The sequence below is a fragment of the Nesterenkonia sp. genome (genome assembly GCF_029265375.1).
GTDB lineage: Bacteria > Actinomycetota > Actinomycetes > Actinomycetales > Micrococcaceae > Nesterenkonia.
In genome coordinates, this window is record NZ_JAJUJJ010000024.1 from 1 (window position 1) to 41,793 (window position 41,793).

The following is a 41,793-nucleotide window of genomic DNA, read 5'->3' on the forward strand; positions in this document are numbered from 1 at the left end:
TCCGTACGGTCCAGGAGCTGCTGGGCCACGCCTCGGTGACCACCACCCAGATCTACACCAAGGTCACCGCCGAATCCCTGCGCGAACAGTACGCCACCGCTCATCCGCGCGCGCTCTGATCTGCGCCGACGCTGCATAACTCCCGGACTGCGTGGGCGCAGGACCCGGCGCGGGCGCAAGCATTGTCACACCGCCGGCAGGCGGCGTACTGTCAGTGCTATGAGCGGCTTCTTCGACTCCATCAGGAACCTCGGCTTCCGGCGCGGCCCCCACCGGCTGGTGGGCGGCATCGCCGGCAGCATCGCCTACCGGCTGGGAACCGATGTGTGGCTGACCCGGCTGGTGGTGCTGCTGACATTCCTGCTGCCGGGGCTCGGCATCGGCCTCTATCTGCTGGTGTGGGTGCTCACCCCGTGGCAGGACGGCTCGATCCCGCTGGAGCGTCTCTTCGCCAGCGGGGACCGAGGACCGCACTGACTCACCTGCCGGCTTTAGGCTTCCCGCGAATGGTATTACCGGGTCCAAGGATCCTGGGGCGTTTCGCCTGGGCGGAAACCGCACGATTCTGCCATCAGCATCGCTTCAGGAAATCCGGTCGCAAGGAACTGCGGCTCATGAGCATCACTGCCAAAGATCCGGTCGAACAGATCCAGGTCAACAACGTCGCCCACCCAGCTGTCGCACAGGTGCAGTGAAGCGTGTGCTAACCCGGGCAGCCTCGGCTTGGCCCGGAGCTGGAGGGTTGAACAGCTGGAGCTGGCAGTGGCACCCCTAAGAGCATCGAAGCACGCGTAGACTGGGATTAGTCGTTGGAGGAGGTCCAATATGGCAAGCAATCGCCAGTACACCGTGACACTTCCAGTAGAGCAAGCTGAAGCACTGGAGAGTCGTGTGCGGGCTGGTATGTATTCGGATATCAGCGACGCCATCAGCAAGAGTCTGGACCGAGAGCTGGGTGCTGAAGGGCAACCTGAAGGCTTGCCTGCTGCGTTGCAAGAGGACATCAAAGGGCGAATCGCGGAACTGGATCGGCTTCCGGAGGATCACCCCTCGCGGAACCGCACTCTGGAAGATCTTCACCAGGCAATGCAGCATACGAGGGCTGCCTCTCGCCGCGTAGCATAGTCCGAGCCTGTTATGGCGTCGAAGCTTCATTTCACCGATCTTGCAATTGCTGATTTACAGCGCCGTTGGGAGTACCTCGACGAAGTAGCTGGTCCGGAGATAGCAGATTCGGATCACTTCAAAATCGTAGATTTCTGTCAGACGCTATTATCGACCGCCGAGTCTCGGTCAGTACGCCAGGATATCGCCGCTGGGTGCCGCCTGGCGTTCTACGACAAGCGAATAGTGGTCGCCTATCGAGTGATCCGTGGCCACGTGGAAGTCGTAGCTGTGTACTCAAGCAGGCAGGACTACGAATCACGTCTTCAGGCCCCAGCTCGTTGGTCCAATGACTGAGCCGGTTACTGGGATGCATCGACCACGCAGAACCGGTTTCCTTCTGGGTCTTCCATGATGATGTAGTCGGCATCTTGGGGTCTGCGGTCCCAGTGGATTTGTCGGGCTCCCAGGACCGTGAGGCGCTGGACCTCAGCCTCCTGATCCTGCGCGTACAGGTCCAGATGCATCCGCGGCGGCAGGTGGCGTTCAGAGGCCTGGGCGTCCAGTGAGATATTCGGTCCGGGCCCGTGCCGCGGCCGCAGCAGCACCAGGTGTGGCCATCGGTGCGGCCTGGGGCGAGCCCGCAGGGTGCGGGAACCGGCTCAGAGGTGGCGCTCCTCGGGTCCGCTGTAGGCGCTCAGCGGGCGGATCAGCGAGTTGTCAGCCCGCTGCTCCATCACATGCGCCGTCCAGCCGGTGATCCGGGAGGCGATGAACAGCGGGGTGAACATCTCGGTGTCGAAGCCCATCAGGTGATAGGTCGGACCGGCCGGGTAGTCCAGATTCGGCTTGATGCCCTTGGCCTCATCCATCGCCTGCTCCAGCCCGTCGTAGAGACCCAGGATCTCGTGGCGCCCGTAGTGCTCGATCATCGCATCCAGGGCCTGCTTCATGGTGGGCACCCGTGAGTCGCCCTTCTTGTAGACCCGGTGGCCGAAGCCCATCACCCTCCGCTTGGCCGCCAGCGCCTCCTCCATCCAGGTCTTGGCGCGGGCAGCGGCCTGCTGGCGAGTCTCATCGGTGCGGATGCCGATCTCGTCGAAGGTGTGCATCACCGCCTCATTGGCCCCGCCGTGCAGCGGACCCTTCAGCGCGCCGATAGCCGCGGTGACCGCCGAGTGCAGATCGGCCAGGGTGGAGGTCACCACGCGTGCGGTGAAGGTCGAGGCGTTGAAGGAGTGCTCGGCGTAGAGCACCATCGAGACCCGGAAAGCGTCCACCACCTCTGGGGCGGCCTCCTCCCCGAAGGTCATCCACAGGAAGTTCTGCGAATAGTCCAGATCATCGCGGGGCTCCACCACGTCCTGGCCGCGCCGGCGCCGCTGGTCGTAGGCCACCACCGCGGGGAAGGCGGCGAAGAGCTTCTTGGCCTTGAGCAGCTCGGTCTCTGCGGAGGAGTCCTCCGAATCGGGGTCATTGGCCCCGATCACCGAGACGGCGGTGCGTCCCACATCCATGGGATGGCAGTCGGTGGGCAGCAGATCGATCGCCTGCTTGACCCGGGGGTCCAGGGCCCGGTGGCTGCGTTCGAACTGCACGAACTCCTCCAGCTCGGCCTCGCTGGGCAGCTCGCCGGTCCACAGCAGCAGCGCCACCTCCTCGAAGCTCAGCTGTGCGGCGAGCTGCTGGACCGGGTACCCCCGGTAGAGCAGCGAGTTGGTCTCCGGGTTGACCTTGGAGATGGCGGTGTGGTCGGCCACTACGCCGGCCAGGCCCTTGCGGACGTCAGTGTCGTTCATGGGTCACTCCTTACCTGGTGGGGGCCACGCCTCAGCGGGGCCGGGAGGGCACATCAAAGTTGAAGATGCCGGTGTCGAAGCTGTTGTAGGACTCATAGTCCACCAGCTCGTACAGCCGGGCGCGGGTCATCATGGTCTCCACCGCCGGCTGCTGGGTGCCTTCGTCGCGGATCACATCCAGGGTGCGCTCGACGGCGCCCATGGCAGTGCGCAGCGAGGTCACCGGGTAGATGATCATCGCCACCCCGGCATCGGCCAGCTGGTCGCGGGTGAACAGCTCGGACTTGCCGAACTCGGTCATATTGGCCAGCACCGGCACATCCACCGCCCGGCAGATGGTCTCGAACTCGCGCAGGTCCGCCATCGCCTCGGGGAAGATGGCGTCGGCCCCGGCGTCGACCAGCGCCTTGGCGCGGTCTGCGGCGGCGTCGAGCCCCTCCACGGCACGCACATCGGTGCGAGCCATGATCAGGAAGTTCTCATCCCGGCGTGCGTCAGCGGCGGCGCGGATCCGCTTGGCGGCGGTGTCGATGTCCACCACCGACTTGCCGTCCAAGTGTCCGCAGCGCTTGGGGTTGATCTGGTCCTCAATATGGCAGCCGGCCAGTCCGGCGTTCTCCAGCTCTTGGACGGTGCGGGCCACATTCATCGGCTCGCCGAAGCCGGTGTCGGCATCCACGATGGCCGGCAGGTTCGAGACCCGGGCGATCTGTCCGGCCCGGGCGGCCACCTCGGTCAGAGTCGTCAGCCCGATATCCGGCAGGCCCAGCTCATTGGCCAGCACGGCCCCGGAGATGTAGAGGCCGTCGAAGCCCTTCTCCTCGATCAGCGGAGCGCTCAGCGGGGTGAAGGTGCCGGGGAACTGCCGGGCAGCCCCCGGTGTGAGGATGCTGCGCAGATGACGGCGCTTCTGCTCGGGTGTGGTGGAGGCGTAGAGCATCAGAACAGTCCCTTCGGGGCAGCGGTGGGGTCGATGACGCCCTCGGCGGCCACCACGTTGAGCTGGTTCAGCTCCCCGGCGCCGAGGTTCTCCAGGTTCTGCACGGCGTCCAGGAACCGAGCGGTCTCCGCAGGGTCCACCACCCCTTCGGCCAGGGTGCGGAACTTCGCGATGTACTGCTCGCGGGCGAAGGGACGTGCACCCAGCGGATGGGCATCAGCCACGGCGATCTCATCGGTGATGACCCGCCCGTCGGTCAGGGTGATCTCCACTGATCCTCCGAAGGCCTTCTCCGAGATGTCCAGGGAGTGGTACCGGCGGGTCCACTCCGGGTCCTCTTCGGTGGTGACCTTCTGCCACAGCTCCACGGTGTCGGCGCGGCCGGCGCGCTCCGGGGCGTAGGAGTCCACGTGGTGCCAGGCGCCGTCCTGCAGGGCGACGGTGAAGATATAGGGGATCGAGTGGTCCAGGGTCTCCCGGGAGGCGGTGGGGCTGTACTTCTGCGGGTCGTTGGCTCCGGAGCCGATCACATAGTGGGTGTGGTGGCTGGTGCGGATCAGCACCGACTCCACGTTCTTGGGGTCGGTGACCTCGGGATGCTCGGTGTGCAGCTTCCGGGCCAGGTCGATCCAGGCCTGGGCCTGGTATTCGGCCGAATGCTCCTTGGTGTAGGTGTCCAGGATGGCGCGCTTGGGCTCGCCGGCCTCCGGCAGCGGCACGGTGTACTCGGCGCCGGGTCCGTCCAGCATCCAGGCGATGACGCCGTCCTCCCCTTCGTAGATCGGCACCGGGGAGGTCTGCCCGCGCATCGCCCGGTCCACCGCCTCCACGGCCATCTTGCCGGCGAAGGCAGGCGCATGGGCCTTCCACGTGGAGATCTCGCCCTTGCGGGACTGACGGGTGGCGGTGGTGGTGTGCAGGGCCTGGCCCACCGCCTGGAAGATCGTCTCCGTGTCCAGCCCCAGCAGAGTGCCCAGTCCGGCGGCGGCCGAGGGGCCCAGGTGGGCGACGTGATCGATCTTGTGCTTGTGCAGGCAGATGCCTTTGACCAGGTTGACCTGGATCTCGTATCCGGTGGCGATGCCGCGGATCAGCTGCGCGCCGGAGGCGCCGGTGTGCTGAGCCACCGCCAGGATCGGGGGGATGTTGTCGCCGGGGTGGGAGTAGTCGGCGGCCAGGAAGGTGTCGTGGTAGTCCAATTCGCGCACCGCTACGCCGTTGGTCCACGCGGCCCACTCCGGGCTGCTGACCTCGCCGATGCCGAAGATGGTGGCACCGGATCCGCCGGAGGAGACCGGGTGGGAGAGCGCCTGGGCCCGTGAGGCCACAATCGGGGCGCGGGTCAGGGAGGCCACGGCCACTGCGGCGTTGTCGATGATCCGGTTGATGACCATCTCGGTGACCTCAGCCTCCACCTCCACCGGGTCGACGGCGACCTGGGCGATCTTGTGGGCGAGCTGGTCTTCGCGCGGCAGATTCTCCTCGCTGCGGTAGACCTTCACAGTGTGTTCGATCATCGTGCGGTGGTGTCCTCTCGTATCGGTGGGGCTCAGGTGTGCGCCGGCAGGGCCGCTGCCCGGCGCTGGTCGGAGATGTAGGTCAGGCTGCGGCGCAGGTGCAGCAGGGTGGCGGCTTCTGCGGCCACCGCATCACCGGCGGCGATGCAGCGGCAGATCTCGCGGTGCTCGGCGGCGGAGGCGGCCAGCCGCTGCGGCTGATCCTTGGCCAGCCGCCGGATGCGTGCCAGGTGGACGCGCAGTCCGGCCAGCATGGTGCTGAGGTACGGATTGGCCACGGCCTCATCCACGGCGGCGTCCATCCGGGCGGCCAGCTCGTAGTGCACCTCCGGGTCGGACTCCGCGCAGGCGGCGTCGAACTCCTCGGCCAGCTCCGCGAAGACCACAGCGGATCCCCGCTGGGCGGCCAGAGCGGCTGCCTGGGTCTCCAACGGGATGCGCACTTCGAAGAGGCGGTCCACGTCGTTGAGTGAGATCTCGCTGACCACGGTGCCTCGGCCGGGGGACTGGACGGCGAGCCCGTCGGCCACCAGACGGGAGAGCGCCTCGCGCACCGGGGTGCGGGAGACCCCCAGGCGGTGGGACTGTTCGGTCTCAGTCAGCACCGATCCGGGGGAGAGCTGTCCCTCCAGGATCTCTTCACGAAGCGTGGCGTACGCTGCGTCACTGGCGCGCATACCTGCAGTGTATACACAGCTGCCAAGGAACACGAGATCCAGGCCACTTTTTTCGGCGTATTTCCTGTTTGTGTATACATGCGGCGGGCGGGGCCGGTGATTGCTACCGTTGTGCTCGTCGTCGCATCTGAAGACGGCGCATACGGTGCCCTGCGCCGGACCCTCGGGCCTCAATGACGCGGCCCGAGCCCCAAGACAAGGAGCCTGAACTGCATGTTCTCGAAGATTCTTGTGGCCAATCGCGGCGAGATCGCCATCCGCGCCCTGCGCGCCGCCGTCGAGCTGGGAGCCCGAACCGTGGCGGTCTATCCCCATGAAGACCGCAACTCGATGCACCGCCAGAAGGCTGACGAGGCCTACCGGATCGGGCAGGAGGGCCATCCGGTCCGCGCCTATCTGGACACGGAGGAGATCCTGCGGGTTGCCCGCGACGCCGGGGCCGATGCGATCTATCCCGGCTACGGATTCCTCTCGGAGAACCCCCAGCTGGCCCGGGCCGCCGAGCAGGCCGGCATCACCTTCATCGGGCCCCCGGCTGAGGTGCTGGAATCCACCGGGGACAAAGTGCGGGCCCTGCGAGCTGCGCGTGAGGCCGGGATCCCGGTGCTGGAGAGCTCCGAACCCTCCTCCGACCCCGATGAGCTGATCGCCGAGGCCGACCGCATCGGCTTTCCGATCTTCGTCAAAGCAGTCGCCGGCGGCGGGGGCCGCGGTATGCGTCGGGTGGCCCGCCGCGAGGACCTGCCCGGGGCCCTGCGGGAGGCGATGAACGAAGCCGAGACCGCCTTCGGCAACCCCACCGTGTTTGTGGAGCAGGCCGTGGTGCGCCCCCGGCACATCGAGGTCCAGATCCTGGCCGACGGGCAGGGCAATGTGGTGCACCTCTTCGAGCGGGACTGTTCCTTGCAGCGCCGGCACCAGAAGGTCGTGGAGATCGCTCCGGCCCCGAATCTGGACGATACGGTGCGCCAGGCCCTCTACCGGGACGCCGTGGCCTTCGCCGAAGCCATGGGCTATCGCAACGCCGGAACCGTGGAGTTCCTCCTGGAGACCGAGGGGGAGCGGGCCGGTGAGCACGTGTTCATCGAGATGAACCCGCGGATCCAGGTGGAGCACACCGTCACCGAGGAGATCACCGACGTGGACCTGGTGGCCGCCCAGATGCGCATCGCCGCCGGGGAGACCCTGGCTGACCTGGGCATTGAGCAGGAGAGGCTGCGGATCCGCGGGGCGGCCATGCAGTGCCGGATCACCACTGAGGACCCCACCAACGGGTTCCGGCCCGACGTCGGCACCGTGACCGCCTACCGCTCCGCCGGAGGCTCCGGCATCCGGCTCGACGGCGGCACCGTCTACGCCGGGGCGGAGATCAGCCCGCACTTCGACTCGATGCTGGTGAAACTCACCTGCCGCGGCTACGACTACCTCACCGCAGTGCGGCGCGCCCGCCGAGCCCTGGCCGAATTCCGCATCCGCGGGGTGGCCACCAATATCCCGTTCCTGCTCAATGTGCTGGACTCTGAGGAGTTCCTGGCCGGGGACGTGGCCACCAACTTCATCGACACCCACCCGGAGCTCACCGAGGTCAACCGCTCCCAGGACCGCGGCTCCAAGGCGCTGCAGTATGTGGCCGAAGTGACGGTCAACAAGCCCCACGGCCCACGGATCGAGGGCATAGACCCCCGCGATAAGCTTCCCCGCTTCCCCGGGGATAAGCGCGATGAGCCCGACCGCAGCCCCTTCGACGGCCCCTCCGAACACCCCAAGCCGCCCGGCTGGCGGGACCTGCTGCTGGCCGAGGGGCCGGAAGCCTTCGCGGCCCGGCTGCGCGAGCAGACAGCCCTGGCAGTCACCGACACCACGTTCCGCGACGCCCACCAGTCGCTGCTGGCCACCCGGGTGCGCACCCGGGACCTGCTGGCCGCCGCACCGGCAGTGGCGCATGTGACCCCGGGCCTGTTCTCCGCGGAGGTCTGGGGCGGGGCCACCTACGACGTCGCCCTGCGGTTCCTCTCCGAAGACCCCTGGCAGCGGCTGGCGCTGCTGCGGGCGGAGATGCCCAATATTCCGCTGCAGATGCTGCTGCGCGGACGCAACACCGTCGGCTACACCCCCTACCCGCTGCAGGTCACCGAAGCCTTCGTGGCCGAGGCCGCCGCCACCGGGGTGGACATCTTCCGGATCTTCGACGCGCTCAACGACGTCGACCAGATCATCCCCGCCATCGAAGCCGTGCGAGCCACCGGCACCGCAGTCGCCGAGGCCGCCCTGTGCTACACCGGAAATCTGACCGACCCCGGCGAACAGCTCTACATCCTGGACTACTACCTGCAGCTGGCCGAGCGGATGGTCGACGCCGGAGCGCACATCCTGGCGATCAAGGACATGGCCGGGCTGCTGCGCCCGCAGGCGGCCCGCACCCTGGTCACCGCGCTGCGCGAACGCTTCGAGGTCCCGGTGCACCTGCACACCCATGACACCGCCGGCGGACAGCTGGCCACTCTGATGGCCGCCGCGGAGGCCGGGGTGGACGCCGTCGACGTCGCCGCAGCCTCGATGGCCTCCACCACCTCCCAGCCGCCGGCCTCAGCCCTGGTGGCGGCCCTGGAGGGCACCGAGCGTGACACCGGGCTGGGCCTGGATGCGGTGGCCTCGCTGGAGCCCTACTGGGAGGCCGTGCGCGCCATCTACCAGCCCTTCGAATCCGGGCTGCCGGCACCCACCGGTCGGGTCTACCGGCACGAGATCCCCGGCGGGCAGCTCTCCAACCTGCGCCAGCAGGCAATCGCCCTGGGCCTGGGCGAGCGGTTCGAAGAGATCGAGGACATGTACTACGCCGCCGATAAGATGCTGGGCCGGCTGGTGAAGGTCACGCCCTCCTCCAAAGTGGTGGGCGACCTGGCCCTGCAGCTGGTGGGCCTGGGAGTCTCACCGGAGGAGTTCGAAGCCAACCCGCAGGACTTCGACCTGCCGGATTCGGTCATCGGATTCCTGGCCGGCCAGCTGGGAGATCCTCCCGGAGGCTGGCCCGAACCCTTCCGCAGCCGCGCCCTGGAGGGCCGCACGGTCAAAGCGATCGACGAGACCCTCGCGGAGGAGGACGCCCAGGCGCTCGCCGGCGACTCCGCCACCCGCAGACAGACTCTGAACCGGCTGCTGTTCCCCGGTCCGGCGCGTGACTATGAGAAGGCCCGGGAGACCTATGGGGATCTGCAGGTCCTGCACACCCGCGACTTCCTCTACGGGCTGACCCCGGGGGAGGAGCATGTGATCTCCTTGGGCAAGGGTGTGCGGCTGCTGGTGACGCTGCAGACCATCTCCGAGCCGGACGAGAAGGGCATGCGCACCGTGATGTGCACCCTCAACGGCCAGCTGCGTCAGGTGATGGTGCGCGATGAGAGCGTGGAGGTCACCGTCCGCTCCGCGGAGAAGGCCGATCCGAACCACCCGGGCCACCTGGCGGCTCCCTTCGCCGGCGCGGTCACCCTGGCGGTCCAGGAGGGCGACACAGTGGAGGACGGCCAGTCGGTGGCGACCATCGAGGCGATGAAGATGGAGGCCAGCATCACCGCCCCACGGTCCGGAACGGTGACCCGCACGCTCTTCGACGGCGTGCAGCAGGTCGAGGGCGGGGACCTGCTGCTGGTCATCGAGCCCGAGCCATCCTGAGCCGGAGCCGCTGAGGCTCGTCGCGCCGCTGCGGTGCCCGGCCAGCCGACCGCGGCACACCTGCCACCAGGACAGGCAGCGCGGTGTCTATGATGTGAGGTGTATCACCTCACGCTGAGAAGCCGCGAGCCGACGAAGGGGTCCGCCATGCCGCAGACGCACGCCGCAGACACCGACTACCGGGCACTGCACGCCGCCTCCCTGGAGGACCCGGAAGGGTTCTGGCTGCAGGCCGCCCGAGACCTGGACTGGACCCGGTTCCCCAGCCGCGCGCTGGACGACTCGGCCGCCCCGCTCTACCGCTGGTTTCCCGACGGCGAGCTGAACATCTGCCACAACGCCCTGGACAGGCACGTCGACGCCGGCAGGGGAGAGGCCACCGCGCTGATCTACGACTCAGCCGTCACCGAGGACTCGCGCAGCTACAGCTACGCCGAACTGCGCGATGAGGTGGCCGCCACCGCCGGGATGCTCGCCGGACTGGGAGTCGGCCGCGGCGACCGGGTGATCATCTACATGCCGATGATCCCGCAGGCAGTCACCGCTATGCTCGCCTGCGCCCGACTGGGTGCGGTGCACTCGGTGGTCTTCGGCGGATTCGCCGCCAAGGAGATCGCCTCCCGGATCGACGATGCCCAGCCCAAGGCGGTGCTCACCGCCAGCGGAGGGGTCGAGCCCACCCGGAGGATCGAATACATGCCCAAAGTCGCCGAGGCCGTGGCCGCAGCCCAGCACGCCGTCAGCGACGTCGTCGTACTCCACCGCCACGGCTTCGCCCCGGCCGCCGAGCAGATCCCCGAGGGCACTCCCGCCCGCTGGCACGACTGGCGGCAGCTGCTCAGCGACGCCGAACCCGCCCCGCCGGTCCCGGTGGCCTCCACCGACCCGCTGTATGTGCTCTACACCTCCGGCACCACCGGCCGGCCCAAGGGCGTGCTGCGGGACCAGGGCTCCACGGCCACGGCCCTGCGCTGGTCCATCTCCGCGATCTTCGACGTCAACCCCGGGGACACCATGCTGACCGCCTCCGACGTCGGCTGGGTGGTGGGGCACTCCTATATCGTCTACGCCCCGCTGCTGGCCGGAGCCACCACCGTGCTCTACGAGGGCAAACCGGTGGGCACCCCCGACGCCGGGGCCTTCTGGAGACTGGTCCAGGACCACCAGGTCACCACCCTGTTCACCGCGCCCACGGCCCTGCGGGCCGTGCGCCGGGCGGATCCGCAGCTGAGCCACCTGGCCGGCTACGACACCTCCAGCCTGCGGTGGCTCTTCGCCGCCGGCGAGCGGTTGGACCCAGAGACCCAGCGGTGGATCGGGGACGGCCTGGGAGTGCCGGTGATCGACAACTGGTGGCAGACCGAGACCGGCTGGCCGATCGCCGCCAACCCGGTCGGCATCCAGCAGCTGCCGGTCAAGGAAGGATCCGCCACCCTGCCCATGGTCGGATACGACGTCGTCGTCCTGGACCCGATGGGGGAGCCGCTGCCCGCCGACCAGCACGGCAACATCGCGCTGCGGCTGCCGCTGCCGCCGGGGACCCTCACCACTCTGTGGGGCGATGATCAGCGCTACATCGACGCCTATCTCTCGGCATTCCCCGGCTGCTACACCACCGGTGACTCGGGCTACATCGACTCCGACGGCTATATCTACGTAATGGGCCGCACCGACGACGTGATCAACGTCTCCGGCCACCGGCTCTCCACCGGGGAGATGGAATCCGCCGTGGCCGAGCACCCCGCGGTGGCCGAATGCGCGGTGATCGGCCTCTCCGATGAGCTCAAAGGGCAGCGGCCGGCCGGATTCGTGGTGCTCAAAGCCGGTGCCGAGATCGATGAGGACACCCTGCGGGACCAGCTGGTCGCCCAAGTGCGCAGCAGCATCGGTCCGGTGGCCGATTTCAAGGACGTGGCGGTGGTGCCCGCGCTGCCGAAGACACGCTCAGGCAAGATCCTGCGCAAGACCATGCGGCAGATCGCCGACGGCGAGGACTACACCGTGCCCTCCACCATCGAAGACCCCCAAGTCATCGAGCAGCTGATCCCGGTGCTGCGGCGGTGAGCACAGCCGGCTGGTTGAAGGCTGACCTTGCCCGCGGGACCTCACCGGGTAATCTGGTCGGGACACTGACCGGGGTCCCGGGTGCGGGGCCTGCCCAGCATCGTTAGGGGAGTGCACGTTGACGAACGAGCCGAAGGAGCTGCGCACCATCCACGGTGACGCGATCATCGGCCCCACCGGCCGCCCCAAGCATGAGTTCCCCGAGCCGGAGCTGCTGGTCTCCCACGGGCCGGCGCGCGTGATCGCCATGGTCAACCAAAAGGGCGGCGTGGGCAAGACCACCTCGGCCATCAATCTGGCCGCCGCGCTGTCCGAATACGGGCGCCGGGTGCTCATGGTGGACTTCGACCCTCAAGGGGCGCTCTCGGCCGGCCTGGGCGCGAATCCCCACGAACTGGACACCACGGTCTACAACGTGATGATGGAAAAGGGCGTGAGCGTCGACGACGTCCTGATCTCCACCCACGTGCCCGGAGTGGATCTGCTGCCGGCCAATATCGACCTCTCCGCCGCGGAGGTCCAGCTGGTCACCGAGGTCGGCCGCGAGCAGGTGCTGGACCGGGCGCTGCGCAAGGTCCGGGACGACTACGACGTCATTATCATCGACTGCCAGCCCAGCCTCGGCCTGCTGACAGTCAACGCGCTCACCGCCGCCCACGGGGTGATCATCCCGCTGGTGGCCGAGTTCTTCGCCCTGCGCGCAGTCGCTCTGCTGAAGGACACCATTGAGAAGGTGCAGGACCGGATCAACCCGGACCTGGAGATCGACGGCGTGCTGGTGACCATGGTGGACCTGCGCACCACCCACGCCAAGGAGGTCATCCAGCGGATTGTGGAGGCCTTCGGGGAGAAGGTCTTCGAAACGGTGATCAAACGGTCGGTGAAGTTCCCCGACGCCTCGGTGGCCGCCGAGCCGATCACCAACTACGCGGCTAAGCACGACGGCGCCAAGGCCTACCGGCAGCTGGCCCGCGAGCTGATCTACCGCGGCGGCTCACCGTGACCGGAGCCTAGGGGCCGGCCGTGACGGAGGTGCATGAGGCAGAGGAGCTGCAGACCGCGGAGCACCGATCCGGGTTCCACGTCAATCTGGACGGCTTCGACGGTCCCTTCGACCTGCTGCTGGGGCTGATCGCCAAGCGGCGGCTGGACGTCACCAAAGTGGCGCTGGCCGAGGTCACCGATGAGTTCATCTCCTATGTGCGCACCCTGGAGGCCCAGCGGGCGCTGGATGAGTCCTCCAACTTCGTCTTCGTCGCCGCCACCCTGCTGGACATGAAGCTGGCCCAGCTGCTGCCCGGCGCTGAGGTGGAGTCCGATGAGGACATTGCGGCGCTGGAAGCCCGGGACCTGCTCTTCGCCCGGCTGCTGCAGTACAAGGCGTTCAAGCAGATCGCCGAGCAGATGGCTGTGGCCGCTGAGCAGAACGCCGGGCGCTTCCCCCGCCGGCCGGGGGTGCATCCGGATATGGGCAATCTGCTGCCGGAGCTGGTGTGGAACACCTCGGCCGAGGACATCAAGGCACTGGCTGAACGGGCGTTCGCGCGCAAAGAGTTCGAACCCGACCATGTGCGGCTGGAGCACCTGCACGCCCACGCGGTCAACATTCGTGAGGAGATGGAGGCGATGACCCAGCAGCTGCGCCGGGCTGGGACGTGCCGGTTCAGCGAGCTGGTGGCCGCCGCGGAGAACCGGCTGGTCGTCGTCGTGCGGTTCCTGGGGCTCTTGGAGCTCTTCCGCGACCGGCAGATCGAATTCGAGCAGCAGGCCCCGCTGGCGGAGCTGACCATCACCTGGGCCGCGGAGCAGGATCAGGATGCCGCCGACGCCGGTGAGCGCGCCGCGGCCCAGCTCAGCGATGAATACAGCGATGACGGCGGCGCCCAAGCCGCGGCCGCGGCAGAAGGAGGTCCGGCACAATGAGTGATTCTGCGAACCACGGGGCCGAGCAGGCCAGCACGCCTGATCCCGCGCTGGAGGAGGCCTCCAGCAGCCACCTGGTGGCCCACGAGGAGTACCTCGGCGCGGTCGAAGCAGTGCTGATGGTCACCGAGGAGCCGGTGACTCCCGCGGAGCTGGCCGCCGCGGTGAATCTGCCCGAACACCAGGTGGTCGCCCTGCTGGATGAGTTGAAGGCCGAAGCCGACGGTGCCGACGGCGGACGGGAGCGCGGCTTCGAGCTGCGCGAGGTCGCCGGCGGCTGGCGGTACTATTCGCGGCTGCGCTATGCGGACCAGGTCTCCGCATTCGTGCTGGGCGGCCAGACCTCCCGGCTGTCCCAGGCGGCACTGGAGACTCTGGCGGTGATCGCCTACCGACAGCCGGTCTCCCGCTCTGCGGTGGCAGCGATCCGCGGGGTCAATGTGGACGGGGTGGTGCGCACTCTTGTCCAGCGCGGACTGCTGGACACCGCCGGCACCGACCCGGTCACCGGCGCCACCCTGTACACCACCACGGCCGAGTTCCTCGAACGCCTCGGCCTGGACAGCATCGAGGACCTGCCCCAGCTCTCCCCGCACCTGCCCGGCGTCGACGAGGTGGACCAGGTCGCCGGCGAACAGAACCCCGGCTGAGATCTCGGCGCGTCATCAGGCGCTGGGGTTGGCCGGTAGGATTGTGCCTATGAGTTTTCAGGGGAAGCGCGGCACCAGGAAGCCCGCGCCGCGGGCCAATCGGGCCCCCCGCACTCCCAAGCCGGGCACTCCGGGCGGGCCGTTTGCCGCAGAGAAGCCCGAACGGCTCATCGCCGCCCAGCCCAAGCCGGTGAAGATCCGCGCTGATGAGGCCGAAGCCAATTTCCGCGCCGTACACACCGATTCCGGCACCCGCCTGCAGAAGGTCCTGGCCTCCGCCGGAGTCGCCTCCCGCCGGGTGTGCGAGGACCTCATCGCGGAAGGCCGGGTGGCCGTGGACGGCCGCGTGGTGATCGAACCCGGCGTGCGGGTGGACCCGCAGGCAGTGACCATCCACGTCGACGGCGTGCTGGTGAACCTGGACGTCGAGCACCGCTATGTGATGTTCAACAAGCCCGCCAAAGTCATGTCCACAATGCGCGATCCGGAGGGCCGGCGCAGCATCGAGGACTTCCTGGACGAAGAGCAGCGCCGCGCCCGGCTCTTCCACGTGGGCCGGCTGGACTATGAGACCGAAGGGCTGCTGCTGCTGACCAACGACGGCGAGCTGGCCAACCGGCTCACCCACCCCTCCTATGAGGTGCCCAAGACCTACCTTGTGGAGGCCGCCGGGGAGATGACCAAGAAGACCGCCAAGTCCCTGGAGTCCGGAATCGAGCTCGACGACGGCCCGATCGCCGCCGACCGCTGCTGGATCATGGGCACCATCGGCGGACGCTCCATGGTGGAGGTCACCCTGCACTCGGGCCGGAACCGGATTGTGCGGCGCATGTTTGAGGCCGTCGGCCACCCGGTCCGCCGCCTGGTGCGCACCGGAATCGGCAACATCGTCATCGGGGACCAGCCCCAGGGCACGCTGCGCGAGCTCGGCGCCCAGGAGATCGGACACCTCAAAGACCTCACCCGCACGCCCGCGGCCTCCGACGACGGCGGGAGCCGGCGTGGCTGAACCGGTGCGGACTCTGATCCGCGGCACCGGGCTGCTGGGCGCCAGCATCGGGCTGGGCCTGCGCGCCGCCGGGGCCGAGGTGTGGCTCTCTGACCCCTCACCGACCGCCGAGGCCATCGCCGAGGACATCGGTGCCGGCACCCGAGTGCGCGGCGAGGCTCCCGAGGTGGAGCTCGTCGTCGTCGCCGCCCCTCCGGAGGTCACCGCCCGGGAGACCGCCGCCGCCCTGCTGCAGCACCCCGAAGCGGCAGTGATCGACATCGCCTCAGTGAAGGTCCAGATCCTGGCTGAGCTGCTGGCCGCCGCCGCAGATGAGACCAACCCGCTGAGCCGCGAGCACCTGGCCCGCTATGTGGGCACCCACCCGATGGCCGGGCGCGAGAAATCCGGTCCGGTCGCCGCCCGCGGTGAGCTGTTCACCTCCATGCCGTGGGTGATCTGCCCCGCAGAGGACCCCGACACCGGGGAGCAGCTCAGCGGCCCGGAGGCGGTGGAAACCGCCGCGGAGATGGCCCGCATCCTGGGAGCCAGCGCGCACCGGATGCCGGCGGCCACCCATGACGAATCGGTCGCGCTGATCTCCCACCTGCCGCAGATCGCCGCCTCCCTGGTGGCCTCCCGACTGCAGGAGGCCCCGGTGGGTGCGCTGGCGCTGTCAGGCAACGGGCTGCGCGACGTCACCCGGATCGCCGCCTCGGACCCCAACCTGTGGGTGCAGATCCTCTCGGCCAATGCCCGTCCTGTGGTGGAGATCCTCTACGGGCTGCGCGAGGACGTGGAGCGGCTCATCAGCACCCTGGAGGCCCCCACCGCGCCGGGCGGGCACGCCGATATCGCCCAGCTGATCGCCGAAGGAAACGCCGGCGTGGTGCGGATCCCGGGCAAGCACGGCGCCCCGCCGCAGTCCTTCGCAGTGCTGACCGTGATCGTGGACGACAAGCCAGGTCAGATCGCCGCAGTGCTCAACGACGTCGCCTCAGTGGGAGTCAACGTCGAAGACCTGCGCATGGAGCATTCAGCCGGCCACCAGGTGGGTATGGTGGAGCTGTCGGTGCTGCCCGGCAGACGTGACGAATTGGCCCAGGCCCTGCGCGGGATGGGATGGAAGGTGGTTCTTACATGAGCACAGGCACAGAGCAGCGCTCCGGAGCGCCCGGGCAGGCTCCGGAGGACCGGCAGAGCACCGCGCGGCGGATGATCATCGCCGTGGACGGCCCCTCCGGCTCAGGGAAGTCCAGCGTGTGCCGTGCCGCGGCCACCCAGCTGGGTGCTGCCTATCTGGACACCGGCGCCATGTACCGTGCCGCCACCTGGTACTGCCTGCAGCAGCAGGTGGACCTCACCGACGAGGACGCGGTGGCCGTGGCGGTGGAGGAGCTGCCGCTGAACATCTCCACCGATCCGCAGCATCAGGTGATCACCGTGGGGGAGACCGACGTCACCGAGGCGATCCGCGAGCCGCGGATCTCGGAGAAGGTCTCCGAAGTGGCCACCAACCGCAAGGCCCGCCAGCTGCTGATCAGCGCGCAGCGCCGCATCATCGACGCCGCCGGCTTCATTGTGGCCGAAGGCCGGGACATCACCACCGTGGTGGCCCCGGATGCGCAGGTGAGGGTCCTGCTGACCGCTTCCGCTGAGGCCAGGCTGCGCCGCCGCGGCGCGCAGCTGGGCGGCGGACAGAGCGAAGAGTCGCTGAAGCGCCAGGTGCTGGAGCGGGACCGGCGGGACTCGGCCGCCTCCAACTTCACCGAGGCCGCAGACGGGGTCGCGGTCCTGGACTCCTCCGACCTCAGCTTCCAGGAGGCAGTGGATTCGCTGATCGGTCGCGTGGAGACCGTGCAGGAGGAACCAGCCTGATGGCATCAGAGACCCCCGGGGATGACTACACCCCCGCCGGCGACGACGACCGGCTGGCTCAGCGGCTGGCGGAGATCACCGAGGAGGAGGCCGAGGCCCGGGCTGCGGCTCTGCGCGCCGGACTGGAGGACTACGAGCTCGAGGATGAGGACGCCGCGCTGCTGCAGATCGGCGACGACGGCGAGCAGCAGATCCCCGCTGTGCCCGCGCCGCCGGTGCTGGCCATTGTGGGCAGGCCCAATGTGGGCAAATCCACCCTGGTCAACCGCATCATCCGCTCCCGCCAAGCGGTGGTGGAGGACGTGCCCGGGGTGACCCGGGACCGGGTCTCCTACGACGCCGAATGGAACGGCCGGGACTTCACCCTGGTGGACACTGGCGGCTGGGAGGCCGACGCGAAGGGCCTGCACAAGCGGGTCGCCGAGCAGGCCGAGCTGGCCGTGGATGAGGCCGATGCGGTGATCTTCGTGCTCGACGGTCTGGTGGGCGCCACCGCGGTGGACGAGGCCGTGGTGAAGATGCTGCGCCGGAAGAAGAAGCCGGTGCTCCTGGCGGCAAACAAGATCGACTCCTCAGCCCAGATGGCCGAGGTCTACCCGCTGTGGAACCTGGGGCTGGGGGAGCCCTACCCGATCTCTGCGCTGCACGGCACCGGCACCGGTGACCTGCTCGACGCCGCACTGAAGCACCTGCCGGAGACCGCCCAGCACGGCGGGCTGGTCCCCCTGGGCGGGCCGCGGCGCGTGGCCCTGGTGGGCCGGCCGAATGTGGGCAAGTCCTCGCTGCTGAACAAGCTGGCCGGAGCCGACCGCGTGGTGGTGGACAACATCGCCGGAACCACCCGCGACCCGGTGGACGAACTGGTGGAGCTGGGCGGCAGCCAATGGCGGTTCGTAGACACCGCGGGTATCCGACGGCGTCAGCACATGGCCTCCGGCTCGGAGTACTACGCGATGCTGCGCACCCAGCGAGCGCTGGACAAAGCAGAGGTCGCCGTCGTGCTGCTGGCTGTCGATGAGCCGATCAGCGAGCAGGATGTGCGCATCGTCCAGATGGCCTACGACTCCGGCCGCGCCCTGGTGCTGGCCTACAACAAATGGGACCTGCTCGATGAGGAGCGCCGCTACTACCTGGAGCGGGAGATCGAACGCGACCTGAGCCATGTCTCCTGGGCCCCGCGGGTCAATGTGTCGGCCCGCACCGGGTGGCATAAGGACAAGCTGGCACCTGCGCTGGAGACCGCACTGACCAACTGGGAGCAGCGCATCCCCACCGGCAGGCTCAACGCCTTCCTGGGGGAGCTGGTGGCCGCCCATCCGCATCCGGTGCGCGGAGGCAAGCAGCCCAGGATCCTCTTCGCCACCCAGCCGAGCACCCGGCCGCCGAAGTTCGTGCTGTTCACCACCGGGTTCCTGGATCCCGGCTACCGGAGGTTCATCACCCGCCGGCTGCGCGAGACCTTCGACTTCACCGGCACACCCATTGAGGTGCAGATGCGGGTGCGGGAGAAGCGCAAGCGCAGATAGCAGCGGTCACTGGCCGTAGAGTGCGCGCTCAATATCGCGGGTGATCGCCGCGACCGAGGTCCAGGTGGATCCGGTGCTCATGATGGAGAGCACGTAGGTGCCCTGCGGGTGACGCACTATGGCGGCATCGTGGATTCGGCCATTGATCCAGCCCGGCTTGTTCAGCACCTGGCCGGCGCTGCCGGCCGGGATGCCCTGACGGTGCACATTGGCGGCCAGCGCATTGCGCATCCGGTCGTGGCCGGCCGCGCTCATGCTCAGCTGGCCGGTCTCCAGGCGGACCAGCAGCGAGGTCAGGTCATTCGGGGAGGTCACGATCGCCCCGCCGCCCTGACCGGTGCTGCCGGCCCCGGCTGAAGCGGCATCCGAGTAGATCTGCGTCCAGCCGATCTCCGGGCCGATGGCCTCCGGGCAGGCGTTGTCGCTGACGATGATCATGTCTTGGAAGCACTGGGCCAGACTGCGGTCTCCGACGGCGTCGTCCTCCCAGTCCATCTCTCCGGCCTCTACCTGCCGGATGATGCTGTAGGCCACAAAGAGCTTATAGGTGCTGGCGGTGACGGCGGTATCGCTGCCGTGGGTGGAGGCCCGGCGCTGCTGACCGCTGATCTCCTGCAGGCTGATGGCAATGCGCCCTGGATGCGCCTCCGCCAGCTGGCTGAGGTAGGCATTGAGGTCGCCGGTGTACTCCACGTGCGGTTCCCCTGTGGGCGGGGCGATCGGCGGGGTCTCCAACTCGGGGGCAGGCTGCGGAAGCTCCTGCTCCTGTTCCTGCTGCGCCTCGGCTTCTTCCCGGGCCAGGCGCTCGGCCTCCTCCTGCTCGGCCTGAATGCGCGCCTGCTCGGCGGTTTCACGCTCGGCAGCCTCCTGCTGGGCTGAAGCCAGCGACTCGGCCCAGGACTGAAGCTCGTCGTGGTGCTCGGCCAGGGGACCGCCCTGGCCGGGGTCCTCAGAGTCCGGGCTCTCAGAGTCTGGGTCGTCTGCGTCTGGGGCGTTCTGATCCTCTACCGTGGATCCGGCGGCCACCACGTCCTGCGGCAGGGCTTCGGCGATGCGGTCGGCCACGGCCTCAGCTGCCTCAGACATGGTGATCTCAGCAGTCTCTCCGGCCGCCGCCGGTGCGGCGTGCACGGCGGAGACCGGCAGTACGGAGCCGGGCTCGGGGGAGCCGAACGGGTTGGGTGCGCAGCCGGTGATCAGCAGGGCGGCGGTCAAGGCCGCCACAGAGGTGCCGGGCGCACCCGCTGTCAGGGGAAGGCGCGGGCGCATGATCCCGATGCTAGGGGGAGCAGTCGCCGATCACCGGTATTTGGACACACCCAGGCTGGTCACAGTTTGGTCACAGGTTTCGGTGACGCGGTTGGCATTCCTGGATGCGACGCAGCGTCTCGGGATGATGTAGACTGTTCCGGTGCTTCGGCCGGGATCGCTCCGGCGCACAGAGGCATGATCACGGGCTATAGCGCAGCTTGGTAGCGCGTCCGTCTGGGGGACGGAAGGTCGTCGGTTCAAATCCGGCTAGCCCGACCACGATTCGATTACTCAATCTGCGCGTACACGAAAGAGCCCGATGGTGGTTCGAGTCGCGTCTTGCTGCGCAGTTCGCTGGGTGCCGTGACGATCGGCTCACTACCAGTGTTGCTTCTGGCTTTCAGTCGACCATCGCCCGAGCGTTGCCCGAGATCTGCAGGCCCCGTCTGTCCACGCGGCCGCCAACGCGCACCGGCGAGTTCAGCAGGAGCCTGCGCCCTGCAGCCTCAGAGTCAGCCCGTCTGTGCGGTGCGCACTCCGGAGACCTTGCTGCGCGGCAGCTTCCCGGCGCGGGGGTGCCCGTGGAGCTCATCACCGGTGACGACGACGTCGAAGGACAGGTTCAGGCGCATGGGCTTGGTGATCTTCTGGTCCCAGGTGACCCGTTCGCCGTCGGGATGGTCTTCGACCGCGATGTTCTGCAGCGTCAGCTCCTCGCCGGCCCCGGAGGCGGCGCCGGTGTGACCCTCAGGCGTCCCGGTGAAGACGTAGTCGGCCTCGATCGAGCCGATGGGGGTCTTCATTGTGAAGTGCCAGGTACCAGAGATGATGCTCATGCAGAGTGCGCCTTTGCAGCAGTGGTGGTCCAGACGGTGCCGCGGCGTTCGTATTCGAACAGCTTCTCCACCTCGTGGGCGATATGCGGTCCGAACTCGCGCGCCAGCAGGTAGAGGGCCGCATCCAGCCCTGAGGTGACCCCGCCTGCGGAGATGAGATCGCCGTCGTCGACCCCGCGGGCGCGGACCACCTCCGTTCCGGTGGCCTCCAACAGATCCTGACCCAACACGTGGGTGGTGGCCGTGCGGCCCTCAAGCAGCCCTGCCATGGCCAGTGCCAGGCCGCCGCCGCGGACGGTGACCACGGTGACCTGCGGGTTGGCCAGAGCCTGGCGCATCGCCTCGGCAGCCGAGCTCTGGGCGAAACGAGACAGCAGCACCGGGATGGTCTCATCGCCGGCGTCGGGATCACCCTCCACCGAGCCGGCGGCACCGGCCACAAAGATATAGCCGGGCAGCTCAGGGTCCAGAGCGGCGGTGGCCTCCAGGCTGATTCCCGGTGTGCCGGAGGTGACCATGCGGGGGCCCTCGGCGGTGACCATGCGCAGCTGAAGGCCGCCGCCCATGGCATCGCTGCCTGCGATGAGGACCTCATAGGGGGCGACGACGTCGAGCGGGTCGAACCCGTCGAAGAGTACGAACTGCGCCGTGGGAGCGGCGGTATGGGTATCAGGAATGTCTCCATTCTCCCCGGCAGCAGGCGCAGCCTCCACTGGCGGGACTGCCATGAATACCGCAGGAACTTCTCCGGGCGGTGCTGAGCAGGGTCTCCCGATGCGGTACAGCTCACACACCTGTGCCTCGATATGCCTCTGACCTGGGGTTTTGTGGAACAGAAGCCCTCGACGGCGGCCCCGGCGAGACTCTAATGTGGCTGCTGTGTAGGCCGGCTTCGGCTCAGGCTCGCCGGCCATGGCCAAGACGCTGATCCTGGTGGTCGGGGCCATGTATGTCCTGTTGGGACTGGTGGCCCTGGCCGATCCTGAGTTCTTCGGCATCCTGCCCACCGGGTTCACAGGCTTCGACATCGGCTTCCACCTGGTGGTGGGCATCGCCGCTGTGGTGATCGCCTTCATCCCCAGCGCACCGGCGAGAAGATCGCCGGCTGAACCGGACAGCACCGGCTGATCCAGGCTGATCCGCTGCGCCCGGCGGCGGGCTGGTTAGCATGAGACTATGAGCGACGCCTCGCACGTCTATATCACCCGCCCGCTGCCGGACCAGGTGCTGGCCCCCTTCGAGGACCAGCTGCCGGTGCCGCTGCAGATCCATCACCGCGCCGAGTTCCCGCCGAACCGGGAGGAGCTGCTGGCCGGTGTCTCCGGGGCTGTTGGGGTGCTCAGCATGGTCACGGATCGGATCGACGGCGAGGTGCTCGACGCCGCCGGCGATCAGTTGAAGATCGTGGCCAATATGGGGGTCGGCTACGACAATATCGACCTCGACGCCGCGGCCGAACGCTCCGTGGTGGTCACCAACACCCCAGGGGTGCTGGATGAGACGGTGGCGGATCTGGCGCTGGCGCTGATCCTGGCCACAGTCCGTCGCGTGGCCGAAGGAGACCGGTTCATCCGCACCGGCAAGGAGTGGATCTGGGGACCTCAGGAGTATGTGGGCCTGGACGTCTCCGCCGGCGCAGTGCTGGGGATCGTGGGCCTGGGGCGCATCGGCATGGCCACCGCCCGCCGCGCGGCGGCCTTCGGCATGCGGATCCTGGCCACCGGCAGCCGGGCCGACAGTGAGGAGGCGCGTGAGCTGGGAGTCCAGCCAGCAGGTTTGGATGAGCTGCTGGCCAGCAGCGATGTGGTCAGCCTGCACTGCCCGCTGAAGCCGGAGACCCACCACCTGATCGGCGCGGACCAGCTGGCCGCCATGAAGCCCGGCAGCTATCTGATCAACACCGCCCGCGGACCCCTGGTGGACGAGGAGGCGCTCGCCGACGCGCTGGAGGCCGGCCATCTGGCCGGTGCTGGGCTGGACGTCCACGAGCATGAACCGCAGGTCAACCAGCGGCTGGCGCGCAGGGAGAACGTGGTGGTGTTGCCGCATATCGGCTCAGCCGGTGATGTCACCCGCCGCCGGATGGCCACCCTCGCGCTGGAGAATCTCACCGCCGTGCTGGGCGGCAAGGCCCCGATCACCCCGGTGGGGTGAAGCGGCTCAGCCGCGGCGGCCCTGGTAGCGGGTCAGCGCCTGGTCACGGAACTCGTAGAACCGGCCGTCCTGTATCGACTCGCGGATCTGGTCCACCAGCGTCACTGTGTAGTACTCGTTGTGGATGGTGCACAGCGTGGAGTAGAGCATCTCCTTGGCCTTGAACAGGTGATGCAGATACGCCTTGGAATAGTGCTGGCAGGTATAGCAGCCGCAGCCGTCCTGGATGGGGGAGAAGTCCTTCTTGAACTTGGCCTGCGGAATATTGAAGTACCCGTCCGGGGTGTAGACCCGGCCGTTGCGGGCCACCCGTGAGGGCTGGACGCAGTCGAAGGTGTCGGCGCCGTTCTCGATGGCGGTGAAGAAGTCCTCCGGCTCAGAGATTCCCAGCAGATGCCGCGGCTTGTTCTCCGGCAGCTCCTGGCTGACCCAGCCGACGATGACGCCCAGGTTCTCCTTCTCCAGGGCCCCGCCGATGCCGAAGCCGTCGAAGCTGTGCCCGGCGACCTCCATCGCGCCTAGGTCCTGGGCGGCTTTGCGGCGCAGATCCTCATACTGGGCGCCCTGCAGCACGCCGAACAGCGCCTGATACGGCCGGTGGCTGCGCTGCTGGGTCAGTTCCGCGTGGGCCGCCAGGCAGCGCTCGGCCCACAGCCGGGTGCGCTCCAGCGACTCCTCCTGATAGGCGCGGGTGTTGAACAGGGTGGTCAGCTCGTCGAAGGCGAAGATGATGTCCGCACCGATCTCATGCTGCAGCTTCATGGAGATCTCCGGGGTGAACCGGTGCTCGGTGCCGTCAATATGGGAGCGGAAGGTCACGCCGTCGTCGTCGACGAACGCCCGGCGCTCATGCTCCGGCGCCACGGCGGTGTCATCGGCCACCCGCGAGGAGTCCATGGAGATCGTCTTCTTGAACCCCACTCCCAGGCTCATCACCTGGAAGCCGCCGGAGTCGGTGAAGGTGGGGCCGGGCCAGTTCATGAACGCACCCAGACCGCCGGCGGCATCGAGCACATCGGTGCCCGGCTGCAGGTTCAGGTGGTAGGCGTTGGCCAGCACCGCCTGGGCGCCCAGCTCGCTCATCTCCTCAGGACGCACCGCCTTGACGGTGGCCTTGGTGGCTACCGGGATGAACGCGGGGGTCTGGATGGTGCCGTGGGGAGTGGTGATGGTGCCGGTGCGGCCCAGTCCGCCGTCGATCCGGTGGTGGACCTGGAAGCCGAAGCTCTCCGGTGAGCTCTGCGGATGCGGCTGCGGCACGGTGCGGCCGCGATCGCCGGGACTCTGGGCAGTCTCGGGGGCCGCGGGGCGGGTCTCTGCGGGGGCGGGGGTGGTCTCTCCAGGCACCGGAACAGTCTACGACGCCGGTGGATATGCTGAACCGGTGCCCGATACTCCTCGACGCCGATTCGACCCTGAACAGCTGATCAGCCGCGGCTACGCGATCCTGCCCGGAGCAGCCCTGGCGCTGGTGATCGGTGCGGCCTCCCACCGGCTGCTGGCTGAGTGGATCCCGGTCTCCAGCCTGCTGATCGCCCTGGTCGCAGGCATGCTGCTGCGCACTGCCGGCTGGGTGCCCTGGTGGGGTGAGGAGGGGCTGAAGTGGTCGGCCAAGCTGCCGCTGCGGGTCGGCATCGTGCTGCTGGGCCTGCAGCTGGCGATGGCGGAGATCCTCAGCCTGGGCTGGGAGGTGCTGGTGATCGTGGTGGCCACCACCGCGGTGACCTTTGTGCTGATGCGGGTGATCGGGCCGCTGCTGCGGGCTGATGCCACCACCGCCGCGCTGCTGGCCACCGGAACCTCCATCTGCGGAGCCTCAGCGGTGGCTGCGGCGGCTGCGGTACTGGACCGCGGGGACGGTCACGACCGGCAGGGCCGCCCCTTGGCGTCGGCGGCGGCTGCCGCGCTGGCGGTGGTGACCCTGTGCGGGACCGTGGCGATGGTCGCGCTGCCGCTGGCCAGTTCAGCTCTGGGCCTGGGGGAGCGGGAGGCCGGAGTGTGGATCGGGGCCAGTGTGCATGAAGTGGCCCAGGTGGTGGCCGCCGGCGGAATGGTGGGAGCCACCGCCCTGGCCGTGGCCACTGTGGTGAAGCTGGCCCGGGTGGTGCTGTTGGCACCGGCGGTGCTCGGCCTCAGAGTGGGACTGCCGCGGACAGACACAGCCGAGGGCGCAGCCCGCCCGCCGCTGATCCCGTGGTTCGTGATCGGGTTCCTGGCCGCCGTCGTGCTCAACTCCCTTGTCACGATCCCGGCGGACACGGCAGATCTCATAGGCCAGATCACCACCATGCTGCTGACCATTGCCATGGCAGGGGTCGGCACTGCAGTGAACCTGCGCACCCTGGGCTCCACCGCCGGGCCGGCACTGCTGCTGGGGGCCGTCGGAAGTCTCATCGCCGCCGGCACTGCGCTTGCCGGGGTGGCCCTTCTGCTCTGAGACGCCTGTTGGAGTTCAGACTTCTTTGAGGCTGCTGCCAGCTTCCACCGATGGTTGGTGGGTACCTTCAGCCGGGCCGACCGCATCCGCGGCGACCCGCCGTGACCTGCAGGAACCCGGAGGAAAGCAGCTATGAGCCCAGAAGCCGTCGGATTCGCAATCGTCCTGCTGACAGCAGTCATGCTGGCCGGGAAGTACCTGCGGGTGAAAGTGCCCCTGGCGCAGAAGCTGCTGCTGCCCAGCGCCATCCTGGCCGGGTTCATCGGGCTGATCATCGGCCCGGAGGTGATGGGCCACTTGGCCGGACCGCTGAACTGGAGCTGGCTGGAGTCCGGCGGACTGCTCACCGAGGAGATCTACGAGGTCTGGGGTGCGCTGCCGGGGCTGCTGATCTCCATCGTCTTCGCCACCCTGTTCCTGGGCGCCCGCATCCCCTCACCGGTGCGGGTGGCCAAACTGGTGGGTCCCCAGCTGTCCATCGGGCTGGCCTACGGCTCCGGGCAGTACTTGGTGGGACTGCTGCTGGGAGTGCTGGTGCTCGCCCCGCTCTTCGGGGTGGAGGCCTACTTCGGGGCGCTGCTGGAGATCGCCTTCGAAGGCGGCCACGGAACCGCCGGAGGCATGGCGCCGGCCTTTGAGGAGATGGGCATCCCTGAGGCCACGGACCTGGCGCTGGCCATGGCCACCGTCGGGCTGGTATTCGGCATCATCATCGGCATTGCGGTGATCAACTGGGGAGTGCGCACCGGACGCACCAAAGTCATCCGCAATATCACCGAGCAGTCCCCGGCCGAGCTGCGCGGACTGTACTCCGATGATGACACTGTCTACACCGGGCGGATGACCGCTCGCCCAGGATCCATTGAGCCGCTGACCCTGCATGTGGCCGTGGTCGGACTGGCCGTGATCCTGGGATGGCTGCTGCTGGAGGGCCTGGTCTGGGTGGAGGACCAGCTCTGGGGCCAGCCGGATTCGCTGTGGCCCGGCCAGGACGGGGAGGGCCTGACCCTGCTGGGCTATGTGCCGCTGTTCCCGCTGGCGATGATCGGCGGGGTGATCATCCAGTTCGTACTGGACCGCACCGGCAAGTCCACGCTGCTGGACCACGAAACCATGAAGCGCATCCAAGGCCTGGCGCTGGACATCCTGATTGTGGCGGCACTGTCGACGATCTCGCTGGCCGTGATCGCCGAGTACTGGGAGACCTTCCTGGTGCTCTCGGTGGCCGGCGTGGTCTTCTGCACGTTCATGCTGCTCTACTTCACCCCGCGGGTGATCCCCGAGTTCTGGCTGGAGCGCGGCATCGCCGACTTCGGTCAGTCCATGGGGGTCACCGCCACCGGTCTGGCGCTGCTGCGGGTGGCCGACCCGGAGGAGAAGTCCCCGGCCATGGAGGCCTTCGGCTATAAGCAGCTGTTCTTCGAACCGATCTTCGGCGGAGGGCTGATCACGGCGCTGTCCATCCCGGTGATTGTCGCCACCGGCAGCGTGTACTGGGTGCTGGTTCCCATGGCGGTGCTGTTCGTGGCCGCCCTGGCTGCCGGAATGATCTACCACCGCGGGGTCAAGTCCGGCCGCTGGCGGGATCCCTCATGGGAGGCGGCCCAGGATATGGCGGTGTAAGCCGGACCCTTGCCCAGTGTTCGAATATGTGTTCGAATGCAGGTGTGAGATGGGAAGGGCAGAAGATCGACGACGGCGCCGCTGCGGCGCTGCTGCCCATGAAGGGTCTGCTGCGCAGTGTGCGCACCCCCGAGTTCGAGGGAGTGACCTTCCATGAGGTGGCGGCCAAGAGCGCGCTGAACAAGGTGCCCGCGCAGTCCAATATGCCCTTCCGCTGGACCATCAACCCCATGCGCGGCTGCCTCCACCAGTGCCGCTACTGCCTGAGCCCTGAGACGCTGATCCTGATGGCCGATCGCCGGCAGAAGCCGCTGCGTGAGGTGAAGGTGGGCGAGAAAGTGGTCGGCACTCGGCTCGAGGGTCGCTATCGGTACTTCGTGGAGTCGGAGGTCGAGGCGTTCTGGCACACGCGCAAGCCGGCCTACCGGGTGAGCCTGGCTGACGGGACGGAGATCGTCGCCAGCGGCGATCACCGCTTCCTCACCGAGCGGGGCTGGAAGTCTGTGGCGCCGGGAGGCGGCAGTGACGTGGCCTCCGTGCTCACCGTGCAGGACCAGCTGACCGGCCCGGAGAAGATCGACGACGACGCTCGCACCGGTCTGCTCGGCAGCGTCGCCACATCCCGGGCCGGGCTGCAGGTGGCCGCGGTCGAGCCGCTGGGCAGCGAGCAGGACCTCATCGACATCACCACCTCCACTGGTGACTTCATCGCCAACGGAGTTGTCAGTCACAACTGCTTCGCCCGGCGCACGCATGAGTATCTGGATCTCGACGCCGGGCGGGACTTCGACACCCAGATCGTGGTGAAGACGAACGTGGCCGAGGTGCTGCGCGCCGAGGTCTCCAAGCCCAGCTGGGGCCGGGAGCACGTCGCGCTGGGCACCAACACAGACCCCTACCAGCGGGCCGAAGGGCGCTACCGGCTCATGCCCGGGATCATCCAGGCGCTCGCAGACTCCGGCACACCCTTCTCCATCCTGACCAAAGGTCCGCTTCTGACCCGTGACCTCCCACTGCTGCAGCAGGCCGCCCAGCAGGTCGAGGTCTCGGTGGGAGTCTCGCTGGCCATCATGGACCCCGAACTGCAGCAGCAGGTGGAGCCCGGCACCCCCACCGCGGCGGCGCGGCTGAAGCTGGTCCGCGCCCTGGCCGATGCCGGGCTCAGCGTCAACGTGCTGGCCATGCCGATCCTGCCCTGGCTCACCGACTCAGCAGAACACCTGGACCTGCTCCACGCCCGGCTGAAGGAAGCCGGAGCGAACTGGGTCTCCACCGGGGCCCTGCATCTTCGCCCGGGAGCCCGCGAGTGGTACATGCAGTGGCTGCAGGAGCAGTACCCACACCTGGTGCCCAAGTACCGGCGGCTCTACCGCGGAGCCAAAGGAGGCTTCACCAGCTATGCGCACAAGGACTACACCTCGTGGCTGGCCGACCAGGCGGCCCAGGCCAGGCGTCGCCACGGATTCATCCGCCGGGAGAACCCCCGGTGGCGTGCACGCAACAACCCCGAGGGTCGCGACGGCGGCGACCAGCCAGAGCAGCAGGAGCCGCAGCTGCCCGGACTGGAGAGCATCACCCCGGGCCAGCAGCCCGCACTGTTCTGACGTACGCCGTTCTGCCGAGCGGCCCCGAACCAGAACCAGGCCGCCAGGGCGGCACCGGCAGGTGGATGTGATTGCATACCCCTATGACCTTCACCCATGCGCAGGATCACACCACCCGGCCCACCCTTGAAGGACGCTTCGGCATGTCAGCCTCCACCCACTGGCTGGCCACCGCCTCAGCCCAGGCGGTGCTGGAGCGCGGAGGAAACGCCTTCGACGCCGCAGCCGCAGGCGCCTTCGTGCTGCATGTGGTCGAGCCCCACCTCAACGGACCGGCAGGGGATATGACCGGAGTATTCGTCACCGCAGAGAACCCCAGCACTCCGGTGGTCCTCATGGGGCAGGGCCCGGCGCCGCAGGGAGCCAGCGTGGCCGCCTACCGCGCCATGGGGCTGGAGACCGTCCCCGGGGCCGGCGCCCTGGCCGCTGCAGTGCCCGGCGCAGTGGATGCGTGGCTGATGCTCCTGCGCGACCACGGCAGCTGGCCGTTGGCCGATGTGCTGGCCTTCGCCATCGACTACGCCGAGAACGGCCACCCAGTGGTGCCCCGGGTGCCGGCCACCATCCGCACCGTGAAAGACCTGTTCACCCAGCACTGGCCCAGCTCGGCAGCCCACTGGATGCCGCAGGGCCGCATCCCCGAACCCGGCGAACTGGTCACCAACACCGAATACGCCCAGGTGCTGCGCGAACTGGTGGCCGCAGCAGAAGCGGGAGGGGACCGGGCCGAAGGCATCGAAGCCGCCCGGCGCGAATGGAAGACCGGGCGAGTGGCCCAGACCGCCGCAGAGTTCGCCGCCGCACCGCACCGGCACTCCGACGGCGGCGACTACGCAGGAGTGATCACCGCAGAGGACTTCGCCGGCTTCTCCGCAGCCTATGAGGAGGCCGTCACCATAGAGTTCCGCGGATACACCATCGCTAAGATCGGCCCCTGGGGGCAGGGCCCGGTGCTGCTGCAGACCCTGAAGATCCTGGAGGGGTTCGACGACGAGCTGCTGGATCCCGGCACCGAGGCCGGGGCGCACACCGTGCTGGAGGCGCTCAAGCTCGCCATGGCCGACCGGGACACCTACTACGGCGACGCCGAGGTGCCGCTGGAGCACCTGCTCTCCGAGGACTACGCCGCCAGCAGGCGAGAGCTGATCGGCCCCAATGCATCTGCGGAGTTCCGGCCCGGGCACATCCCCGGGGTGCAGGCAGTCCTGCCGCCGCTGCAGGAGCCGGAAGGCGCAGCCGCTGGCGCGATGGGCGGCGGGGAGCCGACCGTCAGCCGCGATGGTGAGACCAAGGGCGATACCTGCCATATTGACGTGGTGGACCGGTGGGGAAACATGGTTTCTGCCACCCCGTCCGGCGGCTGGCTGCAGTCCTCACCGACCATCCCGGGACTCGGCTTCCCGCTGGGCACCCGACTGCAGATGACCTGGCTGGAAGAGGACTCGCCCTCGGCTCTGCGGCCCGGCCAGCGGCCCCGCACCACCCTGACCCCCACGCTGGTGCTCAAGGACGGGGAACCGGTGATGGCCCTGGGCACGCCAGGAGGGGACCAGCAGGACCAGTGGCAGCTGCTGTTCCTGCTGCGCTGGATCGTCGGCGGGCACACCCCTCAGCAGGCCATCGACGCCCCGGCGCTGCACACCACCTCAATGCCGTCGTCGTTCTGGCCCCGCACCTGGGAGCCGGCCGGAGCGGTGGTTGAGGCCCGGCTGGGCGAGGCCGTGATCGGAGCCCTTCGCCGCCGCGGACACCAGGTGACGGTGGCGGGCGACTGGTCCCTGGGCCGGCTCTCCTGTGTGGTGCGGGATCCGGCCACCGGCGTGCTGCAGGCCGCGGCGAACCCCCGCGGGGCTCAGGGGTATGCCGCCGGCCGGTGAGACCGCATGCAGGCGGAGTCCGTAGAATCTGGGCCATGAGCTCCAGCGTGATCAAGATCAATGCCATTACTGTTCCCAAGGACTCCGGCGACGAGCTGGGCAAGCGGTTCGCCGCTCGCCACGGCTCCATGGATGGGACGCCCGGCTTCCAGGGGTATGAGCTGCTGCAGCCGACTGACGGGCGGAATGTGTGGCTGGTGCTGACCCGGTGGGACTCCGAAGAGGATTTTGAGAACTGGCGCAACTCCCAGCACTTCGCCGCCTCGCACGGAGACTCAGGCGACGGTGAGCCGAAGAAGAAGCCGGTGGGGGTCTCCAGTGAGCTGTGGAGCTACACCGTTGCCACGACAGGCTGAGTCTCGACTACGTACCAGCGCCCAAGTGCTGGTAACCTAGATCGGTCAGCGCGACCAGAGGTCGTGCTCGCCCCGCCTCCGTAGCTCAGGGGATAGAGCGTTGGTTTCCGGTACCAAAGGCCGCAGGTTCGAATCCTGCCGGGGGCACCAGTTGGTCCTTGTTCAAACCTGCGACGTTCGCGGTTTGATCTCCACTCTGGTCTCCACCAGCCTGCTTGCGGCGCAGCGCGGTGGACTGGACCTCGGGGTTGAACAGGATGTCGAAGGGCTCGCCGGCCTGCCCGTCCACGACATCGGCTTCTGTGATGTAGAGCTTGTCGAAGAACGCCTGGTTGGCTGTGCGGCGCAGCGAGTCATCGATGCTCGTGTAGATCGCGTGGCAGTCACCAGCCAGGGCCAGGCAGTCCTCCAGATGGGCCTGGGCCTGCTCGTACTCCAGGGTGCCGGCCTCGATCTGTGCTTCCAGGAACGCCAGGCGTTTAGCGACCCGCTCCTGCTCAGTCTTCAATAACCCCAACGGCACAGCTCCGGCATAGTGAGCCTGAAGTAGCTTGGTCCGCTCCGCGATCAGGTCCTGTCGTTCTCTGGTGTAGGCCTCCTGCTGCTGCTTGGTGGTGGCCTGTAACCGGTCGAACTCCGAAGTCACCAGTTCCCGCAGTGCGGTCACGATGTGCTCGGGTATCTGGACCTGTTTGTAGTAGTTCTCGACCGCGCGCTCCACATCCGGGATGTACATGGCCTTCTGCTCACAGTTGGTGCGCTTGGAGTGCCGCCCGGCACACATGAAGTAGGGATAGATCACGCCCTGGCGGTTCTTGGCTTTGGTCATGATCAGCCGGGACCCGCACTGGCCGCAGTACAGGCCGCCTTTGAGGTAGTGGTCATGGACCTGGGTCTTCTCTCCCGAGGCCCGGTGGGAGGACAGCACTGCCTGGACCCGGTACCAAATCTCGGTGGGCACCAGCGGTTCGTGCATGCCTTCATAGACCGCGCCCCGGAAGGACACGTTGCCCTTGTAGTACGGGTTCGACAGCATCCGGTGCACCGCAGAGAGGGAGGGAGCCTTCTTCGGGCGCTTCGGTGTTGGCACGGTGGTCAGGCCACGGTCGATGAGTTCATCACGCAGGCTGGCGGTGGAGTAGTTGCCGCTGGCGTAGGCGTCGAAGGCCCACTTCACGATGGGGGCTCGTTCTGGATCGAGGTCAACGGTGCGCATCTCCCGGCCCAGCTCATCCTTCTTCACCACGTTGAGGTAGCCCATGGGAGCCTTGCCATTGGTGCCTCCGGTGATGGCCTTCTGGCTCATGCCCTTGGAGACTTCATTGGCCAGGTTCCGGGAGTAGAACTCCGCAATCGAGGACATGATGCCGTGCAGCAACATCCCCGAGGGCGTCTCGTCGATGTTCTCGGTTGCCGAGACCAGCAGAACACCGGCTTCCTGCAACGCCAGATGGATAGCGACATCGTCAGAGCGGTTCCGCGCCAGACGATCCACCTTGTGCACGATGCAGTAGGCCACCTGATGAGCTTTGATGTACTCGATCATCCGCATCAGCTCGGGCCGGTCGGCCTTGCGGGCGGACTCACCGGCATCCACGAACTCTTCTACGATGATGGCGTTCAGATCGCGGGCCTTGCGCAGGTTGGCTTCCCGCTGAGCCGGGATCGAGAACCCCTCATCCCGGCCGCCCTTGGAGGCTTGCTCCTTGGTGGAGACTCGCAGGTAAGAGACCGCGAGGGTGGTGGTCTCGCCCAGCTGCTGAAGACTAGAGATGTCGGGCGCTGTGGTGGTCATTGTCGTGTTTCCTTCCCCGTTACGGGCGGGGCCAACACGAGCAGCACCATGAGATGCCGCTGGTGCGGTGCGACTCGTAAACGGGAAACACGACATCAACAGGCTGGGTGGAGCCTGCCGAAGTAAGCCCTATGGGCCAGACATGACTGCGCACCGACAGCCGAACGGTGTCCGGCTGCTGGCTTCTTACATGTCAGATTCTACTCCGGGCTCCGTCTCCGCCTCTACTGCGGTGTCGGAGTCATCGCCGGTCTGCTGGTCAGTGTCGGTAGGGCGGGCACGGTCCAGGGCCATGCCGATGAACACTTGGGCCAGCCGGTGCAGGTCCGGGGCCTCCCGCGGCTGGGCCTCCACCCGCAGGTCCCGCATCCGGTCAGGCAGACGGTCTGAGGTTTGGCTCATCACCGGCCTCCTGGGTGGTCATCGAGGTGGCGGAAGAACTCGTCTTCGGCTCGTCGTCGCTCTGCGACTTGGGCCATTACGAAGTCCACGAACTCGCTTTCGCGGTCTTCGATGGTGAGGTCTTCTACCGGTGGGGTGGGGTCTTCTCCGGGCCAGGAGGTCTGTCGGGTGGGTCGGTCCCTGTCTAGCCGGGTGCCGGAGGCTGCGACCCACTCGCGGAGCCGGGCTCTGGCGTCGGCGAAGTCCCGGTGCCAGCCAATTGGGGCTGAGGCGTTCTGTTCGGGGTCGTAGGCTCCGAGCCAGTGCAGGTGTAGGGCGGAGAGTTCCCAGAGCAGTTCGGGGTGGTGGTGCCAGAAGGGTGGGATCACACTGGCTGGCAGCCCGTAGGTCCGCCGTAGCCAGTGGACCCATTTGTTTAGTTCCAGCCATTCGGCTTCCAGGTCATCGGCGGAGAGCAGGTTCCAGTTGATCGGTTTCGGCGGTTCAGGGAGGTCACCGCCGGGGTCGAACCCTGGCTCGAAGCCTGGGTCCGGTTCGTCATAGGCCGTGTCATAGGTGTCGTGGGCCAGGTAGTCCTCCGGCCCCGGGTTGTGTGGGGTGTGCTGGTTCATGGCTCTGGCTCCTGGCCGGTGTCAGAGGCTGAGGTTGGGCGGTTCGGGCTGCGGGCTCTGCCGCTGGGGTGCCTCGAATCCGGCGGCGTCGCGCTCGAAGCTGCGGCGGGGTGTGCGGTCCACCTCGTAGCGGGTGCGGGCCATGTCATGACCGATCCGGCGGGCCACGAACTCCTCACCGGGAGCGGTTAGCCCGTTGGCGTCGGTGTACTCGTATTCGCGCACGTAGCCTTCGGCGATGATCTTGTCGCCCTTGGCCAGGCGTTCATGGCCCTGTTCGGCGGCGGCTTTGAAGGCCACCAGGTTGTGGAAGGTGGTGTCCTTCTGTGTGAACGACCCATCGGCTTCGCGCTGGTAGTGCTCCTTGCCGACCTTGACGAACAGGCGTGGGTCACCGTTTTCGGTGTAGCTCAGCTGCGGTGCTGAGGCGATGAAACCGGAGAATGACTGTTGGGTATGGATCGCCATGACCAGGGCTCCTTATCTGTCACGGCCACCGCCTGGTGCAGGTGGCCTCTGCCAGACAGGTGCACCCAGCACCCCGGCGCTAGGTACGCGGGTGGTGTTGGAGCATGGCTTCGATCTGCTCCCGGTCGGCCTTCAACTCAGCGGCCTCTGGTCGTTCGGTCCATCGGCGCAGGTCGGTGATGATCGGCGGTGCGGTCCGCAGCAGGGTGATCCCGGTGCCGAAGGGCAGAGTCCTGATCCGGTCTGGTGGCAGTACCGAGACACGGCGGACGGATCGCTGGTTGGAGCGTGTGCCGTGGTCCCCGATGGTGGTCGAATCGGTGTACTCGTCACGTTCTCCGATGAGGGTGGAGAGGTCTTGGAGGTCCCGGGAGTTCGATGCCCCACCGAGGATGATTTTGACGATCGCGGCATCCCAGATCGCCCCGGCCTGGTTCTCTGACCACTTCTCCCGCGCCTGCGCCAGCGACTGAAGTACCGGCAGGGTCGTGATCCCGGTGCCGCCGCCTTCAGCCATCAACGTCGGCAGGCTGGGCAGGGGTGCGAGGTTGCCGATTTCATCCAGCGCCAACAACAGCGGCGGGTCGAGCCGTGCTCCTGGTGATCGGGCGGCCATACGCCGGGCTGTTTCGACCAGGTCTTCCACGAACGCCGCCACCAGGGAGGCTGAGGCTCCGGCTCCTGCGCCGGTGGCCAACAGGAACAGGCTGCCCCGGTCGCCGATGAACCGCTCGGGGTCGAAGTCCTCCCCAGCCCTGGGTGAGACCGCATCCAACACCCGAGGATCAGCCAACGCTGACAGGGCCAGGGAGACGCCCTGCCAGATGGAATCCCGGGTCTTCGGGTCAGCTTCCAGCATCGAGGCCAGCGAGTCATCCCAGCCGGTCGCCGCCCTCGGGGTGCTGGACAGAATGGTGACCGCCTCGGCGGCAGCTGAGGGGTCCAGGGTCCAGCGGAACAGCTCAGCCGGTGACCGGTGATCCAACGCAGCCGCATGGAGCAGGGATTGGAGGGCGGTACGGGTCTTGCCTTCCCAGAACCCACCGGACTCGACCCCGCCAGCGGACATACCAGTCGCTGAAGCCAGCCCGGTAGCCCGTATCATCGCCGTCAGCGGGTCCTCACACCCCCGGATAGGTGACCAGCGCATCCCAGCCGGGATGCCCTCTCCCAGGTGTTGGGGGTCGAAGACCGCTACCGGTCCGATCTTCTCCCTCGCCCGCAACGTAGCGGTGAGGTTATCCGGCCGGGTAGACGTCGTCACCACCGCGCCGGGTGCATCCAGGATCGCGTTGATGACCACATGCAGGCCCTTACCAGAACGCGGTGGGCCAATCAGCAGAATCGAGTCCTCCACCGAAGCCCACACCTGCTTGCCCGCAGAGGTCCCCAGAAGGTAACCGACATCCTCGACCCGCGGCTTCGCCAGAGAAGGCCGCAGCGTCTCAGCCCGCCGCAACAGGGCCTTGGAAGTGGCGACTTTGGCAATATCGGCACTGGTGGCGGTGCCTGCCAGCCGATGCGGATCGGCTTGTTTCTGTTGACCCCAGCGGCGCACCCGCACCCACACCCAGGCACCGACCCCGGCCAGCCCGGCGAGCATCAACCCGGCAATGATCCAGTAGGCCACCGGATGTAGCCCCTCAGCTGCCAGCGCGGCGGAAGGATCACCAGGGCTGAACAGAACCCCCAGTCCGGCAGCCGGGCCAGCCTCCGGCAGGGATGCGCCGGTGACCCAAGCGGCGACAGTGCCAGCAACACGCAGGATCAACGCAATGCCCGCGGTGACCATGAGCAGGATGATCAGGGCGTTAGTGACCTCATCACCCATACCCCCGGCTTGGCGAGACCCCGGAGTGATGCCCCGGGTCATGGCAGCCGCCTCACCAGCGTGGTCCCCGAAGACCGGCCAAAGACCAACACCTCAGCACCAGCACGCAGATTCGCCTTCTGCCGCCGAGTCAGACGGACCTCAACCTCCCCGTCCTCATTGGCCGTGGTCTCGGTGACCACCGCAGCGATAGCCACGTCCTCACCGGGCAGGAACCCCTCACCCGAGACCGTAGCCTGCTTCCCGCTGGGCTTAGACCGTGCCGACTCTGGCTGTTCCTGCTCGGGGGCAGGCTCGGCCTGGGTGCGGCGGCGCGCGCGGATAATGTCAGTAAAAGTGGACCCGTCGGTTTCGTGGACCTCGATCCGCACCGTCCGAGTCCGGTCCCCAGTGACCGTGTCCAGAAGCTCACCGAACCGGGCACGAGACCATGCCCCGTCTTCGGGTGCGGGGAAGTCCTCGCCATCCACGGTGACCGCCAGGGTCCCGGTGGGTTCGGTGACGGTGATGACCACATGAGGCAGCACCGCCGGAACATCCGACTCCTGGTCTAACGGCTTGGTCTTCTTGGTTCGGCGCGAAGGGTGTCTGGTGTTGTCGTGGCTCATGCCAACCAGGTGCGCCTGCAACCTCCCGCGTACTGAAGGTAGCCTTCTGGTTAGGTCACTACTTGCTGACTAGTCATCGTTCGCTGTATGGTCATTGCATGCTGACTATTGCTTCTCGTCTTGATGTGATGAACCGGCTGGGCCGCGCTATGGCCGACCCCACCCGGTCCCGGATTCTGCTGGCCCTGCTGGATGCTCCCGGCTATCCAGCCAAGCTTGCCCGTGACCTGGAGCTGACGCGGACGAACGTGTCGAATCATCTGGCGTGCTTGCGGGATTGCGGGATCGTGGTGGCTGAGCCGGAGGGCCGCCAGACCCGCTATGAGATCGCTGACCCTCACCTGTCAAGGGCGCTGAACGCCTTGGTGGAGACCACCCTGGCAGTCGATGAGGGTGCGGAGTGTCTTGACCCGGTGTGCCCGGAGGGGTGCTGCGCTGGCGGAGAGCAGGTGCAGCGATGAGCGTGGATGCCTGCGGGTGTGCTTCCCCCCGTGAGGACACGGCTTCTGCCGAGACCACTAAAGAACCTCGGTGGTGGGGGGATCGTCGTGTCCTGATTCCGCTGGGCTCGGGGCTGTTGCTGGGCACCGGGTGGGTGTTGGAGTGGTCTGGACTGGCCGACCAGGCCCCGCTTTCGACTGTGACGCTGGCGGTGTTCTGGGTCAGCCTGTTGTTCGGGGCGTCTCAGTTCGTTCCTGGCGCTTTGCGGGCGCTGGTGGTGCGTCGCCGCCTGGGGATCGGATTGTTGATGACGATCAGCGCCACTGGAGCGGTTGCACTGGGTTACATCGAAGAAGCTGCAGCCCTGGCCTTTCTCTATTCCATTGCAGAGGCTTTGGAAGATCGGGCGATGGACAAAGCCCGCTCCGGGCTGCGTTCTCTGCTGAACCTGCTGCCAGCCAGCGCCACCATCGTTGACGAGGCTGGCGATCAGCGGCAGGTCCCTGCCTCTACTCTGGTGCCGGGTCAGCTGATCCGGGTTGCAGCTGGGGAGCGCCTAGCCACGGACGGTGTGGTCCGTACCGGGCGTTCGGCCCTGGATATTTCAGCGATCACTGGTGAGTCGATTCCGGTGGAGGCTGGCCCTGGTGATGAGGTGTTGGCCGGGTCGATCAATACCACCGGGGTTTTGGAGATCGAAGCCACGGCACCAGGCTCAGACAACTCCCTGACCACAGTGGTCCAGTTGGTCGAGCAGGCTCAGGCGGAGAAGGGTGAACGTGCTCGGCTGGCTGATCGGATCGCCCGTCCACTGGTGCCCGGTGTGCTCCTGCTGGCGATTCTGATCGCGGCGCTGGGTTCACTCTTTGGGGACCCCATGGAGTGGGTCACCCGAGCGATCATCGTTCTGGTGGCCGCCTCACCATGTGCGTTGGCGATCTCGGTACCGATCACCGTGGTCTCTGCCATCGGCGGCGGCAGCAAGCACGGGGTGATCGTCAAGTCCGGTGCAGCTTTCGAGCAACTGGGATCAGTAGGCCACGTGGCCTTCGATAAGACAGGCACACTGACCCGTAACCGCCCCACCGTCAATGCCGTGTTGACTGTCCCCGGGTATACCGAGCTGCAGGTGCTGGACTGGGCGGCAGCACTGGAAGCTCACAGTACGCACCCCCTTGCGGCAGCTATTACCCATGCGACAGCTGGTGTCCCGAAGGCCACCGAAATCACTGAGCACCCCGGACAGGGCATCACCGGAGTTATCGGGGCCAGCCGGATCGCTGTGGGCAGTCCCCGGTGGCTTGATGCCGGGCCGCTGGCCGAAGAGGTCACAGAACTGGAACGGCAAGGCAACACCGTTGTGATCACCCACCACAACGGGGAGGCAGTCGGGGCTGTCGGTGTGCGGGACGAACTGCGCGAAGAAGCCGTAGAAGCGATCCAGCAGCTTGCCCGTGCCGGGGTCAAGGTCACCATGCTCACCGGCGACAACACACGCACCGCCCATGCTCTAGCGGCTGAAGCCGGGATCACGGATGTACGTGCAGAACTCCGCCCAGAAGACAAAGCTGCCGCCATCACCGAACTGCGGGCAGGTAACCGGGTGGCAATGATTGGTGACGGCATCAACGACGCCCCAGCATTGGCCGCCGCAGATATAGGTATCGCCATGGGAGCCACTGGCTCCGACGCCGCTGTGGAATCAGCCGATGTGGCCTTCACCGGCGAAGACATCCGCCTGATCCCTCAAGCCCTGGCACACGCCCGGCGAGGACGGATGATCATCAACCAGAACATCATCCTCTCCTTGACCCTGATCGCGGTGTTACCGCTGTTGGCACTCTTCGGCGTGATCGGCCTGGCCGCCGTCGTCCTCGTCCACGAACTCGCTGAAGTCGTCATCATCCTTAACGGCCTGCGCGCGGCTCGCACCCGCAACTCTCGTGACCCCTCATCACGTCCTGTTGTCTCCGCCAAGGCAGGAGCAGGCTCGGACCATCAAGTACAGCCATGAGTCCAGCAACGTACGAACATCTCGATGTGGCAGTTATCGGTGCGGGCCAAGCGGGTCTTGCACTCGGGTACTACCTGGCCAAAGCAGGGATGAGCTTCCAGCTACTCGAGGCGACCGACAAAGTAGGCACCTCATGGGCACACCGCTGGGACTCTCTGCGCTTGTTCACCCCTGTGCAGTACAACTCGCTGCCTGGATTCGACTTCCCTGGTGAACCGGGGACACACCCTGGCAAAGATGAGGTGGCCGACTACCTAGCCACATATGCCCAACGGCACGCCCTACCCGTTCACCTCGACACCCGCGTGACGAGATTGAACGGAGCGGCAGGGGATTTTCGGCTGTGCTTCGCAAGCAGGGAGCCCCTGAGGGCGAGAGCTGTTGTCGTCGCTACAGGGGCTTTCGGGTCACCCTTCGTGCCCAGTCTGGCCAACGGGCTAGACCCGCAGGTCTTGCAGGTCCACTCCGAGGACTATCGAAACCCGAGTCAGCTACGCGGTGACAACGTCGCTGTCGTCGGGGGTGGAAACTCTGGCTTCCAAATCGCGTTGGAGCTCGCCAACCATGGGAAGAGAGTTTCCCTGTCCGAAGGTGCACGTCTGCGTAGCTTGCCGCAGCGTCTCCTAGGGCGTGATCTGTTCTGGTGGTTGACGACCACAGGTCTCATCGGCGCTGCTGGAAGTTCACGCCTGGGTCATCGATTGCGGGCGAATGAGCCCATCATCGGGACCAGCCGTCGAAATCTCCGCAGGGCCGCGGTAAGTTTCCGACCAAGAACCGTGGAGGCACACACGGATCGTCTCGCTTTCGAAGACGGCATGGATATCAAGGTAGACACAGTTGTATGGGCCACGGGATATCGGCATGATGACACCTGGATCGAGATCCCCGGTGCGCTCAACGAACACGGCGTCCTTACCAACCAAGACGGCGTCACTCCTGTAGAGGGGCTCTACACCTTGGGGCGGCCGTGGCAGCGCGACCGAGGGTCTTCATTGCTCGGCTATGTCCGCCGAGACGCTGAGAGGCTGGCCCATCGCCTCGTGCGACAGGCTTCGTAACGGCGACGTTCATTCGGCTACTGGTAGTTGCGAGGGTTGTAATTGACCGTCGGTGCAGGGTGGGATCAGCATCTTGACCTTCTAGTTGACTTGAAGGTTTACGCTGAGTCGTCGTCCCTAAGAGGCGACCCCGGGAGTCAAACCGCCATGCGCTGCGAGGAGAGCAACTAGATGAACCTGGTCGAGCGCCTGCAGAGCGTCTTCGTTGCAGCCGCCGCACTGACTGGCCTTGCCGTGGGGTTGCTGACTCCGGTCGGGGAGGTCGGCGAGTATGTGGTGATCCCGGCCCTGCTGGTGATGCTGGTGGCGATCTTCGTGCAGGTGGACGCCACCCAAGTCAGTGAAGTCCGCCGAGCGAAGTCGCTGGTGGCCGCCAGTCTGGTGCTGAACTACCTGTTCACCCCCGCTGTGGCCTGGGCACTGGGAGCCGGGCTGCTCGGTGACCAGCCGGACCTGCGGATCGGACTGCTGCTGTTGCTGATGACCCCGTGTACTGACTGGTACCTGGTCTTCACTGGTGTGGCCAAGGGCCACACCGGGATCGCAACGGCGTTGTTGCCGGTGAACCTGGTGCTGCAACTGTTGTTGTTGCCGGTCTATGTGTTGTTGCTCGGCGGTGAGGCCGCTATGGTTGATCCTGGCACGCTGGCTGAGGCGGTGCTGCTGATGCTGCTCACCCCGCTGGTGGCTGCCTTCCTCATCCGCTGGGTCACCCGTCGGACCAAAGGTGCCCAGTGGCAGGAACAGACGCTGAATCGTTTGGCTGGGCGGCTGGTGGTGCCGCTGCTGTGTCTGGCCGTGTTCGCGATGTTCGCCTGGCAAGCCCCCGTTGTGGCCGAGCATGGCACCGAACTTGTCTTACTGCTGCCGGCCCTAGCCGGGTTCTTCATCATCCTGCCCCTGGTGGCTACCGTAGTCTCCAAGCTGATGGGGCTGCCCGGAGCCCAGCGGGTGACTCTGACGATGGTCACCACCGCCAGAAACTCACCGATCGCGTTGGGCATCGCTGTCGCTGCGTTCCCTGACCGGCCGCTGATCGCCGTGGCCCTGGTGGTCGGCCCGCTGATCGAACTGCCGGTCCTAGCCGTGCTGGCTCAAATCGTCCGTTATAAAGAGCCTGGGCTCCAGGGCTCCGCTGACCGGAGGATAGAAGGATGAGGATTTCAGAGGTCACAGCACGGACCGGGGTTCCAGCCACCACGCTGCGCTACTACGAAGACCTCGGTCTGATCACCTCCCAGCGTGGCCCCAACGGGTACCGGGACTACGACCAGACCGTGATTGAACAGCTGGAGTTCATCGCCACCGCCAAGAAGCTCGACATGGGCCTTGAAGAAGTACGATGGCTCTCCCAAGTCACCTCCACCGGGACATGTACCGCAGTCAGAGAGAACCTGCGCCCAGTGCTTGCTGACCGGCTGGCTCACGTCGAAGAGAACACCCAACGGTTGACCCGCATGCGCGCCCTGATTACCGAAGCACTCGACCACGTAGTCTCCTGCCCCGACACCGACCAGCCGTGCAAATCAGAGTGCGCCTTCCAATCGCGGGGCTGATGCAGGGATGGGTGACAACTGATCTGGCTCGGTCGCCCCGGGCCTGGAAGGATTGTCATCATGCCCAAGCCTTATCCAAAGGAGTTCAAAGAGGACGTGGTGCGCGTTGCTCAGCAACGCGATCATGACGTCA

General features: G+C 67.1%; 39 protein-coding genes, 2 tRNA genes and 2 pseudogenes. 28 read left to right on the plus strand and 15 right to left on the minus strand.

Annotated elements, in window-relative coordinates; genetic code table 11:
- The 4 genes and pseudogenes from Q1K09_RS10085 to Q1K09_RS10100 all read left to right on the plus strand — a co-directional run.
- Window positions 1-119: pseudogene (locus Q1K09_RS10085) on the plus strand (tyrosine recombinase XerD); the annotation flags it as partial.
- Between the two features lie 100 nt (window positions 120-219).
- Window positions 220-477 carry a PspC domain-containing protein gene (locus Q1K09_RS10090; protein ID WP_300345302.1) on the plus strand — a complete coding sequence of 86 codons (258 nt, stop codon included), beginning with the start codon at window positions 220-222 and terminating at the stop codon, window positions 475-477.
- Between the two features lie 348 nt (window positions 478-825).
- Complete coding sequence (locus Q1K09_RS10095) at window positions 826-1,125, plus strand: hypothetical protein (protein WP_300345303.1); 300 nt, start codon at window positions 826-828, stop codon at window positions 1,123-1,125.
- 12 nt (window positions 1,126-1,137) lie between these two features.
- Complete coding sequence (locus Q1K09_RS10100) at window positions 1,138-1,461, plus strand: type II toxin-antitoxin system RelE/ParE family toxin (protein WP_300345304.1); 324 nt, start codon at window positions 1,138-1,140, stop codon at window positions 1,459-1,461.
- A 5-nt stretch (window positions 1,462-1,466) separates the two neighbouring features.
- On the opposite strand, the gene Q1K09_RS10105 is transcribed toward Q1K09_RS10100, so the two are convergent.
- The 5 genes from Q1K09_RS10105 to Q1K09_RS10125 are packed head-to-tail and all read right to left on the minus strand — an operon-like array spanning window position 1,467 to window position 6,037.
- Window positions 1,467-1,712 carry a VOC family protein gene (locus tag Q1K09_RS10105; protein WP_366909318.1) on the minus strand — a complete coding sequence of 82 codons (246 nt, stop codon included), beginning with the start codon at window positions 1,710-1,712 and terminating at the stop codon, window positions 1,467-1,469.
- A 54-nt stretch (window positions 1,713-1,766) separates the two neighbouring features.
- The gene (locus Q1K09_RS10110) at window positions 1,767-2,903 is read right to left on the minus strand and encodes a bifunctional 2-methylcitrate synthase/citrate synthase (RefSeq protein WP_300345305.1); all 1,137 of its coding nucleotides are present in this window, start codon (window positions 2,901-2,903) and stop codon (window positions 1,767-1,769) included.
- A gap of 31 nt (window positions 2,904-2,934) precedes the next feature.
- Window positions 2,935-3,843 carry a methylisocitrate lyase gene (gene prpB, locus Q1K09_RS10115; RefSeq protein WP_300345306.1) on the minus strand — a complete coding sequence of 303 codons (909 nt, stop codon included), beginning with the start codon at window positions 3,841-3,843 and terminating at the stop codon, window positions 2,935-2,937.
- Window positions 3,843-5,360 carry an MmgE/PrpD family protein gene (locus Q1K09_RS10120; protein ID WP_300345307.1) on the minus strand — a complete coding sequence of 506 codons (1,518 nt, stop codon included), beginning with the start codon at window positions 5,358-5,360 and terminating at the stop codon, window positions 3,843-3,845. The genes prpB and Q1K09_RS10120 overlap by 1 nt, the downstream gene beginning before the upstream one ends.
- A 32-nt stretch (window positions 5,361-5,392) precedes the next feature.
- Complete coding sequence (locus Q1K09_RS10125) at window positions 5,393-6,037, minus strand: GntR family transcriptional regulator (protein ID WP_300345308.1); 645 nt, start codon at window positions 6,035-6,037, stop codon at window positions 5,393-5,395.
- 213 nt (window positions 6,038-6,250) lie between these two features.
- Between Q1K09_RS10125 and Q1K09_RS10130 the strand changes: the two genes are divergently transcribed.
- The 9 genes from Q1K09_RS10130 to der all read left to right on the plus strand — a co-directional run bounded on the left by Q1K09_RS10130 (window position 6,251) and on the right by der (window position 18,735).
- The gene (locus Q1K09_RS10130) at window positions 6,251-9,706 is read left to right on the plus strand and encodes a pyruvate carboxylase (protein ID WP_300345309.1); all 3,456 of its coding nucleotides are present in this window, start codon (window positions 6,251-6,253) and stop codon (window positions 9,704-9,706) included.
- Window positions 9,707-9,853: 147 nt separating this feature from the next.
- The gene (locus Q1K09_RS10135; protein ID WP_300345310.1) at window positions 9,854-11,770 is read left to right on the plus strand and encodes an acetate--CoA ligase; all 1,917 of its coding nucleotides are present in this window, start codon (window positions 9,854-9,856) and stop codon (window positions 11,768-11,770) included.
- A gap of 118 nt (window positions 11,771-11,888) precedes the next feature.
- The gene (locus tag Q1K09_RS10140; protein WP_300345311.1) at window positions 11,889-12,773 is read left to right on the plus strand and encodes a ParA family protein; all 885 of its coding nucleotides are present in this window, start codon (window positions 11,889-11,891) and stop codon (window positions 12,771-12,773) included.
- 20 nt (window positions 12,774-12,793) lie between these two features.
- Complete coding sequence (locus tag Q1K09_RS10145; RefSeq protein ID WP_300345312.1) at window positions 12,794-13,693, plus strand: ScpA family protein; 900 nt, start codon at window positions 12,794-12,796, stop codon at window positions 13,691-13,693.
- The gene (gene scpB / locus Q1K09_RS10150; RefSeq protein WP_300345313.1) at window positions 13,690-14,343 is read left to right on the plus strand and encodes an SMC-Scp complex subunit ScpB; all 654 of its coding nucleotides are present in this window, start codon (window positions 13,690-13,692) and stop codon (window positions 14,341-14,343) included. Before Q1K09_RS10145 ends, scpB begins: the two co-directional genes overlap by 4 nt.
- A 49-nt stretch (window positions 14,344-14,392) precedes the next feature.
- Entirely contained in the window at window positions 14,393-15,352 is a 960-nt protein-coding gene (locus Q1K09_RS10155) for a pseudouridine synthase (RefSeq protein ID WP_300345314.1), read from the plus strand.
- A complete protein-coding gene (locus tag Q1K09_RS10160) occupies window positions 15,345-16,475 on the plus strand; it encodes a prephenate dehydrogenase (RefSeq protein ID WP_300345315.1) in 1,131 nt (376 codons plus the stop codon). The genes Q1K09_RS10155 and Q1K09_RS10160 overlap by 8 nt, the downstream gene beginning before the upstream one ends.
- On the plus strand, window positions 16,472-17,209 hold the full coding sequence (gene cmk, locus Q1K09_RS10165; protein WP_300345316.1) for a (d)CMP kinase: 738 nt from the start codon (window positions 16,472-16,474) through the stop codon (window positions 17,207-17,209). Before Q1K09_RS10160 ends, cmk begins: the two co-directional genes overlap by 4 nt.
- Window positions 17,209-18,735 carry a ribosome biogenesis GTPase Der gene (gene der, locus Q1K09_RS10170; protein WP_300345317.1) on the plus strand — a complete coding sequence of 509 codons (1,527 nt, stop codon included), beginning with the start codon at window positions 17,209-17,211 and terminating at the stop codon, window positions 18,733-18,735. Before cmk ends, der begins: the two co-directional genes overlap by 1 nt.
- A gap of 6 nt (window positions 18,736-18,741) precedes the next feature.
- Here der and Q1K09_RS10175 read toward each other — a convergent pair whose 3' ends face one another.
- Window positions 18,742-20,004, minus strand: coding sequence for a serine hydrolase (locus Q1K09_RS10175; protein ID WP_300345318.1), 1,263 nt, complete (start codon window positions 20,002-20,004; stop codon window positions 18,742-18,744).
- A 184-nt stretch (window positions 20,005-20,188) separates the two neighbouring features.
- Here Q1K09_RS10175 and Q1K09_RS10180 point away from each other — a divergent pair.
- Window positions 20,189-20,265: transfer RNA gene (locus tag Q1K09_RS10180), tRNA-Pro, on the plus strand.
- Window positions 20,266-20,498: 233 nt separating this feature from the next.
- On the opposite strand, the gene Q1K09_RS10185 is transcribed toward Q1K09_RS10180, so the two are convergent.
- Together Q1K09_RS10185 and Q1K09_RS10190 are read right to left on the minus strand one after the other, a co-directional pair.
- On the minus strand, window positions 20,499-20,822 hold the full coding sequence (locus tag Q1K09_RS10185) for a hypothetical protein (RefSeq protein WP_300345319.1): 324 nt from the start codon (window positions 20,820-20,822) through the stop codon (window positions 20,499-20,501).
- Window positions 20,819-21,550: a DJ-1/PfpI family protein gene (locus Q1K09_RS10190; RefSeq protein ID WP_300345320.1), complete on the minus strand. Its 732-nt coding sequence runs from the start codon at window positions 21,548-21,550 to the stop codon at window positions 20,819-20,821. The genes Q1K09_RS10185 and Q1K09_RS10190 overlap by 4 nt, the downstream gene beginning before the upstream one ends.
- Before the next feature lie 184 nt (window positions 21,551-21,734).
- Between Q1K09_RS10190 and Q1K09_RS10195 the strand changes: the two genes are divergently transcribed.
- Entirely contained in the window at window positions 21,735-21,950 is a 216-nt protein-coding gene (locus Q1K09_RS10195) for a hypothetical protein (protein WP_300345321.1), read from the plus strand.
- Window positions 21,951-21,998: 48 nt separating this feature from the next.
- The gene (locus Q1K09_RS10200) at window positions 21,999-22,976 is read left to right on the plus strand and encodes a D-glycerate dehydrogenase (protein WP_300345322.1); all 978 of its coding nucleotides are present in this window, start codon (window positions 21,999-22,001) and stop codon (window positions 22,974-22,976) included.
- Between the two features lie 6 nt (window positions 22,977-22,982).
- Here Q1K09_RS10200 and tgt read toward each other — a convergent pair whose 3' ends face one another.
- Window positions 22,983-24,323, minus strand: coding sequence for a tRNA guanosine(34) transglycosylase Tgt (tgt, locus tag Q1K09_RS10205; RefSeq protein ID WP_300345323.1), 1,341 nt, complete (start codon window positions 24,321-24,323; stop codon window positions 22,983-22,985).
- A gap of 37 nt (window positions 24,324-24,360) precedes the next feature.
- On the opposite strand from tgt, the gene Q1K09_RS10210 reads away from it, so the two are divergent.
- The 7 genes from Q1K09_RS10210 (at window position 24,361) to Q1K09_RS10240 (ending at window position 31,384) form a co-directional block, all read left to right on the plus strand.
- Window positions 24,361-25,413: a putative sulfate exporter family transporter gene (locus tag Q1K09_RS10210; RefSeq protein ID WP_300345324.1), complete on the plus strand. Its 1,053-nt coding sequence runs from the start codon at window positions 24,361-24,363 to the stop codon at window positions 25,411-25,413.
- Between the two features lie 132 nt (window positions 25,414-25,545).
- Window positions 25,546-27,036, plus strand: coding sequence for a sodium/glutamate symporter (locus Q1K09_RS10215; protein WP_300345325.1), 1,491 nt, complete (start codon window positions 25,546-25,548; stop codon window positions 27,034-27,036).
- Window positions 27,037-27,062: 26 nt separating this feature from the next.
- On the plus strand, window positions 27,063-28,640 hold the full coding sequence (locus tag Q1K09_RS10220) for an Rv2578c family radical SAM protein (protein ID WP_300345326.1): 1,578 nt from the start codon (window positions 27,063-27,065) through the stop codon (window positions 28,638-28,640).
- Between the two features lie 83 nt (window positions 28,641-28,723).
- A complete protein-coding gene (locus tag Q1K09_RS10225) occupies window positions 28,724-30,517 on the plus strand; it encodes a gamma-glutamyltransferase (RefSeq protein WP_300345327.1) in 1,794 nt (597 codons plus the stop codon).
- Window positions 30,518-30,552: 35 nt separating this feature from the next.
- Window positions 30,553-30,873, plus strand: a complete 321-nt coding sequence (locus tag Q1K09_RS10230; protein WP_300345328.1) for an antibiotic biosynthesis monooxygenase family protein — start codon at window positions 30,553-30,555, stop codon at window positions 30,871-30,873.
- Window positions 30,874-30,947: 74 nt separating this feature from the next.
- A tRNA-Arg gene (locus Q1K09_RS10235) sits at window positions 30,948-31,023 on the plus strand.
- Window positions 31,024-31,057: 34 nt separating this feature from the next.
- Entirely contained in the window at window positions 31,058-31,384 is a 327-nt protein-coding gene (locus tag Q1K09_RS10240; RefSeq protein ID WP_300345329.1) for a hypothetical protein, read from the plus strand.
- A 195-nt stretch (window positions 31,385-31,579) separates the two neighbouring features.
- Here Q1K09_RS10240 and Q1K09_RS10245 read toward each other — a convergent pair.
- From Q1K09_RS10245 to Q1K09_RS10270, 6 genes and pseudogenes are all read right to left on the minus strand, one after another.
- Window positions 31,580-32,764 (minus strand): annotated as a pseudogene (locus Q1K09_RS10245) (recombinase family protein); the annotation flags it as partial.
- 90 nt (window positions 32,765-32,854) lie between these two features.
- Window positions 32,855-33,070: a hypothetical protein gene (locus tag Q1K09_RS10250; RefSeq protein ID WP_300345330.1), complete on the minus strand. Its 216-nt coding sequence runs from the start codon at window positions 33,068-33,070 to the stop codon at window positions 32,855-32,857.
- Window positions 33,070-33,681 (minus strand): hypothetical protein, encoded by a 612-nt coding sequence (locus Q1K09_RS10255; RefSeq protein WP_300345331.1) that lies wholly within the window; start codon window positions 33,679-33,681, stop codon window positions 33,070-33,072. The genes Q1K09_RS10250 and Q1K09_RS10255 overlap by 1 nt, the downstream gene beginning before the upstream one ends.
- 21 nt (window positions 33,682-33,702) lie before the next feature.
- Complete coding sequence (locus Q1K09_RS10260) at window positions 33,703-34,149, minus strand: single-stranded DNA-binding protein (protein WP_300345332.1); 447 nt, start codon at window positions 34,147-34,149, stop codon at window positions 33,703-33,705.
- Window positions 34,150-34,228: 79 nt separating this feature from the next.
- Window positions 34,229-36,022, minus strand: a complete 1,794-nt coding sequence (locus Q1K09_RS10265) for a TraM recognition domain-containing protein (protein ID WP_300345333.1) — start codon at window positions 36,020-36,022, stop codon at window positions 34,229-34,231.
- Window positions 36,019-36,588, minus strand: coding sequence for a hypothetical protein (locus tag Q1K09_RS10270; protein WP_300345334.1), 570 nt, complete (start codon window positions 36,586-36,588; stop codon window positions 36,019-36,021). The genes Q1K09_RS10265 and Q1K09_RS10270 overlap by 4 nt, the downstream gene beginning before the upstream one ends.
- Before the next feature lie 98 nt (window positions 36,589-36,686).
- Between Q1K09_RS10270 and Q1K09_RS10275 the strand changes: the two genes are divergently transcribed.
- From Q1K09_RS10275 to Q1K09_RS10290, 5 genes are all read left to right on the plus strand, one after another.
- The gene (locus Q1K09_RS10275) at window positions 36,687-37,049 is read left to right on the plus strand and encodes a metalloregulator ArsR/SmtB family transcription factor (protein WP_138254006.1); all 363 of its coding nucleotides are present in this window, start codon (window positions 36,687-36,689) and stop codon (window positions 37,047-37,049) included.
- The gene (locus Q1K09_RS10280) at window positions 37,046-39,043 is read left to right on the plus strand and encodes a cation-translocating P-type ATPase (protein WP_300345335.1); all 1,998 of its coding nucleotides are present in this window, start codon (window positions 37,046-37,048) and stop codon (window positions 39,041-39,043) included. Before Q1K09_RS10275 ends, Q1K09_RS10280 begins: the two co-directional genes overlap by 4 nt.
- Entirely contained in the window at window positions 39,040-40,104 is a 1,065-nt protein-coding gene (locus Q1K09_RS13090) for an NAD(P)/FAD-dependent oxidoreductase (RefSeq protein WP_366909327.1), read from the plus strand. The genes Q1K09_RS10280 and Q1K09_RS13090 overlap by 4 nt, the downstream gene beginning before the upstream one ends.
- Before the next feature lie 171 nt (window positions 40,105-40,275).
- Entirely contained in the window at window positions 40,276-41,262 is a 987-nt protein-coding gene (locus tag Q1K09_RS10285; protein WP_300345336.1) for a bile acid:sodium symporter, read from the plus strand.
- Window positions 41,259-41,660 (plus strand): MerR family transcriptional regulator, encoded by a 402-nt coding sequence (locus Q1K09_RS10290; protein WP_300345337.1) that lies wholly within the window; start codon window positions 41,259-41,261, stop codon window positions 41,658-41,660. The genes Q1K09_RS10285 and Q1K09_RS10290 overlap by 4 nt, the downstream gene beginning before the upstream one ends.
- Window positions 41,661-41,793 lie beyond the last annotated feature (133 nt).

Coding starts and splice junctions, on each gene's coding strand:
- Q1K09_RS10265 (WP_300345333.1), bottom strand. CDS start 36,022: ATGACCCGGGGCATCACTCCGGGGTCTCGCCAAGCCGGGGGTATGGGT.
- Q1K09_RS10280 (WP_300345335.1), top strand. CDS start 37,046: ATGAGCGTGGATGCCTGCGGGTGTGCTTCCCCCCGTGAGGACACGGCT.
- Q1K09_RS10225 (WP_300345327.1), top strand. CDS start 28,724: ATGACCTTCACCCATGCGCAGGATCACACCACCCGGCCCACCCTTGAA.
- Q1K09_RS10100 (WP_300345304.1), top strand. CDS start 1,138: ATGGCGTCGAAGCTTCATTTCACCGATCTTGCAATTGCTGATTTACAG.
- Q1K09_RS10230 (WP_300345328.1), top strand. CDS start 30,553: ATGAGCTCCAGCGTGATCAAGATCAATGCCATTACTGTTCCCAAGGAC.
- Q1K09_RS10135 (WP_300345310.1), top strand. CDS start 9,854: ATGCCGCAGACGCACGCCGCAGACACCGACTACCGGGCACTGCACGCC.
- Q1K09_RS10215 (WP_300345325.1), top strand. CDS start 25,546: ATGAGCCCAGAAGCCGTCGGATTCGCAATCGTCCTGCTGACAGCAGTC.
- der (WP_300345317.1), top strand. CDS start 17,209: ATGGCATCAGAGACCCCCGGGGATGACTACACCCCCGCCGGCGACGAC.
- Q1K09_RS10195 (WP_300345321.1), top strand. CDS start 21,735: ATGGCCAAGACGCTGATCCTGGTGGTCGGGGCCATGTATGTCCTGTTG.
- Q1K09_RS10155 (WP_300345314.1), top strand. CDS start 14,393: ATGAGTTTTCAGGGGAAGCGCGGCACCAGGAAGCCCGCGCCGCGGGCC.
- Q1K09_RS10120 (WP_300345307.1), bottom strand. CDS start 5,360: ATGATCGAACACACTGTGAAGGTCTACCGCAGCGAGGAGAATCTGCCG.
- Q1K09_RS10270 (WP_300345334.1), bottom strand. CDS start 36,588: ATGAGCCACGACAACACCAGACACCCTTCGCGCCGAACCAAGAAGACC.
- Q1K09_RS10110 (WP_300345305.1), bottom strand. CDS start 2,903: ATGAACGACACTGACGTCCGCAAGGGCCTGGCCGGCGTAGTGGCCGAC.
- Q1K09_RS10095 (WP_300345303.1), top strand. CDS start 826: ATGGCAAGCAATCGCCAGTACACCGTGACACTTCCAGTAGAGCAAGCT.
- prpB (WP_300345306.1), bottom strand. CDS start 3,843: ATGCTCTACGCCTCCACCACACCCGAGCAGAAGCGCCGTCATCTGCGC.
- Q1K09_RS10220 (WP_300345326.1), top strand. CDS start 27,063: ATGTGTTCGAATGCAGGTGTGAGATGGGAAGGGCAGAAGATCGACGAC.
- Q1K09_RS10255 (WP_300345331.1), bottom strand. CDS start 33,681: ATGAACCAGCACACCCCACACAACCCGGGGCCGGAGGACTACCTGGCC.
- Q1K09_RS10130 (WP_300345309.1), top strand. CDS start 6,251: ATGTTCTCGAAGATTCTTGTGGCCAATCGCGGCGAGATCGCCATCCGC.
- Q1K09_RS10200 (WP_300345322.1), top strand. CDS start 21,999: ATGAGCGACGCCTCGCACGTCTATATCACCCGCCCGCTGCCGGACCAG.
- Q1K09_RS13090 (WP_366909327.1), top strand. CDS start 39,040: ATGAGTCCAGCAACGTACGAACATCTCGATGTGGCAGTTATCGGTGCG.
- cmk (WP_300345316.1), top strand. CDS start 16,472: ATGAGCACAGGCACAGAGCAGCGCTCCGGAGCGCCCGGGCAGGCTCCG.
- Q1K09_RS10185 (WP_300345319.1), bottom strand. CDS start 20,822: ATGAGCATCATCTCTGGTACCTGGCACTTCACAATGAAGACCCCCATC.
- Q1K09_RS10290 (WP_300345337.1), top strand. CDS start 41,259: ATGAGGATTTCAGAGGTCACAGCACGGACCGGGGTTCCAGCCACCACG.
- Q1K09_RS10260 (WP_300345332.1), bottom strand. CDS start 34,149: ATGGCGATCCATACCCAACAGTCATTCTCCGGTTTCATCGCCTCAGCA.
- Q1K09_RS10175 (WP_300345318.1), bottom strand. CDS start 20,004: ATGCGCCCGCGCCTTCCCCTGACAGCGGGTGCGCCCGGCACCTCTGTG.
- Q1K09_RS10250 (WP_300345330.1), bottom strand. CDS start 33,070: ATGAGCCAAACCTCAGACCGTCTGCCTGACCGGATGCGGGACCTGCGG.
- Q1K09_RS10285 (WP_300345336.1), top strand. CDS start 40,276: ATGAACCTGGTCGAGCGCCTGCAGAGCGTCTTCGTTGCAGCCGCCGCA.
- Q1K09_RS10275 (WP_138254006.1), top strand. CDS start 36,687: ATGCTGACTATTGCTTCTCGTCTTGATGTGATGAACCGGCTGGGCCGC.
- scpB (WP_300345313.1), top strand. CDS start 13,690: ATGAGTGATTCTGCGAACCACGGGGCCGAGCAGGCCAGCACGCCTGAT.
- Q1K09_RS10090 (WP_300345302.1), top strand. CDS start 220: ATGAGCGGCTTCTTCGACTCCATCAGGAACCTCGGCTTCCGGCGCGGC.
- Q1K09_RS10190 (WP_300345320.1), bottom strand. CDS start 21,550: ATGGCAGTCCCGCCAGTGGAGGCTGCGCCTGCTGCCGGGGAGAATGGA.
- Q1K09_RS10125 (WP_300345308.1), bottom strand. CDS start 6,037: ATGCGCGCCAGTGACGCAGCGTACGCCACGCTTCGTGAAGAGATCCTG.